This window comes from Flagellimonas marinaquae (genome assembly GCF_023716465.1).
GTDB lineage: Bacteria > Bacteroidota > Bacteroidia > Flavobacteriales > Flavobacteriaceae > Flagellimonas > Flagellimonas alginolytica.
In genome coordinates this window covers 3,214,361-3,272,031 of the sequence record NZ_CP092415.1, presented here as the reverse complement: position 1 = coordinate 3,272,031, position 57,671 = coordinate 3,214,361, and the positions used below count along the sequence as shown (strand labels likewise).

Genomic DNA, 57,671 nt, shown 5'->3' with positions numbered 1-57,671 from the left:
GTACAGCACTCCGAAATGTTTCCCTTGCTCAAAGATGATGAGGAAAATACTTTAGAGTTGTTCCAGATTTGGTTGAATTTACCGAAAGCTGGAAAATTCGTGGACCCTCACTTCAGAATGCTCTGGAATGAAGATATTCCAGTTGTAGAGGAGCAAAATGCAAAAATCAAGATAATTGCCGGTGCCTATAAAAATGTTGCCTCGCTCGATCCCGCTCCCGATTCTTGGGCGGCTGACCCCAAAAACGAAGTTGCCATTTGGAACATCCATGCCCGTGCAGCGTCCGAATATGTGTTGCCAAAAGCCAATACCGCTGTTAATCGGGTGCTATATTTTTATGATGGCAACCATATTCATATCGAGGATAAAAAAATAAATCCCAACTTTGGCATTGTTTTAGACCCCAGCCGAGATGTTAATATTAAAATTGGCTCGGAAACTGTACATTTTATGCTATTGCAAGGAAAACCCATTGGTGAACCGGTTGCCAAATATGGACCCTTTGTAATGAACACCCAGGCTGAGATCCAAAAAGCAATGGAAGAGTACCGATTGACTCAATTTGGGGGATGGCCATGGCCCTATCCAGACCATGTTCACGAAAAAAATAGAGGGCGTTTTGCTCTGTATCCTGATGGGAATTTAGAAAAGAAATAATCATTTTTTTCCTACTTCTAGAATTTTTTTAATCCAAATTCTCGCTAACAGGTCACAATAAGGAGAAAACTTCATAAATTAATACCAGCCAGAACCATTTGAATAGAAATCAACCTTCATCTATTCGATAAACCAACCATTGTATGAAGTCATCCTTTTGTTTAATTTTTACTTTGCTCCTATTCCTTTTATCCCAAAACATCTGTTTTGCCCAAAGCAAAGAAATAGATAGTTTACAGAACCTACTAAAAACAGCAGATGACACAACCAAGGTAAATTTAAAAAGAAGGTTGGCCGGGCTACTACGTTCCAAAGACAAGGAAAAAGCTGTGGAAATGGTAACATCTGGAATTGAGTTGGCAAAGAAAATAAACTACCCAAAAGGGGAAATAGAGTCTCTTTTCTCTTTGGGAATCATACACGGGATGACCGGTAGTTATCCGGAATCCCTTGAAGTATTTAAACAATGCCTTGCCTTATCCAAAGAGCATAAAAATTATGAGCACGTCTACAAAAGCTACAATTCCTTTGGCATCATATATAAACAAATTGGTGATTATCCAACGAGTAAGGATTACTATCTCAAATGCATTAAACTTGTTGATTCCCTAAACCTATCCTTGGATATTACCGCTGCCTATACCAATTTGGGTGTTTTATACGACCTAATGGATGAACCGGAAAATGCAAAAAAGCAATATGAAAGAGCATTGGAAATATATAGTGGATCAAACAGGGAGTCTTTGGAAAACATTGTAGTTAGCAACCTGGCCTTGTTGGACATGAACGAAAACAAATATACCGATGCGCTGGAGAAATTATTAAAGAGCAAGGAGTATCAGGAATCCGAAAATGAAAAACTAAAACTCTGTACAACATACTCGAATATCGCACAATGCTATTTAAACCTAAACCAATCAAAACTTGCAGAAGAATACTTTGTAAAATCGTTGGAATTGAGCAAACAGCTCTCAAACAAAACACAGATCGCGGTTTCTTATTATGGTCTTGCCGAATTAATGCTGCAACAAAATAAATATCCAGAGGCAATTGATTATTCTAAAAAAAACCTAGAGGCACTCAATAAAACCGGAGGTTACAAATATTTTATGGAGGCGCATGACCTGGCGCACGAAATTTATACCTCCACAAAACAATTTCCAGATGCCATTTATCATCTAAAACAGTCCGTTGCCTTCCGCGATAGCCTTTTGAACGAAACCAAGGTCAAGGAGATTCAAAACCTCCAGATACAGCATGATGTTTACCTAAAAGACCGGGAAATCAAAGAGAATAAATTAGAACTCGAGTTGATGGGCTCTTATATCGATTTAAACCAGAAACGTATTGGCTACCTTTCGATAATTGCTCTTTTATTGTTGTTTTCTGCCAGTTTATTGTATTTCCGCTATAGAAGCAAGCAAAAATCGAATGCAATGCTTGTTGAGAAAAATATACTGATTTACGAACAAAAAGAAATAATCCAAGAAATGAACATTGAATTGGAAAAAAGGATGCTTCGAGCACAAATGAATCCTCATTTTATCTTCAATTCTTTAAGTTCCATTCAACACTTGATCAATTCAAACGATCGAAAAGGAGCATTGACCTATCTATCCAAATTCTCAAAATTGCTGCGGCAAGTACTGGAAACCTCTATCAATATAAGTTTACCTCTAAAGGACGAAATTGAATTGTTAAAAATCTATATTGAATTGGAAGCCCTACGTTTTGACAATTCTTTTACCTATGATTTTAAGGTTGATGAAAACTTGGATATCCATAATGCTGAAATACCCATGTTATTGGTTCAACCTTATATTGAAAACGCCATAATACATGGCCTTATGCCTAAAAAAGGAAACAAAGAACTCAAAGTATCTTTCCATGAGAGCGATGATAATATTGTTTGCACGATAGAAGATAACGGCGTGGGAATGTCCTCAAAACCAAAAGAAAGTTCGTATGAGCGTCCATCCAGAGGTATGTCCATAACCGCAAAGCGTATCGAAGCCCTCAAAAAGTTTTCAAATCAAGAATTAGTGCGCATACAAAGCTCCAAAGAAGGAACAAAAGTAACTATACTTATTCCCAAGGATTAGATCACACTCTTACGATATTCGCCCCTATAGCACGCAAACGTTCATCGATATTCTCGTAACCCCGATCAATTTGCTCAATATTATGTATAGTGGAAGTTCCCTTGGCAGACAATGCTGCGATCAAAAGGGAAACTCCAGCACGAATATCCGGAGAAACCATGGTAGTGGCTTTTAAGGTAGATTTAAAATCGTGTCCAATCACCGTGGCTCGGTGTGGATCGCAGAGAATTATCTTTGCCCCCATATCGATCAACTTATCTACAAAGAACAAACGGCTCTCGAACATTTTTTGATGGATGAGCACTTCTCCCCTTGCTTGAGTGGCTACAACCAAAATTATACTCAATAAATCCGGGGTTAGTCCAGGCCATGGGGCATCGGCAATGGTCAGTATAGATCCATCGATAAAGTTCTGTATTTCGTAACCTTCTTCGTGTTTCGGGATAAAGATATCGTCCCCTTTTCTTTCTAAAGTGATACCCAACTTTCTGAATACGGTCGGAATTTGTCCCAAATCGTTCCAACTTACATTCTTTATGGTAAGTTCGCTTTGGGTCATTGCAGCCAATCCGACCCAGCTACCGATTTCTATCATATCGGGCAACATGGTATGTTCCGTACCCCCCAAAGAGTCCACCCCATCGATAGTCAATAGATTGGAGCCTATACCTGAAATTTTTGCGCCCATACGGTTCAGCATTTTGCACAATTGCTGCAGATAGGGTTCACAAGCTGCATTATAAATGGTTGTTGTTCCCTCTGCCAAAACAGCTGCCATCACAATATTGGCTGTACCGGTAACGGATGCTTCATCCAACAACATGTAGGTTCCGGTGAGTTTCTCGGCTTCTACACCGTAAAAGTGTTCTTCTTTGTTATACCTAAAATTGGCTCCCAGTTTAATAAATCCTTCAAAATGGGTATCCAATCTTCGCCTGCCTATTTTATCGCCGCCTGGTTTGGGGATGTATCCTTTTCCAAATCTGGACAACAAAGGTCCCACCAACATTATGGAACCTCTAAGACCCCTACCGTCTTCCTTAAATTTTGCCGATTGTAGGTAATCCAGATTTACATCGTCTGCCTTAAATGTGTAGGACCCCTTACCTTTTTTCTGGATTTTCACGCCTAAATCCTCGAGTAAGGAAATTAGTTTGTTGACATCGACGATGTCCGGTATATTGTTGATGGTAATTTTTTCTTCTGACAACAAAACAGCACAAAGAATCTGTAGTGCTTCGTTCTTTGCTCCTTGCGGGGTGATCTCACCATGTAACCGGTGTCCGCCCTCTATTCGAAATGTACCCATGAATTCCTTTGGAGTTTAATATCTTTTTTTCCTTCCTCTTTGATTCTTTTTTCCGCGGTTGCTGTTGGATCTAGCCGGTTTGTTTTTAAGGAACTGCCCACTTTCCGTTAGACTCTCGTCTTTTTTGGCCAAATCGATTTTTCCATCACTCAGTTCTTTGAGGTGGTTAAAAATCACACCATCTTCAACGGTATCCTTGTTCCAAACGAGGTAGCACTTTTTCATGTGGTTGGCAATGGCATATTCCAGTCCCGACCTCATGTCCCCTTCTTCCCATTGAACCGCCACATCTATCATTCTTTTGATATTGTTTCCATAAAAACGGTATTTGGGATGATTTTGTGGGTAATTCAATGGCTCGGGTCGCTGTTGCAACATTTCCTTGGAAGTAATGGGAAATGGTGAATCCACATCCAATTTAAAGTCGGCCATAATAAACAACTGGTCCCACAATTTGTGCTGAAAATCGGGAACATCCCTTAAATGCGGCTGTAGATTGCCCATAACACTAATTATGGATTTGGCCACTTTATTACGCTCTTCTCGGTCTTCTATGGCAACTGCATGGTCTACCATCTTTTGAAAATGACGACCATACTCAGGAATAAAAAGTTTTGGACGTTCTGTATTGTATTCTAGGTTATATACTTCGTTCAAATTAACGTGTTTAGAAGTTTAAATTAGGAAAGTCTATCCGATAACGCCTGCAAAATACTAAAATTATGGCAAACAAAGGTTTTACAGGGAAATAACGCCTTCTACTATGGAAACCTCCTTGTATTTTTCTATCACTGCATCGGGATCTTGCATTTGTACCATAATGGATATACTGGTGTACGTTCCTTTTTTCGATTTTTTTGACTCGATCACTGCACCGGTGTTATCAAAAATCTTATGCACTTGCTGTATGCGCGCCTCATCGGTTGGTACTATAAATTTATAAAGATAATTGGACGGCCAATCGGTGTTTTCGAGCAATTTTTCCCTTAACCTATTATAAAATTCATCTGTATCGTTCTTGTCCATGCCTAATTTTTTACAAATATATGGCTTAGCCTTCAATTTTTTTTCCTTGTGGCTATTTCATTACTTTGCACCTTTAATTCAAGGTCTTTGGGAAAGAGCAAGGTAGTAATTACAGGAGCTCCCGGAACGGGAAAAACATCCATTGTTAACGGATTGGAAAGCAAAGGGTATCATTGCTTTCATGAAATTATCAGGGACATGACCTCCAAAGCTAAACTGGAAGGACAGTGTGAGGAACATATCTCCAACCCATTGGTGTTTGTGGACGATGCCATGCAGTTCAACAAAGACCTGCTCGAAGGCAGAACGAGGCACTATAAACAATCTTTGACCACCAATGTTCCCATAAGTTTTTTTGACCGTGGCATTCCCGATGTATTGGCCTATATGGATTTTTTTGGACAGGAATACGACACGTTTTTTACCTCCCATTGTGATGACCACAGATACGATTCTGTTTTTATTGTTCCGCCATGGAAAGAAATTTACGTATCCGACAACGAAAGATTGGAGACTTTTGAAGAGGCTGAACGCATTCATCTTGCCTTGATGAAAACCTATACCCAATTTGGCTATGACCCCATCGAAGTGCCAAAAGATGCAGTCCCAAATCGGATTGAATTTATTTTGGAAACACTTAAAAATCCATAGTGCACAAAGACACCACAAGTATTTTAAAACACTTTTGGGGCTACGATGGTTTTAGGGGCTCCCAACAAAACATTATTGGCAATGTCCTAGCGGGCAAAGATGTTCTGGCTTTAATGCCCACCGGAGGCGGAAAGTCGGTTTGCTACCAAGTGCCCTCGCTTGCCATGGAGGGTATTTGTATTGTTGTTTCCCCATTGGTCGCGTTGATTCAAGATCAAGTATCTCAGCTAAAAAAAAGAAACATTAAAGCTATTGCGTTAACAGGTGGGATTTCAAAAGAGGAACTGAACAATCTGCTCGATAACTGCATTTATGGCAATTATAAATTTTTGTATCTGTCCCCAGAGCGATTGCAACAACCCTTGGTTCAAGGACGTATCCAACAGATGAATGTTAACCTTATCGCCATTGATGAGGCCCACTGTATCTCACAATGGGGTAACGACTTTAGACCTTCTTACTTGGGCTGCTCCATTTTAAAGGAAATGGTGCCCAACGCTCCAATGATCGCACTTACGGCAACGGCGACTCCAAAAGTTGTTGGCGATATTGTCGAGAATTTACAATTGGAGCAGGTACAGATCTTTAAGGATTCGTTTTCGCGATCAAATATTGTATTTAAGGTAAAGCATTCCGAAGATAAGCTCTACCAACTTAAAAAATACATGGACAAGGTGCCGGGCAGTGCCATTGTTTATGTACGCTCAAGAAAAATGTCCATCTCTCTTGCCAATTTTTTGATAAGGAACGGTATCTCCGCCTCGTTTTTTCATGGAGGCATTCCAAAATCCGACAAAGAAGAAAAACTTAACCTTTGGTTAAGCGGTAAGGTACGGGCGATGGTGGCTACCAATGCCTTTGGAATGGGAGTGGACAAGCCGGATGTTCGCCTAGTGGTCCATTATCAAATCCCCGATAGCTTGGAGAGCTATTTTCAAGAAGCGGGGCGCGCAGGAAGGGATGGTAAACCATCAACGGCCATAATTGTTTCCTCTAACGAAGATGCCGAAAAGGCACAACAACAATTTTTGGCCAATTTGCCCGATGTGGCATTTGTTAAAATGGTGTATTCCAAACTCAACAATTATTTCCAGATATCGTACGGTGAACTTATAAGTGAACCTTTGGCCTTTACATTCAATGAATTTTGCAAACGCTACGGGTTTAATCCGAACACGACTTTTAATGCTATTCGAATATTAGATCAAAATTCGGTTCTTACGCTTTCCGAAAACTTCAAGGAGAAAACAACATTACAATTTGTAGCGCCAAAAACGCAAATATTTGATTATTTGGACAAAAACAGGAAAACGGCCCCCATCATTCAGACCATACTAAGAACGTATGGGGGCATTACGGATTACGAAACAAAAATCAATCTGTATCTGTTGTCACAAAAAACCGGAACAAGCGAGAGACAGTTGAAGCAGTTACTTCAACAGCTTGCCGACGACCAGATTGTGAAGTATAAAAACAACACCTCTGACCTTGAAATTACTTTTTTGGTACCCCGTGAAGATGATCACACCATTAATTTGTTTGCCAAGAAAATCAAGGATTTTAATCAAGTTAAACAAAAAAATATGGAGGCCATGTTGGGGTACATTACCAATATAAAGGTATGCCGAAGTGTATATCTCCTGAATTATTTTGGTGAAAAGGTTTCCGAAAACTGCGGTACTTGCGATATTTGTAGACAAGAGAAAGTAATGCCCTCCTCGCATTATTTGGAGAAAAGGATCATGGAGCTATTAGAAATTCGGCCCCATACTTCCCGACAATTGGAAAAGGAAACCGGCGCCAATGAGGAGGAACTTTTAACAACACTGGAAAGACTGCTTGAAGATGAGCTGATCTCCATAAACTATAAAAATGAGTACATCAAAAAATAGCCCCCTACGTATTGTATTTATGGGCACCCCGGATTTTGCCGTGCAAAGCCTTAAAAAAATATTGGAGGCTGGTTTAAATGTTGTCGGTGTAATTACTGCTCCCGATAGACCTGCAGGTCGAGGACGAAAGGTTCAACAATCGGCCGTAAAGCAATTTGCGGTCGAGCAACAAATAAAAGTTTTACAGCCCACCAATTTAAAGGATGAATCTTTTTTGGAAGAACTCAAAAGCCTTGAAGCGAACTTACAAGTGGTCGTGGCTTTTAGGATGTTGCCCAAAGCTGTTTGGCAAATGCCGGAATACGGCACCTTTAACCTTCATGCGTCTCTCCTGCCCCAATATCGGGGAGCCGCCCCAATTAATTGGGCCATAATCAATGGTGAAACCGAAACAGGGGTCACCACATTTTTTATTGATGAAAAAATAGATACGGGGAGCATCATTCTACAGAAAACAGAAAAAATCACACAAGATGATACCGCTGGCTCCTTGCACGATAGATTAATGACCATTGGCGCCGATCTAGTGGTAGAGACCTGTAAGCAAATAGAATCAGGAACAGTTATTCGACAAAAACAGGACGAAAGCACGGAATTAAAACCAGCTCCGAAAATCCATAAGGACACCTGCCGGATAAATTGGGAAGCATCCATGGAAGATATTTATAATCATATACGTGGACTAAGTCCTTATCCCGGTGCATGGACCAAATTGGTCAATGCGGAAAAAGAGGAGCCTATGAAAATCTTTAGGACCGAAATGGAAGAGATTGAGCACGATTATGGAACTGGAGAATTATTTGTGGAGAAAAAATCCATGAAGGTGGCCGTGAAAAATGGATATATCAACCTTTTGGAGCTACAGTTGCCCGGTAAGCGAAAAATGCATATCAACGAGGTTTTGAACGGATTAAATCTGGAAAAAGAGGCTCATCTTCGCTAAGGCCTTGCTATGATTGGGCTAGGAAAATTTGTCATTTTTTTCCGACTTTATCAACAAACGTTTCAAGTTATCAACAAAAACCCCTATTTCCCTAGGTTTTGCTTGCGTGGGACGCAAATCCATATAAATTTGTTCAGCATTAAAATTATATTAACAACAATTAATTTAATTCCATTATGAACAAAACAGAATTAATCGATGCTATGGCAGCTGATGCTGGCATCACTAAAGCAGCAGCTAAAAAAGCATTGGAGTCTTTCTTGGGAAATGTAGAAGGAACGCTTAAAAAAGGAGACAGAGTTTCCTTGGTAGGTTTTGGTTCTTGGTCAGTTTCTAAAAGAAGCGCTAGAGAAGGTAGAAATCCACAGACTGGAGCTACTATTAAGATTGCCGCTAAGAACGTTGTAAAGTTCAAAGCAGGTGCTGAATTGAGCGGTGCAGTAAACTAATCAATTGTATTTTTAATATACAAAAGCACCCCGATCGGGGTGCTTTTTTAGTTTATATGATTCCCATTTTTTGTATATGTTAAATATTATGTTAAATTTAAATAAACGAAACACTTGAAGATGGTAACCCAAAAGCCAAAAAAAGGAAATTTGCTCGTTGCTGAACCTTCGCTGACCGGGGATGTTTCTTTTAACCGATCGGTGGTGCTTATAGCGGAACACAATGATGAAGGTTCTGTAGGCTTTATATTGAACAAACCCTTGGATTATACCATCTGTGACCTCGTTTCCGATATTACCATTCCGTTCCAAGTTTTTAATGGAGGCCCCGTAGAACAGGACAATCTCTACTTTATCCATAAAGTACCGGAACTTATTGAAAACAGTGTTGAGATTTCCGATGGTATTTTTTGGGGCGGTAATTTTGAAAAGACCATTAAATTGATCAACAACGGTATTATTACCGAACAGGATATCCGTTTCTTTTTGGGGTATTCCGGTTGGGGAATAAGTCAATTGGATCAAGAGCTGTCCTCCAAATCGTGGGTAGTGCTTCCCAACGAATATGAAAGCAGTATTTTGGAAAAATCCTCCAATGCGTTTTGGAAAGAAAAAATGGTCGAATTGGGCGGCGATTATCTTCTATGGTCCAATTCGCCGGAGAACCCTTCGCTGAATTAAACGCCTATCCTAGCTTTTGCATTTAGTTTGCCCACCAAACTTTTGGCAACTGTTCCATTGTACTCCTTTTTCCTGTATTTACTTATTGGCTGAATACCTATAATTGAATTGGTAATGAATAGTTCGTCCACTTTTTGAAGTTCAAATGGAGAAATGGAAGCTTCTACAAGATCGAACTCCTCAGAAGCAGCGATCAATTTCATCAAATTTTTTCTGATGATACCGTCCAGGCATCCATCGCTCAAAGGCGGGGTTTTAACCTCGTTGCCCTGAACCAAAAACAGGTTGCCATTAATGGCCTCGACCACTTTTTTATCCGTATTCACCAACAAACAGTTGGCGTATCCATTTTCTTGGGCATAGACCCCTGCAACAACATGTAATAACTTATTGGTGGTCTTTAGGTTGGACAACATGTCCTTGTTCACATAAAAATCCTTGAACAGCTCCACCTCGTAAGTACCATTGTCAATCGTGAAAAATGGAGATTTCATGGAACTCACTTCTATGAGGTAGGATACATTATTTGTACTTGGTGTGTACAGCCCCCCCTCGTTTCTATACACGGATAACCGTATGCGAACTGCGCCATTTTCCAACCCATTTGCTGTAATGGTTTTCTTGATCTGTTCTTCTAAATACTCCAGAGTAAATTCCATTGGAATTTCCATTCTAAGAATACGCATGGAAGCCATCAGTCTAAAATAATGGTCTTCCCAAAAAAAGAGTGTCCCATTTACATAACGAATGGTTTCAAAAAGGGCATCGCCGTACTTAAATCCCCTATTATTATAGGTAAATATTGCCTCATCATCCGCTAAAATTTCTCCATTAGAATTGACCATAAAAAAGTCCCGATTTTTTTCGGGACCAAATATACGGTTTACTTAAGAATTGTTCTAGGTAGATCCCAGTACTTGCTTAAGGTCGGAAACTTGGTTTTCCCAGAGCATTTTTGCCTCGTCCACTTCATCTTCGTCTGCAAAATCTGTTATAAACAAGGAAACATCCTTGGTGATTTCGTCTACAATAATTCGCATTTCAAAAAAGGAATCGTCATCATTTTCTTCCCAGGCCAACTTTACAAACTCTTCGCTTTTACGTTTTAGCATTTTTGCTCTTTCCTCTGATCCATCCCAGATAAAGGTAAACACCTCTCCTCTGGAATTAACGTTATCTGCGTACCATTCAGATAATCCTGAAGGTGTGGAAATATATTGGTAAAGCAATTGTGGTGAGGCCTGGATAACGAATTCCAGTTCAAATTTAACCTTATCACTCATAGTCGTGTTCTTTAAATCCTTTTCAACATTTGTATAGTTTGGGAAGATATAAAAATAAATGTCAAATAATAAATTAATAATGAATTTTGATTCAGCGAAAATTTAAACATATATTTGCACCCGCTTAGCAAAACCATGGCGAGGTAGCTCAGCTGGTTAGAGCGTCGGATTCATAACCCGGAGGCCGGGGGTTCAAGTCCCCCTCTCGCTACAAAATGAGAAGCCATTTAACTGTATTTTAGTTAGATGGCTTTTTTTATGTCCTTCATCTACATTTCCGTTTTATTAATTCAGCATAAAAACTCTACAACTTTTCTTTATAGGACTCCCAAACAAAGCATACGGAATAGCTATTTGGTACTAGGTTGATCTATATTATTAATGCGACTTTATTGCATTAATAAATTTTTAGCTAATTTTATCCATTATTGGATTCTCGCAAAAAAATTAGCTGATACAAATGGTTTTGTACCTCAATAAATAAACAACTATCAGAAATACAACACAATGAATAAAAAAGATTTCGAAGTAATTATAATAGGCGGCAGTTATGCAGGACTTTCAACAGCCATGGCCTTGGGACGTTCTCTAAGAACAACTTTGGTAATTGATGCCGGTAATCCTTGTAACCGACAAACGCCACATTCCCATAATTTTCTTACCCAAGACGGATCCACACCAAATGAGATTTCAGAAATTGCACAAGATCAGGTAAAAAAGTACAACAGTGTACATTTTTATAATGGTCTTGTAGTTAGTGGTAAGAGGGTTAAAAATGGATTTGAAGTCACAACGCACAAAGGAGACAGTTTTACTGCTAAAAAAATGGTGTTCGCATCCGGAATTAAGGACCTAATGCCTTCAATAAAAGGATTTTCGGAATGTTGGGGAATTTCCGTTGTACACTGTCCGTATTGCCACGGATACGAAATAAGAAACACAAAAACTGCCATAATCGCCAATGGGGACAGAGCGTTTCATCTTGCTTCTTTAATAAATAATTTAACCGACCAAATCACTGTTCTTACCAACGGTAAGCACGATTTTGATGAGACTCAAATCAAAAAGTTGGAGCGGCACAATATTAAGATCATAGATAAAAAGGTATTGGAAATTGAACACGTTAACGGACACCTGGAAAAGATTGTTTTTAATGATGGAAGTAAGGAAAGCTTTGAATATGCTTACGCCTCTATTCCTTTTGAACAAAATTCTCACCTGCCAAAAATGTTGGGCTGTAATCTTACAGATCAAGGACATATCGAAGTTAATGCAATGCAAAAGACAACACAAGAAGGCATTTTTGCCTGTGGAGACAATAGTTCCATGATGCGCTCCGTTGCTACGGCGGTGTATGGCGGAAACTTAACCGGAGCAATGATAAACCATGAACTGACACAGGAAAGCTTTTAAAATGGAGGAAGTGTTCAATTAATTCGTTTAGTTCGACCCCAAATTTTGTGTTTACGATTTGGATGAACAATGCTTAGGCGAAAATCAGTAACTTATGTTCCTTTTTGGAAGATGTTTTCAAAGTCTTTCAACCATCAGAACTAATGAACCTATGATCAAGATTTTTAGACGAATTAGAAGGAGATTACTTTCGGAAGGAAAGTTCAAAAACTATCTGGCCTATGCCATTGGAGAAATAACGCTTGTGGTCTTGGGAATATTGATCGCGTTGCAGATAAACAATTGGAACCAAGACAAACAATTGCACAGGTCCGAGCTTAATACCTTAAAAAGTCTTCGCGAATCCATCAAAATAAACCTTAACGAACTGGACCTTATTTTAAAGGCGCAGATACTAAGGAACAAAAGCCTTCAGGAGGTTATTTTTGTCGATCTCTCCGATAGGGACCTAACCTATTTGGATTCGTTGATCACCACTAATGTTGAAAACCACACCTTTGATCCATCAACAGGGATTTATAATTCCATAATCAGCTCTGGTAAAATTGAGATCATCACCAACGATTCGCTAAAAAATAGAATTTCCAAGCTTTATGACCGCGTTGTGGATTACCAAGAAAGTGAAGATGAGATAACCGAGTTTACCAAAGAGCATCTGGAAAAAAATTTCATTGAACATTTAAATATAAATCCAGAAATTCTAGCTAAAATCCGTAAGCGGACCAACGACGAAAAGCTTAAGGACAGAGCACTTTATATCGAAACCTTCAGCTCCCAAAAACTTAAGAACATGTATATTCTATTACTCAACAAGATGAACGAAGTTATTTTAAAAGGCGAGAGTTTGGAGTTGGAGTACCAAAGTTTGATTTCCAGTCTGGAAAAAGAAATTAGAAACAAAGAATAAAACAAATTCTACCTCGGTCATTCATAATTTGAATACTATATCCAATTCCCTAGAATTTAGTTCTGTGTAAAAAATTTAATTCGGAAAGTGGAATCCTAAAATATTGAGGCCCTATAAAATCAGTTATTTAAATCGACATAAACTAGTCATTAAAATAATTGCTACAATGGGATCTCGTTAGTTTTATATTTACAATGCACAATAGCAAAACAAAAACCTGACTAAACCATGGGAAATACCTTGCCTTGGATTGTTTTGATAGCCCATGTAGGCGTACTCTTGTTTATCGATTTCTTTATCCTACACAAAAAGGATAAGGCGACCAACCCCAAACAAGCTGTATTTGAAACCCTCTTTTTTGTTGTAAATGCCTTGGTTTTTAGCGGAATTGTCTATTGGTTTTACAAAAATGGGATGGTGGACAACCCAAGCAACCTCTCTCCTGGCAATAGTGTGATAAAATATCTCACAGGCTACATTATCGAACTATCGTTAAGCGTGGACAACCTGTTCGTTATAGCGATAATTTTTGTTGGGTACAAAATCCCAAAACAGTACCAACATAAATTACTGTTTCTCGGTATAATCGGAGCCATAGTGTTTAGGGCTATTCTTATTGGTGTAGGTCTCATTCTAATTCACAAAATTCACCAAATCACCATTTTTTTTGGTCTGTTCCTCTTGTACACCGCTTTTAACATGCTAAAAAAAGAAGAACAACCTAAGGACTATGAACAAAACAAAGGAATCGCCAAGTTTTTTAATATATCGAACAAATTGGATAATGGCCATTTTAGGACCGAAATAAACGGAAAACGCGTTTTTACTGCAATGTTTGGAGCCCTGATCACTATAGAATTTACCGATATTTTATTTGCTCTTGACAGTATTCCGGCAATCTTTGCCCTCACTACCGACCCGTTTATTGTTTTCAGTTCCAATATATTTGCCATTATGGGACTGCGTTCGCTCTATTTTTTCTTGGCGAACATGTTGGAGAAGTTCAAGTATTTAAAGTATAGTGTTTTTTCCATATTGATCTTTGTTTCCCTTAAGCTCATTACAGCCAGTTGGGTGGAAATACCAGAATGGTTTTCATTACTGTTCATCGGTATTTCGTTGGCCATAGGAATCTGGATTTCAATTTTAAAGGCCAAAACAGATGAAAGTCAATAAAACATTACGCGTATTGCTCCATAATATTTTTGGATTTAACTAAAAAATGGCATTTGCAACCAACAGTACACCCTGTAAACAAGTTGAATCTGACCATATCAAGTTTAACCCATTCATCCATTTATAAAAATCATTTTGTTTCGACTGACCTCACCCCTCTGGATTTTGTAATCCATAATTCCTGGTGCATCACAAATAATCCTTAACCATTAGGCAAGGCTGGCTAAAACCTATGCTTATCCCTACCTTTGGTGTTCAATTAATTTATAGAATGGAACAGTCGGAACAAGAAAAATTAAATTGGAGCGAATTCATGAAAGTGGAAATGAGGGTAGGAACCATTATCTCTGCAGAAAAATTTAAAGAAGTAAGGAACCCTGCCTATAAAATGATCGTGGATTTTGGACCCTTTGGCACAAGAAAAACATCGGCCCAAATTACAAAACTATATACACCGGAAGAATTGGTCGGCAAACAAGTGATCGCAGTTCTCAATTTTCCTCCAAAACAAATAGCCACGATAATGAGCAAATGTTTGGTGATGGGCTGCGTCGGCGATGAAAAAGAAGTTACATTGATCCAACCGGAAAGAAAAGTGGCCAATGGAACTCGAATTGGGTAACTGCGTAGCCATAAACCGCCCTTCTCCTTAAAAGTAGAACAATTTATATTTTCTTGGTATTCTTTTTTCACTAACTTAAAAGTCCAAAAACCAACCAAATAATGAATTATTTTAAAAAACTGGGAACCGCTAATCTATTGATGCTGACTCTATGCGCAATGATCATCTTAGTGGCGGAATACCTTTTTCTTAATGGACACACCGAACATGGTCTCTTTGTGGGACTGTGGGCCCCTACCCTCTTGGGAGTTATGATTTACCTAAAACTTGTGGACAATGACGGCAAATAATATCGTTTTATGGTTTTCTGCTGTTGTTATTGTGCTCGTGGCCGTATGGGCCATTCTCATGATCAGGGCCTATAATAAGGCCAGTAAAGGGAAATAACGTTGCCATTGGTTGTTTGTGACAACCCAATGCTCATATTTTGATGGACTTTTCTAGGATTTACGTTTACATATAGGCTAGCATGAAGAATACAATATCCGAACGTATTGCCGACTTTTTAAAAAATTACCCGCCTTTCAATGCAATGGAGCCCGAACAATTGGAAAAATTGTCCATTGAGGTGGTCATTATCCATAAAGAGACCAATACCATAGTTTTTTCCCAGAACGAAAATCCCCATGATCATTTTTATGTGGTAAACAAAGGAGCCGTTTCGCTGTCCAAAGTAGGATCGAGTCAAATCTTGGATATATGCGACGAAGGCGACGTTTTTGGTTTACGCCCCCTTTTGGCACAGGAAAAATATAAATTGGAAGCAAAAGCTTACGAAGAAACAATTCTTTATGCCATTCCTATCAAGGAATTTAAACCCTTGGCCCTCGAAAATAAACGTATTGGCAATTTTTTAATCGAAAGCTTTGCGTCCAATACCGGAAATCCCTATTCGATAAAACATCGGGGCAAACTTTATGGAATAAATGAAGATGCCGAGCGCTATTCTACCAATAAAATATTGGACCTACAACCTATAAAATACTCCAAGGACCTCATCACCTGTGCGGAAAACGCAAGTATAAAGGAAATTGCAGATATAATGACCAAGCACAATGTGAGCTCTATTTTAGTGGAGAAAGAGCAATTGCCCGTGGGAATAATAACGGACAAGGACCTCAGAAAAAAAGTGGCTACCGGACAATATCCAATAACCGAATCGGCCAGGACCATTATGTCTTCACCAATCATCACCTATCCAAAAGAGCTTACTTTGGCCCAATCTCAAATGGCCATGATGAAAAGTAACATCAGTCATTTGGTTCTCACAGAAGACGGTACAACCGAGACTCCCGCTGTCGGGATTCTTTCCAAACACGATATTATGGTCGCTGTCGGAAACAATCCAGCAGTGCTTCTACGTGCCATAAAAAGAGCTGCCACAGCTAAAAGATTACGAAGTATCCGGCACGGCACCATGAACCTTTTGCAAGGATACTTGGAACAAAACATCCCTTTGGGACTGGTGTCGAAAATAATTTCTGAATTAAACGATGCCTCAACCAAGCAGGTTATACAATTGGCTTTAGCAAAAATGGAGCGCGAGCCCCCCGTTAAATTTACTTGGCTCAGTATGGGGAGTCAAGGACGCGGGGAACAATTACTAAATACCGATCAGGACAATGCCATTATTTTTGAAGATGTTGCGGATGAAAAGCTCGAGGAAACCAGAAGTTATTTTCTAAAATTGGGCGAGCGTATTTCCAAAAGTCTGAACACCATTGGTTTTGAATATTGTCCTGCAAACATGATGGCCTCCAACCCATCTTGGTGCCAGAGTTTGAGCGAATGGAAAAAGATAACCGCCCATTGGATCCATAACCCTGGACCGGATGAGATATTGCTCTCTTCCATTTTCTTTGATTATAGCGTGGTCTTTGGAGAAAAGTTACTGGCGGACGAATTGTCCCACAGTATATTTGGCCATGCCAACCGATACCCACAATTTTTTACACATTTGGCCAGTGGGGCTCTTCAGAATCCGTCACCTTCAGGGTTTTTTAGGGATTTTTTGGTGGAACAAGATGGTGAGCACAAAGACTTTTTTGATTTAAAGCTCCGTGCGCTAATGCCGATAATCGATGCAGCAAGGGTACTTATCCTGTCACATTCCATCAAATCCATAAACAATACAGCAGGTAGGTACGAAAAACTTGCCGAACTGGAACCCAATAACAAGGAATTATACTTGGCGTGCTCATACGCTAGTAAAGCCTTGCTCAAATTTAGAACCAGACAGGGCCTACTCCATAATGATTCCGGCAGATATATTGCACTGGATAAATTGAACAAAGAGGAAAAAATAAAATTAAAGAGAACCTTTAAGACCATCAAGGAAATACAATCTTTGATCGAGGTCAGGTTCCAGGTCAAAAACCTCTTGCGCTAATGTGGTCTTTCTTCAAAAAAAAAGAATTGGAACTTCCCGATTTTTGGTGGGATTACAATGCAAATTTCAATGAAAAGCTACCCACGGATGTCAAAGACAACACGTTTGTTGTATTTGATACGGAAACCACCGGCTTTAATCTTACCAAAGATCGGATGTTGTGCATTGGCGCCTTAAAACTAAAGGACAATAATATTGTGGTAAAAGATAGCCTTGAGCTGTATTTAAAACAAGAGCATTACGATAAGCAGAGCGCCGAGATACATGGCATCCTTAAAAAAACCAAGTACAACTGCATTTCCGAATTGGATGCGCTGAAATTATTTTTAAAATATATTGGAAACCATGTTCTGGTGGGGCACCATGTTATGTTCGATGTACGTATGATGAATGACGCTCTTAAAAGGAACGGACTCCCTAAATTAAAAAATAAGACACTGGATACCGAATCACTTTACTCCAGAACTGTGTTGATTTCTTCCGTAGTGGAAAAAAAGGAACGTTACTCTTTGGACGATTTGGCCAAAAAATTCAGTATTTCCCGAAAAGATAGGCACACCGCGCTGGGCGACGCCTACATAACTGCCATAGCCCTATTAAGGGTTATTGAAAAATTAAAGCCCAATAAACTAAAAGACCTCCTGAGATAAGGAGGCCGTTTTTTTATTTGAATTTGTTGTCTTAAAGACTTTCCTTGATAATGCTCTCCACTACTTCCGGATTCAATAAAGTGGATGTATCTCCAAGGTTTGCCGTGTCTTTGGATGCAATTTTTCTTAGAATACGCCTCATGATCTTACCGCTTCGCGTTTTGGGCAATCCTTCTGTAAATTGAATCTTGTCCAATTTGGCAATTGGTCCAATGTGATCGGTGATCAATTCATTGATTTCCTTTTTTAGGTTATCCCGGTTACGGTCTTCTCCTGTTTCCTTCAAAATAATATAACCGTACAACGCATTTCCTTTTATATCGTGTGGGAATCCAACAATGGCAGATTCTGCAACGGCCGGATGTTCGTTAATGGCATCTTCAATGGGCGCTGTTCCTAGATTGTGCCCGGAAACAATGATCACATCATCTACCCTTCCCGTAATCCTATAATATCCCACTTCATCTCTTAAAGCTCCATCTCCGGTAAAATATTTGCCTTCGAAGGCAGAAAAATAGGTGTCCTTATACCGTTGATGATTGCCCCAAATGGTCCTTGCTATGGATGGCCATGGAAACTTGATGCATAAACGACCATCTACCTGATTTCCTTTGATTTCTTCTCCTGTCTCATCCATTAGCGCTGGTTGAATGCCCGGCAAGGGCAATGTTGCATAGGTTGGTTTTGTAGGAGTGGAAAATGGAATTGGAGAAATTAGTATTCCTCCGGTCTCGGTTTGCCACCAAGTATCTACGATAGGACATTTTTTATCACCTACATGATCATTGTACCAGTGCCAAGCCTCCTCATTGATCGGCTCCCCAACGGTTCCCAAGACTTTTAAACTGGACAAATCGTAATCGGTCACAAAATCCAAATTCTGCTTTGCCAAGGCCCGGATCGCCGTTGGTGCAGTATAAAATTGGGTTACCTTGTGTTTTTGAACCACTTCCCAAAATCTTCCAAAATCGGGATAGGAAGGAACTCCCTCGAACATAACTGTAGTGGCCCCATTGGCCAGCGGTCCATAAACAATGTAGGAGTGCCCTGTGATCCAACCAATATCCGCGGTACACCAATACACATCCTCCTCACGATATTGGAATACATTTTTAAACGAATAGGCGGTGTATACCATATATCCTCCGGTGGTATGCACCATTCCCTTTGGACGGCCTGTAGAACCTGAGGTGTAAAGAATAAACAGGGGGTCTTCTGCATCCATAATTTCCGGAACACAGTCCAAATAGGCCTTATCCAGCAATGGTTGCACCCATATATCGCGACCTTCCTTCATAGTCACCTCTCCTCCTGTGCGCTTGGTCACTAGAACGGTCTTTACATCTGGGCAACTCTCCAAGGCTTCATCTACAATAGCTTTTAAGTCGATTATTTTTTTTCCTCGGTACGATCCGTCAGAAGTGAGCACCATCTTAGCGCCACAATCGTTGATCCTAGTAGAGAGTGCAGTAGAGGAAAATCCGGCAAAAACCACCGAATGTATGGCTCCAATTCGAGCGCAGGCCAAAATTGCAATGGCCAAATCGGGAATCATAGGTAAATAAACTACGACCCTATCCCCTTTTTTTACACCTTGATCCTTTAATACATTGGCATATTTACAAACACGTTCATGCAGTTGGTTATACGTAATATGTTCCGCTTCTTCGCTCGGGTCGTTCGGTTCAAATAGAATTGCTGTCTTGTCGCCCCGGATTCTTAAGTGACGGTCGATACAGTTTTCCGTAATATTAAGTTTGGCTCCTTTGAACCAGCTTATCTCCGGCTTGGAGAAATCCCATTCCAAAACAGTATCCCATTTTTTTCGCCAATGAAAGTGTTCCTCTGCTACTTCCTCCCAGAAACCTTCCGGGTTTCTTACGGATTTTCGGTACACTTGAAAGTACTCTTCCAAATGTTTGATATGATAATTACTCATCTATAAATTTGTTTAGTTTATATGTAATTTATTTTTCTTCTCGCTATTTTAAAAGCATGTCTACCTCAATAACCCTTCGATATCGGTGATTACTTTTTTTATGGAAAAGGGCTTGGTCATGTAACCATCGGCGCCCATTTTTAATCCTTTTTCTATATCTTTCTCCTTACTTTTTGCTGACAGGAATACCACTTTGGTATGGTTGAGGTCCTGATTGTTTCTTACTCGTTTCAGTGTTTCAAACCCGTCCATTTCCGGCATCATTATATCCAGTAAAATAAGGTCTGGTTCCTCTTTGATGGCTATTTCCAATGCCTCTGTACCGTCTCTTGCAATAAACACCTCAAAATCTTTCTTTTTAAAGGCATATTCCAACGACATTACGATATTGGGTTCATCATCTACGATCAGTATTTTCTTCTGCTCCATTATTTTTTGGGTATTGAAAAGATCATTCGAGTACCTGACTTAAAATTCTTATCCACCACAATGGTCCCGTTATGACTTTCCACTATTTTTTTACAAATGGCAAGACCAAGTCCACTGCCCTTTGGTTTTTTTATGTTCTGGTTTTTTGATTGATAAAATTTTTCGAAAATGTAATCTTTGTCCTCATCTGGGATTCCTCTTCCATTGTCTTCAATGGCGACCAACAACTCGTTTTCCAGACCTTCCAACAGAATTTTAATTTTTCCGTTACGGGGTTCTGTAAATTTAAGGGAATTCGACAGCAAATTTGTCAATACCTGTAAAATTCGGTCTTCATCATAAAATGCAAGGATTTTTTCCTTGCTCGAAAATTTGATCTTTGTTTCTTTTTTGGATGCGATCTGTTCCACTCCCTTGATGGCCTTTCCTATAGTTTTGGACATATTGTGTTCCCGAATGTCCAACTCTGTTCGATTACCGGACAATTTTTCCAGATCTAGGATATTGTGTATTAAAGTGCTCAACCTATCCGTGTCCCTATTTATATTCTCTAGGAACCTATTTCTTAATTCGGGAGGCATATTCTCGTCCTCCAATACTTCCGATGCAGCTTTTATGGAGGTTATGGGTGTTTTGAGCTCATGTGCAACCGTATCCAAAAACTCATCTTTAAGTTTATCCTGTATGCGCAGTTCTTCATTGGCCGTTTTTAATTGCTGCGTCATTGCGGCCAGTTCAGCAGATTTTTCCCTGAGCAGTTTATTACTGGCCTTTGTCTCTTTACTCTCTTCCAGAATATTGAGCACTTCTACCAAACTTATAGGTGTTTCCTTGGATACCGAGGCCAATAAAATTTTGGCCGAAGCACTCCCAATACTTCCCGTTAGTAGTTTTTCAGAAAAATTGATCAATCTTGCATCTGCCCGTTCCTCTGCTTCTGATATATTATATTTTCTATTGAACAACCGCAAAGCCCTGTTGGTACGCTGCTCCCCCAAAAATCGGCTCAACAATCGCTTTATATCGGCAACGTAGGCTTCTCCTTTCCATATAAACCCCCCTTCTTGAAGGTTGCCATAATTCTCGTGGTTCACAAACATTTCAGCATAGTTCCTCTCCCTATAATTTCCTTTTGTTCTTAGGGAAAGTCCAACAAACACCAGAGTGTTGAGAGACATGCTCCAGAAAAAGGCATTGCTTTCCGGGGTTAAATAATCCAATCCTAACAAATGTGCGGGCCTGAGCCATGCAAAACCAAAAAAGCCCTCTTCAGTAAAATCAAGTTCCGGCATTGTTGCTTTACTGATAACTGGCAGGAACAAGGTATAAAAAACAACAACCAAACCTATTAATATCCCTGCTTCGACACCACGTGCAGTGCCTCGTCTCCAGGTCAACCCTAGAAAGAACGACGGTGCCAACTGAGCAATGATCAAAAAAGAAATGAGTCCAATGGAGTACAAGGATAATTGGGCCGAAAATTGGATGTAGAAGTAATAAGCCATAATGATCAAAAGGAAAATAGCGACCCTTCTTATATTTTTGATACGCTTGGTATTTTCTTCCGGATTACCTTCCACCAAGGTTTTTATAAACCCATAAGGAATTACAATATTGTTGCTCACCATTGTGGACAAAGCAAGGGTAGATACCACGATCATTGAAATTACGGTAGTGAATCCCCCAACAAAAACCATTAAGGCCAATCCGTAATTGTTGTGCTGCAATGGCAATAAAAGTGAATAATAATCGTGGTTTACCGATTGTGACAAATTTAAGTTTCCTGCCCAGGCAATAAAGATCACAAATACATTGAACAACAGCAAATACAAAGGAAACAACCAAATGGCCTTACGCAGGTGACTCTCGTTATCATTTTCCACTACGGATACATGGAACTGTCGGGGCAATAAAAAAATGGCGAAAAAAGAGAGACAAATCGTAAAAAGCCAATTAAACCCATTTTCCAAACCGCCAAAAGAGATCAGTTGATCAAAATTATCTCGTAAACTTGCTTTATGGTAGATATCCGCAGTGCCATCAAAAAGGTAGAATGTGATGTAAATACCGATCACCAAGAAAAAACACAACTTTAAAATGGATTCCAAGGCCACTGTTGCCACAATCCCTTTTCTATGTTCCGAAGTATCTGTTGATAGTGTTCCGTAGAAGGCTACAAAAATCGCTATAAGCAACGCGATGTAAAAAGTAGAATCATCAAAAAAACCTGTGGATCGGTAACTCCCCTTTGCGGAAATGAGTGAAAAGGTCTCGGATACGGCTTTAAGTTGTAAGGATATGTATGGAATTATAGCGAACAAGCACGTTAAGGTAACCAAAGCTCCCAATTGTCTGTTGTTACCATACCGCATGGAAATAAAATCGGCAATACTGGAAATTTTGTGCTGCTTGGATATACGGATCACCTTTCTCATTAAAACGATCCAAAGTGGTAGGGCAATTACCGGTCCCAAATAAATGGCCAAAAAACTAATCCCGGAGCTCGATGCTATCCCTACACTTCCGTAATAGGTCCAAGCTGTACAATACACGGCCAAGGAAAGGGTATACACATACGGGTTGTTCGTCCATTTGCTTCGTTTGTTCTTTTCGGCAAAATACGCTAGAACAAAGAGCATGGCCAAATACAGTACAATAACCAATCCTACTGCATAATTACTCATAGAACCGTTTTAAAATGATATAGGCCAAAACGATCGCGATCAACCAGCTCAAGAAAATAAAAACATAAAATATGGGGAAACCGAAAAAATGTCCATCGCTGTCAAATAGGGTAACAAAGGGAACATTCCATAAAAAGAACAATACTATGGAAACAAGGATCAATTTCTGCTGATGCCGTTTTTTCATTTTTATTTTCAAGGTCGCCAAACTTAAAATTACAAAAAACGGTACGGTAAAACCATACCGTACCGCTTTTTCACAACCAACTAATTAATGTGTCGATGCTTCACCCGCACCGCTGGGTATTCTTATGTGTTCCACTATTTCCTGTACTTCCTCAGGTGGTTCGGGAGTAAACATGTTAACTACAATGGCGACAATAAAGTTGACTACCATGGCAATGGTTCCAAATCCTTCTGGCGAAACACCAAACCACCAACTTTCTTGAAGACCTGCTACGGCATCTTTTCCGCCGTCAAAAATTCCAAATTTAAATTTCAGCATATAAAAGAGCATAAGACAAAGGCCTACGATCATTCCTGAAACAGCTCCCTTGCTATTCATTTTTTTGTAGAAAATACCTAAAATAATGGCAGGGAAGAACGAAGCCGCTGCCAATCCAAAGGCCAAGGCCACCACCGCTGCGACAAACCCGGGGGGATTGATCCCAAAATAACCGGCTATAACCACTGCTACGGCTGCAGAAAGTCTTGCTGCCCATAGCTCGCCTTTTTCAGAAAGATCTGGTTTAAGCACGTTCTTGATCAGATCATGGGAAACCGAAGAGGAAATAACCAACAACAGACCTGCTGCCGTAGATAGGGCAGCCGCCAATCCACCTGCCGCAATTAAACCAATAACCCATGCCGGGAGATCTGCAATTTCCGGGTTGGCCAAAACCATAATGTCCCTATCAACGCTAAGTTCGTTTACCTCGGGTGAGGCTACATATTGAATTATGCCATCGCCATTTTTATCCTCGTGCCCTATCAACCCTGTTTTTTCCCAACGATTGAACCATTCTGGCATGCTATTATATTCTTTTCCACTAACAGTTTCGATAAGATTAGTTCTGGCAAACACGGCTACTGCGGGTGCAGTAGTGTACAAGATCGCAATGAACAACAAGGCCAAACCTGCGGATTTTCTTGCATCTCGCACCCGTTTTACGGTAAAGAAACGAACGATTACATGAGGTAAACCTGCGGTACCGACCATAAGTGCCAGGGTTATGGCAAAAACATCGACCATACTTTTAGATCCATCAGTATACTCTGCAAATCCGAGTTCCGTGGATAGTCCGTCCAGTTTATCCAAAAGATAAGTTCCAGAGCCATCGGCCAAAGTGCTGCCAAATCCTAGTTGTGGCACAGGGTTCCCTGTCATTTGGATAGAAATGAAAATTGCAGGTACCATAAAGGCGAAAATCAATACGCAATATTGGGCCACTTGAGTATAGGTTATCCCTTTCATACCACCAAGGACGGCATAGAACAATACAATCACCATTCCGATAACAACTCCGGTATTGATATCTACTTCCAGATACCTTGAAAACACAATTCCTACCCCTCTCATCTGTCCGGCAACATAAGTAAAGGATACGATGAGTGCGCAGATAACTGCAACAACCCTAGCTGTTTTGGAGTAATAGCGTTCCCCAATAAAATCGGGCACTGTAAACTTTCCAAACTTTCTTAAATATGGTGCCAATAGCAGGGCCAGGAGTACATAACCACCGGTCCATCCCATAAGGTAAACGGCGCCATCGTAGCCGGCAAAAGAAATAATTCCTGCCATGGATATAAAAGACGCTGCCGACATCCAATCCGCTGCAGTGGCCATACCGTTGGCCAATGGGGAAACACCACCTCCGGCCACGTAAAATTCTTTAGTGGAACCCGCTCGGGACCAAATTGCTATTCCTATATACAGACCAAATGACAAGGCTACCAAGACATAGGTCCAAATTTGTACATCGCTCATAATGTTTTGATTTTATCGGTTAATTATTCTTCGTCGTATCCGTACTTTTTGTCCAATTTGTTCATTAGGCGTACGTACACAAAAATGAGGATGACAAATACATAAATGGATCCTTGTTGCGCGAACCAAAACCCAAGTTTAAATCCGCCCAGTCGAATGTTGTTCAATGCATCCTTAAAAAGGATACCTGCTCCGTAGGAGACCAAGAACCAAATGACTAGTAGTATTACCAAGTACCTTAGGTTCTCTTTCCAATAGGCCGAGGCCTTTTTTTGTTTTTCTGACATAATTTGTTGGTTGTTTAGTTATAAATAAATCTGTGCTTGCAAGGTTACCACACCATTGTTGTCACCAGAACCAATTTTTGAATTGGCATACTCCAATGTTAATTTAGAATGATGCCCTGTCATAAATAGGTTGATTCCCAAGCCCAACCGTGTGGCGTTATCGTCTATTGCGTCTATCGATCTTGTTTGGTAGGACACATAAGGCTGTACCCTTGATTTATCCGCTGGACCGGAAACCAGATATCCTACATGTCCATAAACCATATTCCCGGTTCCGTACGGCCCAAGGTTGAAGTTACGACCATAATCGTTATTTTGGAATACTGCGTAGGCCGTAATGGCAGAACCATCTTGACCAAGAGGGGCATCGTAATAGGCATCCACTGCGAAAATATTTACATTTTCGCCTTCCAGGTTTCCTGCTCCGTCCGCTATTACCGTACCGTTTCTATGGGTCAAGAATCCGGCACCGACATTAAATATTCTTTTACTGCCCAAATATGTTCCTACTTTATAGGGCAAAAAATTGGATTCTTGATCTAAAAAATGATAGTCAAAATAACCTTGGATCACTTTGCCCGCATCTGCTGAACCCAGCAATTCGCGACCCCGATATACTGCTCGACCATTGGGTATTGGATCGTTTGAAGCATCCAAGGTATTGGTTATGGCCTCGTTAAAGGAAACACGATATTGTAATCTTCCAATATTACCTTTGGCATATACCCCAATGTGACGGGCAAACTGATCACTTAGTCCCAAAACTGCCCAAGATGGACGGTTGTTGTCCAAGGTCAGGAAGTTTAGGGTACTACTGTTGTTCATTCTGGAAATACCGTTCCAATAGTGCAATCCGGTACCGATGGCTACATTCTTGTGTACTTGCCATTCTCCCCAAAAATCGTGAAAGAACAATTGGGAAGAATCTTCCTTTCCAACAGCACTAATGTTGTTTCCATTTAAACTGTTCAACCCAAAATGGGTTAGTATTAGAAATTTCTTGTTCAGTTGTGTAAAGGTCAAAAACCTAGCTCGTCTTACACTAAGGTTTGTTGTGCTCACATCGTCTGGAACATTATCATTGTATTGGGCCCAAAATTGACCCCATGCTATCATACGAAGATATTTGGAACCATCGTCGTTAAACTTGACTTTGAAACCTCCCGTGTACTCGGTGTTTCCTTGCGAAAATGATTTTGGAACCCAAAGAAGAAAAAACGCAGTTCCGATCAGTATATTTTTCATTTCAGTTTGGATGTTAGTGAGTTATGTGCTCTACGAACATCTTAAAAATATATTCCCGAATGAAAATCAATATATTTTTTTGCTAATTACCTATATCTAGTCTTTGAACCGATCCCATTTAATAAGCATAAATTTATCTCCAAGTTCAGTTACCAGTTGCCCTGCACCTTTCAGATTTTCAGGGCTTTGAAAGTATTTTTGAAGCTCGGTAAGATTCAAAATCTTATAAGTGGGGTGATATTTGGAATTGTAGGGTCTTTTAATATTATACTTTCTGACCCAGTTCATCACCGAAACATGGGAAACCCCTAAAATACGCTCTATTTCGCGATAGGTAAGTCCCTCCAAGTACAGTTGTAATGCTTTGTTCACAAAGTAATCATCGATTTGCTTTCCCAACTTAGGTACTGTAAAATAGTAACCACAGGATTTGCATTTGTAGCGTTGCCTCTCTTTAATGATCCCAGCTTTGGTAAACTCTGTAGATGAACAATTTGGACAGCTTTCCATGGTTGATATACTTAATTAGCATAAATATATCAAATTAGCTTTAAATATTTTGTAAACCTATTGATATAAATAAAGGGAATTGATAAAATTCCCTTTATTTTATTGGTTAAATCGTAATTCGTTATTACTATTTTACAAAATAATCAGTAACGTTGGTCAAAATACGCTCTTGAAGATTCGATATATCACTTTTAACGAATTTCTCCCCGGTTATGTTTTCGTAGAGTTCAATATATCGGTTAGATACGGATTGGATATACTCATCGGACATTGCAGGGACCTCCTGTCCCTCCAGCCCTTGGAATCCGTTGGAAATCAACCATTGTCTTACAAATTCCTTTGACAATTGTTTTTGGGCTTCACCTTTTTCTTGACGCTCCTTATAACCATCCGCATAAAAATAACGTGATGAATCGGGAGTGTGGATCTCATCGATCAACACAATTTCCCCATCTTTGGTTTTACCGAACTCGTACTTGGTATCCACCAAGATCAGTCCTCTTTTGGCGGCAATTTCGATTCCTCTCTGAAACAGTGCACGTGTGTACTTTTCCAAAACTTCGTAATCTTCGGCAGATACGATGCCTCTTTTTAAAATTTCTTCTTTGGAAATATCCTCGTCATGATCTCCTTTTTCTGCCTTTGTTGCCGGAGTGATGATGGGCTCTGGGAATTTATCGTTCTCTTTCATACCCTCTGGCATGGACACACCACAAAGTGTTCTTTTTCCCGCTTTATATTCGCGAGCGGCATGGCCCGACATATAGCCCCGAATCACCATTTCCACCTTGAATGGCTCACAGGCCTTACCTACCGCAACATTGGGATCTGGAGTGGCCATTAACCAATTAGGAACTATATCTTCAGTATCCTTCATCATTTTAGTTGCAATTTGATTCAGGATTTGTCCTTTATAGGGTATTCCTTTGGGCATTACCACATCAAAAGCGGATAAACGATCGGTTGCCACCATTACCAGAACATCGTTATCCAAGGTATAAACCTCTCTTACCTTTCCTTTGTAAACAGATTTTTGCCCAGGAAAATTAAAATCCGTGGACATCAGTGTATTCATTCCCATTATTTTCTTAGAATTGATTCTGGTGCTCTATATTTTGATAGGCATCGATTACCTTTTTCACCAATTTGTGTCGGATCACATCCTTATCGTCCAAATAAATTATACTGATACCCTCCACGTTTTTTAAAATCAACAAGGCTTCCTTAAGTCCGGAGATTACCCTACGTGGCAAATCAATCTGGCCAGGATCCCCTGTTAGCAAAAACTTGGCGTTCTTGCCCATACGGGTCAAAAACATCTTCATTTGGGCATGGGTGGTATTTTGCGCTTCATCCAGGATTACAAAGGCGTTATCCAAGGTACGACCTCTCATAAAAGCCATTGGCGCTATTTGAATAGTGCCGTCCTCAATATATTTTTCGAGCTTTTCAGCTGGAATCATATCCCGAAGGGCATCGTAGAGGGGCTGCATATATGGATCGAGCTTTTCCTTAAGATCTCCCGGTAGAAATCCAAGGTTCTCCCCTGCTTCTACCGCAGGTCTCGTTAAGATAATTCGCCTAACCTGTTTTTCTTTTAAGGCCTTTACGGCAAGTGCCACTCCGGTGTACGTTTTACCCGTACCGGCCGGACCAATGGCAAAAACCATATCGTTGGCCCTACAGGCATCTACCAAACGACGCTGATTGGCGGTCTGTGCCTTGATCAACCTGCCACTTACCCCATGTACCAAAACATCGCCACTAGAAGAAGACGACGTATAATCCTCCTTGCTGTTGCTGGTAAGTACCCTTTCGATCATGTTTTCATCGAGCTTGTTGTATTTGGCAAATTGCCCGGTTAGCTCATCAAAACGTTTGTCGAATTCTTCCAATAGTTCTTCGTCTCCAAATACCTTGATTTTATTTCCTCGTGCTACAATTTTAAGCTTTGGAAAGTATTTCTTCAGTAACTCGATATTTGAGTTTTGTTGCCCAAAAAATTCTTGTGGACTGATTTCCGTAAGTTCGATTACAAGTTCGTTCAAAAATAGTGAGGTGTTACAGTTGCTTTTGAAGAATTTTATTCTTTCTTTTTAACTAATTTTACAAAACAAACTTAACTAAAAATCAATTTGAACGCCGAAAAACATATCAACAGTATTGCATGGCAATCATAACCCTTACCACAGATTTTGGATATAAAGACCACTTTGTTGGTGCGGTAAAAGGGGCAATACTGAGCAACCTGACTAACATCAACATTGTTGATATTTCGCATGCCATAGGACCATTTAACATACAAGAGTGCGCCTACATCCTTAAAAATGCATACCGATCTTTCCCAAAGGGAACGGTACATATTGTTGGGGTCGATTCCGAAGTATCCCCAGAAAACGAGCACATGGTTGTACAGGTAGATGGACATTACTTTGTAAGTGCGAACAGTGGCGTAATTTCCTTGATAACCTCCGAGGTACAACCGGAAAAAGTGGTGCAGATAGATCTGCCCAATTCCCGGCCCACTGCCTTCCCTGTTCTGGACGTATTTGTACAAGTAGCCTGCCATATTGCCCGGGGCGGTAAATTGGAAGTGATCGGCAAACCTCTGGAAAGCTTAAAGGAAATACGCGATTTTGAACCAAGGATAACCAACGAGGGCAAGACTATTTCTGGCAATGTGATCTATATTGACAATTACGGCAACGTAGTTACCAATATTCAGAAAAGTTTGTTCGAGGCGTATAGGAATGGTCGTGATTTTGAAATAATTGCTCGGACCACCAAAATACGGCAAGTACACCAAAGTTATAACGGTATTGTAAATTACAACTTGGAACGGAACCAGCGCAAGGGACCCGGCGACGCCCTTGCCCTTTTCAATTCTGCCGGTTATATAGAGCTTGCCATTTACAAAAGCGACCTTAATTCGGTCGGAGGTGCTTCAACGCTTCTTGGCCTAAATTATAGGGATACCGTAACCATAAATTTTCTGTAAATGTTGATACGCATCGTAAAACTGACTTTTAAACCCGAAAATATTGCTAGTTTTGAACGAATCTTTGAAGAATCGAAAAATGGTATTTTGGGATTTGAAGGCTGCAACATGGTAGAATTATATCAGGACATTGGTAATCCCAATATATTTTTCACCTATAGTTTTTGGGATACGGAATCGCATCTCAACAACTACAGGAATTCTGATTTTTTTAAAGAGGTTTGGGGCAATACCAAAAAATTGTTCTCCGATAAACCCGAAGCTTGGAGTGTTCATAAATTACAATCAACAAACCCGTCTTAATGTTTGCAATTTTTAAGAGAGAGGTACGATCTTTTTTTACATCGCCCATCGGTTATTTGATCGTGGGGTCGTTTTTACTGCTCAATGGACTTTTTTTATGGGTGTTCAAGGGCGAATACAACATTTTTGACTATGGCTTCGCTGATTTGGGCAACTTCTTTTTGCTGGCTCCCTGGATTTTCATCTTTTTGGTACCGGCCATTACCATGAAGAGTTTTTCCGAAGAACGAAAAATGGGAACGCTTGAATTATTGTTGATCAAACCTATCTCCGTTTGGAAACTGGTCCTTGGAAAATTTTGGGGCGCTTTCCTTTTGTGTGTAATTGCTGTAATTCCGACAATCGTTTATGTTTTTGCCATTTCGGGGTTGGGAATGGTACAAGGCAATTACGACCTTGGGGTGGTATTGGGCTCTTACTTTGGATTATTGTTTCTGATGGCAAGCTATACGTCCATTGGGATATTTGCTTCCACACTTTCCGATAATCAGATCATTGCTTTTTTGGTAGGCGTACTGGTTTGCTTTTTGATATTCAATGGGTTTGATGCCGTTTCCTCCTTATTTTCCAACGGAGAAACCCAACAAACCATTGAGGCCATTGGCGCCAGATCACATTTTGACAGTATTGCAAGAGGAGTGATAGACACCCGTGACCTGATCTATTTTGTATCGTTGACCCTATTATTCCTTTATCTTACTTTTCAACGTTTAAAACAATTACCGCGATAATGGGAAAGTTTGTTGTATCCACATTAAAAATACTTATAGCTGTTACAGTAATCAATTTGTTGGCCAGTTTTGTCTATACCCGTTTTGATCTTACCGAAGATAAAAGGTACACCCTTTCCGAGCCAGCGGTAACAGTGGTCAAAAAATTTGAATCGCCCGTAATTATAGATGTGCTGTTGGACGGTAACATTCCAGCAGAATTTTCCAAGTTAAAATCGGAAACCGTACAACTGCTCGAATCCTTTGCATCAAAAAACAAGAATATTAAATACAATTTGGTGGACCCGCTGGTAGATGAGGAACTTGCGGAACAAACCATTGCCGAACTACAGGGCTTGGGGCTACAGCCTGCAAATGTTACTGTAGAGGAAAATGGAAAAGTGTCCAACGAGCTGGTTTTTCCATGGGCCATGGTCAATTATAAGGACCAGACCGTAAAAGTACCATTGCTAAAAAACAAACTGGGAGCCACTGCCGAAGATCGTATCAATAATTCCGTGCAACAATTGGAGTATGCCTTTGCGGACGCCTTTACCAAACTCAACATCGGAGAAAAAAAGAGCGTGGCCATTATTAAAGGAAACGGTGAGCTGGATGATATGTACATTGCGGATTATCTTACCACCATTAGGGATTACTATAATATTGCCGCCATAACATTGGATTCCGTAGCTTCCGATCCGCAAAGTGTTTTAAATCAACTTAAGGAGTTTGATTTGGCCGTTATTGCCAAGCCAACACAAGCATTTTCCGATCAAGAAAAGTATGTTCTCGATCAATATATGGTCAACGGGGGCAAGTCCATTTGGATGATAGATCAAGTAAGCATGGAAATGGACAGTATTTATGCCGGTGGAGGTGAGGCCATTGCAGTACCAAGAGACCTCAACTTAAAGGACCTGTTCTTTAGATATGGCGTTAGGATCAATCCCGTACTGGTAAACGACCTGTATTTTACACAAATTGTCTTGGCCACGGGCGAAGGAAACGATTCCCAGTACAATCCGCTGCCTTGGTTCTATTATCCCATGGTTTTTTCCCAGAACAATCACCCCATCAATACCAATATTGAAGCGGTTCGTTTCCAATTTACCAGTCCAATGGATATTCTGGAAAACGATTACAAAAAAACAGTTTTGCTACAAAGTTCACCACTTTCCAAAACCGATGGCATCCCAAAAATAGTTAGTTTGGAAATGATAAACCAGCAACCTAACAGGGAGAACTATACCAATGGTAATCTACCTTTGGCCGTTTTGATCGAAGGTAACTTTACTTCAATGTACAAAAACAGAGTGAAACCGCTCAAACTACAGAATCCTTTAGAGGAAGGGCCCGAAAATAAAATGATCGTAATCTCTGATGGGGATATTGTCAAGAACCAGTTACGGAACGGAAGGCCCTTGGAACTGGGGTACGACAAATGGACCAATAGCTTTTATGGTAACAAAGAATTTTTGGTGAACAGCACAAATTACCTTTTGGACAATACCGGGCTTATTAACATTCGGAACAAAAAAGTGACCATTCCATTGCTCGATGTTAAAAAAATAGCTGAGCAAAAAACCAAATGGCAGCTTGTAAATATTGGATTGCCAGTAATTTTAACCTTACTGTTCGGCCTTTTCTTCGGATATTACAGAAAGCGCAAATTTGCCTTGTAACTGTTAATAAAATTGTTTCTTTGCTTAATCCATTTGGGATATATTTGTTTTTATTGATTTTAAAGGCCCTGGAACAGGGGTAAATTGCCAAAAAGGCAGCCATACTAAAGTATTTCGTTGATGAAATTTATTGTATCGAGTACATATTTATTGAAACAGCTTCAGGTTTTGGGAGGAGTTATCAACAATAGCAACACCTTGCCCATCCTTGATAACTTTTTGTTCGATCTAAAAGAAAGTAAACTGACCGTTTCCGCATCCGATCTGGAAACTACCATGAGTACGGTTCTAGATGTGGATTCCGATTCCGAAGGTACCATTGCGGTTCCCGCACGATTACTGTTGGATACGCTAAAAACTTTTCCGGAACAGCCCTTAACATTTGTTGTTGAGGACAACAATACAGTGGAAATTAGTTCCAATCATGGTAAATATGCCTTGGCCTATGCCGACGGTGCCGAATTCCCAAAGGCAGTAGAAGTCTCGAACCCGAGTTCCACTACCCTATTGGGCGATATTTTGGCCACGGCGATCAACAAGACCATTTTTGCCGCAGGTAACGATGACCTTCGTCCGGTAATGAGCGGCGTATTCTTCCAGTTTTCCCCGGAAAATTTGACCTTTGTGGCCACCGATGCCCATAAACTGGTGAAATATCAACGTCAAGATGTAACAGCTTCGGAAGTAGCCGAATTTATAATGCCCAAAAAACCTTTAACTTTATTGAAAGGCATTTTGGCAGGTTCAGAATCCGAAGTCACCATCGAATACAACGATAGTAATGCAAAATTCTACTTTGACAATACTGAGTTGGTTTGTAGATTGATCGATGGAAAATATCCGAACTACGAAGCCGTGATCCCAAAAGAAAACCCGAACAAACTTACAATAGCACGGAATCAGTTCCTGAGCTCTGTAAGAAGGGTCTCTATATTTTCGAACAAAACAACACATCAGATTCGATTAAAGATTGCCGGAGCGGAACTCAACATTTCCGCAGAAGATGTGGATTACAGCAATAAGGCCGAGGAAAGACTTTCTTGCTCCTACCAAGGAGACGATATGCAAATCGGCTTCAACTCCAGGTTTCTTTTGGAAATGTTGAACAATCTTTCTTCCGACGAAGTATCATTGGAAATGAGCTTGCCGAACAGAGCGGGCATCCTAACACCGATCGATGGACTGGACGAAGGAGAGCATGTTACCATGCTGGTAATGCCGGTGATGCTGAACAACTAAATCAACTATCCAACCATAATTAAAAAAGCTGGGACAACTTTGTTCCAGCTTTTTTGTTTTTTAAATAAACCTGATGGTCATAAAATGAGATGGGGATTCGCCATTTGCGGCCTTTACCGCATTCACAATAGGTAAAATAAATCCTATAATGGCAACACCGATCAAACCTAATATGCCCAATCCCAAAAGTAGGATGGCAGGTATACTGATTATAATATATAGGATAAGACTTATCTGAAAGTTGATAATGGCCTTTCCATGTTCGTTCATCCCCTCTACCCTATCCTTGGAGGATAACCAAATGATCAAGGGAACGATCAAGCTGCCAAATCCTATGGCATAGCCCAACAATTGTGTTAAATGTGTTACGGCCAACAAGGTATTGTCCGTTCTAACTGCTTTGTGATTTATTACTTCCATTTTTTGATTGATTTTGATGATTCAGCTTATTAGTATACAAATCCATAAAAATGTTACAAACAGCAGCTTATTTGTACTTTTGTGCCCATGTCGTATTCAGATAACATCGTAGCCTTGGCAACCCCATCGGGAACAGGGGCCATTGCCGTAATCCGAGTTTCGGGTCCACAGGCCATCAGTATAGTAGATCAATTGTTCAAATCCATCAAAGGTAAAGAACTGGTCCAGCAAAAAAGTCATACCATACATTTGGGGAACATTGTAGACGGTGCCAAAATTTTGGATGAAGCCTTGGTGTCCATTTTTAAAGGACCACATTCCTACACAGGCGAAAATGTAGTGGAAATTTCCTGTCATGGCTCACCTTTTATTCAACAACAGATCATACAATTGCTTTTAAGAAATGGATGTCGTACAGCATCTGCCGGAGAATTTACATTGAGAGCATTTTTAAACGGCAAAATGGATTTGAGTCAGGCCGAAGCTGTGGCGGACTTAATAGCAAGCGATAGTGAAGCAGCCCACGATATAGCCATGCAGCAAATGCGCGGAGGGTTTAGCAACGAAATCCAAGAACTGCGACAAGAACTTCTTAATTTTGCATCGTTAATTGAACTTGAACTCGACTTTTCGCAAGAAGATGTGGAATTTGCCGACAGAACCCAATTCAACGAACTGCTTACCAGAATCAGTAACGTCCTTAAAAAATTAATTGATTCCTTCGCCTTGGGCAACGTCATTAAAAATGGAATTCCAGTGGCCATTGTAGGGCAACCCAATGTCGGGAAATCAACTTTGCTCAATGTTTTGTTGAACGAGGAAAGAGCCATCGTAAGTGAGATAGCTGGAACTACTAGGGACACGGTGGAAGACCAAATTAGTTTAAATGGAATTAACTTTAGGTTTATTGATACCGCTGGAATCCGTGAAACCGAAGACGTAGTGGAAAAAATCGGTATCGAACGAACTTTCGACAAGATTGAAAAAGCTCGGCTCATTGTGTATCTGTTCGATGGAATGAATTTTAATATAAAAGAACTGGAAAGTATACAAGAAAGATACCCTAACAAGCAATTATTGCCCATTTGCAATAAAATGGACCTTTTGAACGAGGAACAAAAAAATAAGGTTCAAAAAGAAATCCCCAACGTCCTATTTCTTTCAGCAAAGTTTAAAACGGGTATTTCTGAATTGGAGAATAAACTATTATCATTAGTTGATTCGGGTGCTTTGAGCGGCGACAGTACCATTGTTACCAGTAGCAGACATTACGACGCTCTTTTAAAAGCCCTGGAAGAAATTCAAAAAGTAAAAGAAGGTTTGGACATGGAACTTTCCAGCGATTTGATGGCCATAGATATTCGACAAGCTTTGTATCATTTGGGCGAGATTACGGGAAGCGTGACTACGGACGACCTTTTGGGCAATATTTTTTCCAATTTTTGTATTGGGAAGTAAGGCTTTTAACCAAGCATGAGTTAATCCATTACCTAAAAAAAAACAACTACAAACGGTTAAATCGATAGAGGTTATCTGTGGCTTGTAACAACTTGCCCTTTAAGGAAGGTTCCAAATCCGGATGGTTCCGTAAATAAGATTCCACATGCTGCACGGCCTCCTTGGATTGATATTGCCCTACCGTTGCCACAAGCCAGCGTTTAGGAAAAAAGATATCTCCCGTTTGTTGAATTTCCTGTAAAAGCTCCAAGGCCAAAGGTACTTGTTCAATTGCCGTTTTTTGGCGCAAAGGATGATGGATAAATCTGCAAGCTGTGGTTATCCAAGATTCCTTTTCGCGGTTTTTGGCGTCTTTAAAGGACTCAAAAAAGGCATCCCTCACAGCAACATCGGAAGATAGGGCAGGCCTTAAAAACTCGAAACGCTCAATTTTGTCCAGATTATTCAATTGGGCTTTGGCCGTTTCCAAAACTATTTCGGCAAGGCTGTGCTCATACAATGCCAAGGACATGGCCATCTCGGAAAAATCATCCTGGTTAAGCATTAGATCAGGAATTTGGACAGTCTTGTTCCACACACCGTATAACTTTTCCTTCGCCTTTTCTGAATACGCTATTCCTTGCCAAAAATCAAAAATGTTCTTTTTAAGGTTGGGATTTACATCGGTTTGAAGCAACTTCACCCAAAGTCGATTTTCGATCAAATTATTGTGTTCCGCACGTTGTTGATCATTTAAAAAACTCCAGTATAAGTTATTTGCCAATCCAGTGAGCATTCCATGGACAAATTCGTTTTCCTCGTTTAAAACACCTGCTATCAAAAGAGCAAAGGTTTGTTCGGCGGATAAATTTCCGGTCAATATATTCTCGTAGGTATTTAAGTAGGCATAGGCTCGAGCTACCTCCTCTTCCAGATTGGGAATTATGTCCAGATCTGATGTGTTAACCGGAAAAACTCCATACCCAAAAGCATTGGAATTATATATAATGGCGTTGGGCTTGGACAGACCAATTGCTAAATCCACAGAAGTGTTTTTCTTTGAAATGGACACTGGAATGGTTCGTGTACTATCCGGATATACCAAGGATACCTCGAAACTTTGTGGCCATAATCTATCGCTACCATCTTCTGCATTTTGCGTGATGACAAACCTGGCTATTTTTCCATCAACATATTCAATTTTATCCGTAATCACGGGCCTACCGGATTGATTCACCCAAACATTGCTCCACTGTTTTAGATCTTGAACCGTTTTTTTATCCAAAATATCAACCAAATCGTTCCAAGTTGCATTACCATAGGCATGAGTAGAAATATACTCCCGAACACCATCTCTAAATGCCTTTTCGCCAATGGTGGCTTCCAACTGGCGCATCATTATGGGCGCTTTGTTGTAAATGATAGATCCATACAGACTGCCCGCATTTTTTAGATTGGCCAAATCCTGCCGGATGGGGTTGGTTCCATTTGTTCTATCCTCCCCATATGCGTTTCGGTAATGGGAGATTAGAAATTGTAAATTATGATTGATTTCTGGAACGGCTGGATTTATGATCTTATCTGCCATAAAATTGGCGAAGACCTCTTTCATCCATACATCGTTGAACCAGTCCATGGTCACCAGATCCCCAAACCACATATGTGATGCCTCGTGGGCAATTAATTTGGCACTACCCATTCTGCGTCGTTCGGTGGAGCTTTCATCCAAAAAAATGGCGGATTGCCTGTATTGTATGGCACCTACATGCTCCATTCCTCCATATTGAAAGCCAGGTATGGCTGCAAAATCCAACTTTTGGAAAGGAAAATCGTATTGGGTATAGTCCTTAAGAAAATCTATAGAACGCTGGTGTAAATCAAAAATTCGAGGTATACTGAATTCAATTTTGGAGGAATCTGTTTCTCGGTACAAAAGGGTCATATCGAACGCTCCCGGATTTTCGGTGACCGATTCAAATTTTCCGGCCACCAACGAAAACAGGTAGGTACTCATGGGGTCGCTCTCCACAAAAGAAAAATAGTGCTTGTCCCCTACCTCATTTTTTTCTTTCAATGAAGAAGCGGATAAGACGCTCCACTGCTTGGGTACGGCAACATTCAACATGTAGCGTGCCTTGATGTTCGGTTGATCAAAACATGGGAACAATGTACTTGCCCTATCTGGCACTAAAAGGGTGTACAAATAGTCTTGATTTCGGTTTAGCGACATTTCACCGGCATTGAACTCGATATCTATGGTATTTGGTCCTTTTTTAAGGTTTTCCGAAATGATTATATGCTGCTTTTGATGGTTTATGGTTTGGTTTTGCCCATTCACCTTTATGTTTTTTAGCAACGTACTATCTGCATTAAAATCCAGGTAAAGCGGATGTGAAAGATCATGGATGGATAAATCCAGCTTCATTTTGGAAGGTATGGGTTTTTGCCGCTCTTCGGGAATATCGAAGGTAAGCGCATATATTACGTTGGAAACCTGCTCTTTGCGATATTCCGCCATTTTAAGGGGAATTCCGTTTTGTAGTAAATCGGTTCTGGGTTTAGGATTGCATGCAATCACAAATATCGCAGCAAAAAGGGAGAACATAATATGATTTTTCATAAGGCCGGATTGATATAGATTTGTAAAAGGTACTATTTTTCACCATCCAAATCAATCCAAATACCCAAGTAAGCCCATAAATTAATCTCGGACCACGTAGTTGATTTTATCCACCCCCGTGTTCCCCGTTTTGGAGTTATATGCATAGACCGTGATCTGATAGTAGCCGGATTCCTTGACAGCCAGATTACCTTCAAAAATATTCTGTCCGGGATTGTCCAACGGTACATCGGTATATGCTTCGCCATCCTTTTGCACAACGGCCCTGACTTCCATAAGATTGGAGCCCCAGAGTCCATCTTTTTGAATGGGGCAGCCGCACATCATCACAATATTTGCTTTAATATTGATGCCCGATGTTATCACTGTTTCCAATGGAATATATTGATGTGTATTGGGCTCCAATATGTCGATTATAAAGCCGGGTATTTCCAATACTATCCCATCACCCAAAATATCTTTTCCCGGTATAAGCCATATTTGAGTACTAGCGTGTATTTGAGCATTCCTTTTGTTAATAGGAGATATTACTTCTATTTGAACAAAAGTTGGTTCATCAATATCCACAACCGCTAAAAAACCAGCTGTATCATTATCGGACAGTTGGGTGTAACGTTCATGGGGACTTCTCATAATAAGGTCTGTAATTCCAGTGCTACCAGTGGTTTCCCCTTCTGCCAAGATATGCCCGTTTAAAGTGTTTCTAACGATAATATGTGCCCCTCCGATGGAACTACCGATAAACTTGGCATCTTTTGCCTTTGCCCTAACCATAAGTTTGGTATCCGTGGCAAATGCATTAATACAAATTAAAAACAGGGCTAGAAGAAGGATTGAATTTTTCATTGAGTCTATTTTTCAACCTTAAAGTTACTGCTTTTAGCGTGTTTACTAAATGGGGAAGCGGTTTTAATTTACGGGGTTTCTCTTTCCATGATCATTTTCCTACCATTCATATCGATGATATGTTTCAAGAGCTTTCTGGAGCTTTTGCTTATATAATAGGTGTTCAGGACTCGGTTATCACTGATATCATCGGTCACATCTACTTTCCATACATCCAAGGTACTTCCCTTATACTTCATTTTATGGGAAGTTACTTGGTTGATGGATGCGGACAATTCCCCAATTTTAGCCTTCGGATTGTAATCAAAGATGGAAATTGCAGCGCTAAAACCATCTTCATAGGGAAGACATCGAATCAATTGTGGATAACTACTGCTATCAAAAATTGATGCCGGTAAACTTTCATTGATAATTGTTTTTTCCTCACTCTTCTTATCAAAATAATAACCGGTCAATTGATTTCCATATTTCAGTACCATATCCCTATTTTGATTGTATGAGGAATGATAAATGGGCGCAAAATCCTGTTTTTTAACGATAGTGGTATCCACCCAAGGAGTCGTGGCATTTGGAATTCTCACATTGACCACAAAGCTGACTTCATCATCTTTTACTATGATTTCGGTATCAACTTTCCCCAACGTACGTATTATGGAATCCTGGACCATATACCAGTTCAAGGTGTATGCTTCATCTGTTAAGGCATTTTGTTCTATGTTATTACTTTTTGGAGTAAGGATTTGTTGTCCATAAGTAGTTGTAGCCAAGACACCGAAAATTGTTACAATAATGTTTTTCATATATATAGATTGAGATTCTTATGCGCTTCCCATTGGGAAAACATTTGGAATAACAGTCGTATGATCTACAAGATCGTTACAATTAAAAGGTATTCCCTCTGTTATAAAAGTAATTCAGCATTGTAAAAGTTCCGGAAAATTTTAAATTTCGAATCACCCACAACGGCAAGATTTAACGAAGTCTAACACATTCAAACCTACGCTATGAACCAGACGAAACAGATTTGAGCTTTTTCAATTCAATATCCGCAGCTTCTATAAGATTCTTGAAGAAATCGGTTTCCACTTTGGGACAGGATTGTCTTAATTGATATTGAGAGCTTTCAATAAGTCTTTGACAATAAGATATTTGCTCTTGCAATGGGCATTTACGAATGGTATTCGCATATAAACTATCAAGTTGGGACAACGTTGGCTTGGGGGCACGTTTTTTTAGAAACTTCAGCATACAATCAACAAAATGGCATTCTAGTTTAAAATAGCCGCCTCAAATATTAAGCCAAAATATGTGATCACACTTCCGATTCGCGCAACATAAATCCTCTTCGACTAACATTTACGATGCTCAATCTGGGATCTTTACCCAAATGTTTGCGCAAATGCGAAACGAAGACGTTCAGGCTTTTTTTGTTGAAATAATCATTTTTGTCCCATACAGTGGTGAGTATCTCCTTATGGGTGCAAAGTTGGTTCTTGTTCTTTGCCAAAAGCGCCAATAGATCAAACTCTTTGGCCGTTAACTTTATGGATTCTCCTTTATAATTCAGTTCAAAATTATCCATGTTCAGCAAATAATCCCCGATTATATATTGAGAAACATGGGGTTCTTCCACTTTATCGGCCACCAATCTGGCAAGGAGTGCATTGATCCTTACCACCAATTCCTCTTCGTCTATCGGTTTTTTAAGATAGTCAACTGCGCCGAGAGAGAATCCTTTTAAAACATCTATTTTTAACGATTTTGCAGTTAAAAATATAAACGGAAGTTCGGGGTTTATGCTCTTTATTTTCTGCGAGAGTTCAAAACCGTCCATATCTGGCAACATAACGTCCAAGATGGCAAGATCAAAAACGTTGGTCTTTGTTTTTTGAACTCCTTCTTCTGCATTTTTTGCCCAACTTACGGCAAAGCCCTTCATTCCCAAATATTCCGACAATAAATATCCCAGGGCATTATCGTCCTCCACCAAAAGTAGTTTGTACATTCTATCCATTGTTCATTAATTTAAGGGATAGGGTAAAGTTGGTGCCTTTGCCCAATTCGCTTTGTACGGATACCTTTCCCCTGTGCATTTTTATAATTTTTTGAACGTAATACAACCCAAGGCCATATCCTTTTACCTTGTGCACGTTACCTTTTTTTACCCTATAATATTTGCTAAAGATTTTTTTAATGTCCTCCTGTGAAATTCCAACTCCGTTATCGGAAATATTGATCAGTAATTTCCCCTTTTGTTTGTATGCGTTTAGTTTTATAATGGGGTGGTCGGAGTATTTACGTGCATTCTCCAATAGGTTACCGATTACATTTTCCAAATGGAACTTTTCTGCTTTTATTAAATAAGATCCCTTTTCCAATGTGTAGCCAAAATCAATCTGCTCGTGCTTGGCAAGTAAGGCAAAACTCTGACAAATCCGCTCCAATTCGGGCCTAAAATCCACTTCCTGAAACAGCATCAATGGATTTCCGGATTCCATACTGGCGAGTTCCAAAACCTTATCGATATGTTTTTTAAGTCTATCCGATTCTGTTCGGATAAGGTCCACAACCTCTTTTTTCTCATCTGGAACATCCTCTTTTAAAATTTTTGTGGCCAAGCCAATGGAAAACACAGGGGTTTTGAGCTCGTGTGTCAGGTTATTTATAAAATCGTTCGTGGTGGTAATAATGCTTCGTTGCAAGTAAAACGACCGCAACACCCAAATAACAACGAAAATTATCATCAACAAAAACAACAGTCCTGGCAGGATCAGTCCCCTGATCTGTCCCAGAAAATAGTTGTTTAAATCTTCAAAACCGATTTCCAAGATTACTTCCTTTTGTAAGAGCTTGGGCAAATAGCCTTCGATCTTCATAGGATACGTCAAGTTTTCCTTTTTAGAAAGATGTGGCCTTGCAGAACTTAAATAGGTGATAGAATCCCTGGAATAAAGGGTATAGGTAAATGGGGCGTCTATGCCCGATACTTTTAATTGATATGCGATATAATCGTTTAGATAGTATTGTGAGGCTTTTTCCAGACTGTCCAAACTTATATGTACTTGGGAGGTGTCCTTTTGTATGGCATTCCCTAAAGTATAGGTCAGTGCATTTACCGTGGACAATTCACTATTTATGTTCTCCCGCGCTTTATCTATTTTATCGGAAAACTGAGCTTTGGCCAATCCCAAACCTACTCTTAAATACTGGTATTGGACCACCAAAAGACCTATAACGGCAATTACAAAAATTAGGACATAAAGGTTTCTTTTGGTCAGCATAATGCGAAGTAAACAAAAAATCGGGAGCTATTTACATGTTGGTTAACCTGATTAATCTTTCGTTAACCTTTTTGACCTTTTGTTAATCGATAAGCCTTTGGATGTTGCTTATCTTGCCTTTAAGTTTAGTTTAGATAATTAATGTAGCGAATCTATACATCCGGTCCTATGGGCCGGATTTCTATTTTTGGACCAACCGATTCCCTATTATTGATTACAGTTTTATGGATTGAGGGTACAGAACCATTATCTTTGCAGTCCAAATTTTATGCATGATAAGTTTTTTTGAGAAGAAAATTTATTTGGCCGATTATTTACACGGTCTAGTGGACATTCACAATCATATAATTCCAGGTTTGGACGATGGTGCCAAAACTGTGGATGAATCCATTGCATTGATCAATGGCTTCGCAGATATGGGAGTTACCTATTTTAGGTGTACGCCCCATATTATGCACAACCATTACGATAACACGTCGGAAACAATAAAAATTGCCCATAAAGCGCTATTGGCCGGAATGGAGAAAAACGGCTTATCGGATATTACTTTGCACTGTGCGGCCGAACATATGATCGACGATAATTTTGAGAATATTTTGGAAGAGAAACAGATAATGCCCTTAAACAAGGAATATTTGTTGATCGAAATGTCCTATCTACAGCCTTCTTTCAATTTTGATCTTGCGGTGAACAAGATTGCCCAGCACAAGTACTTTCCCATTTTGGCGCACCCGGAACGCTATATGTACTACCATAGTAAATATGGCAAATATCCGTCCATGAAATCGAACGGGATCCTATTCCAGCTCAACCTACTTTCGTTAAGTGCCGCGTCCTATGGCTCCGATGTACAAAAAATTGCGGAGAAATTGTTGAAAGACGACCTTATCGACTTTGTGGGAACCGATGTCCATAATGCAAGGCAATTGAATCTTCTCAAAGAAATCCGACTGTCCAAAAAAATGTTGAATAGACTATTGCCAGCTATCGAAAATACAATTCAATCCTTTTACTGATTAGGAGAATTTCCACCATTTTTTAACGGTTTTACCGTAGCCGTAACCATACTTTCCACCGTAACCTAGATTGGATTGTTTAACGTTGTTTACCACAAATGATAGCCCCTTAAGCTTGCCCTCCTCTTTTAATTTTAACGGAAAGTCAAGAACTTTTAATTCCGTGGCACCTGCCTTAACAACATATAGTATTTGACTGGCATGTTCACTGATCAAAAGTGTATCCGTTACAACCATTAGTGGTGCGGTGTCCACAATCACATAATCATAAAGTTCAGATACGTTCTTGAACAGTTCCTCCATCCTTTCATTCATCAACAGCTCTGTTGGGTTTGGTGGTATTTTTCCTGAGAATATGATATCAATCGAATTTTCATTAACCTGGGCAGGTATCGTGATATCCTGTATCTTCAAATTTGAATTTACAAGGTATTCTGTTAAACCATCCTTGGTACTTCTTCGTGGTTTGACTTTATTTCCAGGCTCAACATCACCACTAGAGAAAAAGTCATACAATTTTGGATTTCTAATATCAGCCCCAATAAGCAATACCTTCTTCCCTGTATTTGCATAAATGGCCGCAAGATTAGAGGAAATAAAGGTCTTTCCTTCACCAGGAACGCTAGAGGTAATGAATATGATGTTGTTGGCAGATGAGTTATGTGACCTTTGAATATAGTTAAGGTTGGTCCTTAAAATCCTGAGAGATTCAGCTAAAACAGATCGATCATCTTTTTTGACCAATCGATTATCTTTTTTATCCAATTTTGGCACTTCAACTATTACTGGAATATCTTCCGTAACTTTTTCTAGGTCCAATTTATTGTGAACTTTGTCATCTAATAAATCATTGACATATATTATTGAAAAAGGTACCAAAAGTCCAAATATAATTGCTGCCATAAAAATTATGGTAGACTTAGGCGAAATAGGCAAATTAGATCCATACGCAGAATCCACTATTTTAGATTTTGGAGCTGCAGATGCAAAGGTTATCTGAGATTCTTCCCTTTTTTGTAACAGATATAAATATAAGGACTCTGTTGTTTGTTGTTGTCGGGAAATATCTCGCAAAGCTCTTTCGTTACTTGGTGCGGCGTATATTCTGGAATTAATTTGAGACAATTGTTTGCTCAAACTGTTAACCTGAAGGTCCAGGTTATTAGTTACATTGTTTAAACTGGACTGCATTCCTCTCTTGAGACCTTCGAGCTGTTGATCCAATTTAACAATAACAGGGTTTTTCTCATTGGAACTTTCCAGCAACCTGTTACGCTGAGCAATCAACTCATTATATCGCTGGGCAGCGTTGGCAATTCCAGGATCGCTTAAACCAACATTGGTCGGAATATAATCGTACCCTTCCTTGTCGTTGATCAGATCTTTCATAGAGTTGGCAATATTTAGTTGAATATTTGCTTCCTGCAATTGCTTTTCGTTTGCAGCACTTTGGGTAAAATTCACATTGGATTGTGATCCTAAATCGGCTATTCCCCTACTTGCTTTAAAACTCTCCGCTGTTTGGTCTACAGATGAAAGGTTACTATAAATTTCGGTTATCCTATCGTTAATAAACTTGGTGGTCCTATCCGCAATGGCCTTTTTGTCCGCTACTGCATTTGCATTATTGGTGAGTATCAATTCATCGATAACGTCTATTGCCCGTTTTTGAATTGGGTCGGTCAGTGATATATTAATAATGTTAGAAAACTCGGCCGCCGGACTTACATTAATTTTTTGCCTGTACCCTGCAGCAACTTTAGGTATGGGCTGTACTATTACTTTTAGCCTTTTGTTCTTGTAAGATTTTAACAGTTTGGTATTGGGAACTAGAATTATATCACCAATATTTGTTTGGATCTTTGATCCAAAATCATATTTCTTGAATGGTGCGTCCTCTTGTTCGGAATATTCAAAAGACGTATCCGAATTTAAATCTATGAAAAATTGATGCCTAGATTTGTTTACAATGGAATCTGCGGAAATAAAGTTTATGTTAAAAGGAAAATCAACACCGTACAGTTCGCTGTCCCTTATATTTCCGATAACGAAGTAACGAACATTCAACTTTAACTTTTTAACCACTTGGGTTAGATTGCTTCGAGATTTTAATATTTCAATCTCATCCTCAATCCTTGTCTTTCCTCCAGAAAAAACATCAAGATCTTGAAGTACACTTAACTCGGAAGATGCCCCTTTGTCTTCAATGATCTGAATTTTGGCAGAAGCATTATATTTGGGTATTGTATAGCGCAGGTATGCAAATGCAAGTAAAAATGCTACTATTACACTCAACACAAACCATTTCCAATGTTTTGTATATGATTTTATTACTGCTTTTATATCCAAATTTGAGTTGTTCATGTTTTTGGGGAAAATTATAAATCTTTAAAGTAAAAATCCAAGACCTTAATTCCTTGTCAATAAAATAACCGCAGATGTAATTAAGGTTGAGACTATTGAAATTGCAATGGTTGCCCTTTGATCTAAGCTGGATTGGGTTTTTCCTGATTTGTTAGGTTCCACATAAACCACATCATTCTGAGTTAAATAAAAGACAGGGGATTTTAAAGCATCTTTCTGGTTTAGATTTATTCTATTATAAACTTTTGTGCCATCAAAGTCCCTAATGACCATAACATTGTCCCTTCGGCCCTTTATATTTATATCGCCGGCCATTCCCAATGCCTCCATAATAGTTATCTGTTCGCCATTTACGGGATATGTTCCGGGCCTATTGACCGCCCCAAGAACGGTAACCGTAAAATTGCGTATCCTAATGTTTATGATCGGGTCCTTTAAATAATCTTTTAATTTCTCTCTTAACAAATCTCGAGTTTCGCTAGGTGACAATCCTTCGATCTTTATTTTTCCTATTACCGGAAAATCAATTTCACCATTCTTATCCACCAAATAATTCACCTGTTCGGCGCGTAAGCCTCCTTCTTCAGTCCCTCGTAACAAATTGAACGGTGCACTGGCTTCAGGATCCAAAGTGGATATATGGATACTTACCAAATCATCTACCTTGAATTTTGTGGAGAAATTGTTTTCGTCGACCAAGGTTTCAAACTGATTGGCATCTTGAAAATAGACAACATCTTTTGATGGTGTGCAGGATACGATAAAAAGTAAGGAAAATACAGCAAGTACTGCCAACTTATTGTTTAGGAACACAGGTTTGAACATTTATTTAATTGTTTAGTTGTGGATATCGCGGTTTTTGATTTTTCTCCAACTCAGGTCTTGGATATTTTTTGTCCAATTTACAAAAATCGGAATTGTTGGAAATATACTCTGGAACAATACTCTTCATCAATTGTACAACATTGTCTTTGAAAAAGAGGTTGGAAATGCATAATTCATCTATCATTGTTCTTATTTTTCCATATTCGATTTCCCTGACCTTGCTTATCATAATCTTATCATGATACGTTGGGAGTGTGTTTTCTCCATTGGCCAACAATTCTTCATACAATTTTTCACCTGGCCTTAATCCGGTTATCTTAATGTCTATATCATCGGGGTAGTGCAACCCTGAAAGGCGGATCATGTTTTTGGCCAAATCCATAATTTTAACGGACTCACCCATATCAAAAATAAATATCTCGCCTCCCTTGCCCATTGCTCCTGCTTCCAAAACCAATTGGGATGCTTCGGGTATAGTCATAAAATAACGGGTAATATCTTCATGTGTAACGGTCAGCGGCCCTCCTTTTTCTATTTGCTTTCTAAACAATGGGATCACTGAACCGTTGGAACCAAGAACATTCCCAAATCTTGTGGTAATAAATTTAGTTTTTCCTTCTTGTTGCCTGCAACTAATGTACATCTCGGCAATACGCTTGGTCGCGCCCATTATATTTGTTGGGTTTACCGCCTTATCCGTAGATACAAAAACAAATTTTTCGACCATATATTCCACGGCAAGATCCACTATGGTCTTGGTTCCCGCTACGTTGATCTTTACTGCTTCGTACGGATTCTGCTCCATAAGGGGAACGTGCTTATAGGCTGCTGCATGGAAAATTCGGTCCGGTCTATATTCCTCGAAAAGCACGCGCATCTTGTTTTTATCCCGAATGTCGCCAACAATCGGTACATAATTGAAAAAACCTGACTGTTTTAATTCTTGTTGTAAATCGTAAAGAGCTGACTCAGCTTGGTCTATCACTATAAGAGCTCGGTAGTTGTATTTACAAATTTGCCTGACCAATTCGCTACCAATCGAACCTGCGCCCCCGGTGACCATGATGACTTTATCGTCAAAATCCTTCATCACCTTACTGTTCTTGATTTCGATAGGAGGTCTATCCAAAAGATCTTCTATCTGTACCCTCTTAATTTGCGAGACCTTTAATTCCCCATTGATCCAATCTTCTACCGGAGGTACTATCTTTACTTTTACCGGCAGGTCCACAATCTCGTTTACCAATACCCGTAATTGCTTGGGATGGATACTTTGAATGGAAAAAATAACTTCGGTGATGTTGTTAAAGTTTACAAACTCCTTGGTTAAAATGGATTTATCATAAACTTTGACACCATTTATCTGCTTACCTACTTTTTGAAGATTATTGTCTACAAAGCCAATTACTTTGGCCCGCATTTTTGAATGGTTGGTGAGCGTATTGTAAGTAATGATCCCTGACTCACCAGCACCGTAAATTAAAACCTTCTTGTAATTTCCTTGATTTGAATTCTTCAAATACTCATATAACACCTTAAAAGCAAACCTTGACAAAGTCAAGACAATGAAGGTGAGCAAGCTATTTATAATAATGATTGAAAGTGGAATTGTAAACCCTGGCAATATACCATAAGCCCTGTTCAAAAGAACTATGACTATTGTGCCAATACTTGCTAAACATACAGCATTGAATATAGCATAAATATCTTTTACGCCTGTATGCCTAACTACTCCCTTGTATGAGCCAGAGATTAGGAATGCAGCCAAAAATACTAATCCAACAACAGGAAGTTGAAAAAAAAGTTTTTGAAGATCAAATTCAAAACTGAGATTAAACCTAATACAATATGAAAGGACGAATGATATAGTAACCACTAATATATCAATGGACAAAACTATCCATTTAGAAGCATACCGATCAACTTTTTTAAATAGGTAATTATGTACCACAAAAGAAGTTTTCAAGATTATTTAAAAACAAACCTAATAATTGCCACATCAAAACATCATTTAATTCGGCAAATTAGAATGTATCATCGCTTAAATACATCCTTTACATTTTAAGTGGTCTTTTAAACATGTTTTTACGTACTGTAGTAGTGTATCTTTATATATTTGCTTTTTTTCCTTCCCATTGTACGTTCATCAGGTTATTAATGAAATTCAACTAAAAAGTATCTTTTCCAACATAAAAAGCAAGCAATTATTGGCATATTTGTTCTGTAACCATAACTCCTTATTGTATGAATGATTCCAAATCCATTTGTCTTGTTGGCGGCGAAGATGCCCATAAAAGGACTGAGCTTGCCCAGCATTTAATTCAGAACGGATTTGATGTCACCATTTTAGGGACTAAAAAATTCGAATGCCCCAACAACATAAATTTAATTGTATACCGATTAAACAGGAAATTCAATCCGCTCTCAGACATTAAGACCGTTTTAGAATATAGAGAAATCCTGAGGCAGAAAGATTTTGATATTGTTCAAACGTTCGACACTAAGCCTGCGTTCTTGCTCCCTTTGGCCACGATGGGAATGAAAATCAAAATCGCAAGGACCGTAACTGGACTGGGGACCATTTTTATGTCAAACAGTATTAAGTTCATAGCATTTCGTTCTTTTTACAAAATATTGCACCGCATTGTAAAAAATAAGGTCTCGCACACCACATTCCAAAATGAAGATGATCACAACTATTTTCTGTCCCAAAACCTAGTGACACTCCAAAATAGTTCACTGATTTTTGGTAGTGGAATAAACCTTAAAAAGTTCTCAATTTCCAATATAACAAAGAAAGAACCTTTTACGTTTGTCTGCGTGGCCAGATTAGTTTATGAAAAAGGAATCGTAAATTATCTGGAAGCTGCCAAGTTATGTTTTGAGCAGGGACACCACTACAAGTTTCTACTGATCGGGCCCCTTGAGGAAGAGTCTAAAAAATTAAATCTAAAAATGCTTGAAGAGTATTCAAAATACATAACGTGGCTAGGGGCCAGAAAAGATGTCCAAGAACTGCTCTCCAAATCCAATGTGTTTGTATTGCCAACCTTTAGGGAGGGGTTTTCAAGGGTATTACTGGAAGCTTCTGCCATGGGCTTGCCCTCGATAACCACAAATGTCCCCGGAACAAGGGAGATTATACGAGACGGACAGGAAGGCCTTCTGGTTGGTGTAAACGATTCCGAAGAACTTTCCAAGGCCATGATTAAGATGGCCTCGGACACCAATCTTTATTCAAGTTGTTCCAGGAATGCCCAACAACACGTCCAACAATTCAGTATAAATCAGATAAGCAAAGATTATATCAATTTGTATAAAAAAATCATCAAGAACAAATTAGAACCAGTTTTAACCCATTAAACCTTACAAGCTAAACCGTATTACCATGAACATTCCTTTTTCACCACCATATATTAACGAGCAAATAAAACAAGAGGTTTTGGATTCTTTGGATTCAGGTTGGATCACTACTGGGCCTAAAGTAAAAAAACTGGAAAATGAGATTGAACTTTTCACAAATGCACCTAGAGTACTGTGTGTCAACTCATGGACATCAGGCTCAATTTTAATCCTAAAATGGCTTGGTGTTGGAGAAGGTGACGAAGTAATAATCCCTGCGTACACATACGCCGCAACTGCCCTAAGTATAATACATGCTGGAGCTATACCGATTATGGTCGATATCAATAATGACTTTAATATTTCGGCTTCAAATATTAAAAAGGCGATAACCCCAAAAACCAAGGCCATAATCCCTGTAGACATTGCTGGTTGGCCATGCGATTATGACAGTATCCATGAATTAGTGCGAGAAAAATCCAATCTTTTCTCCCCAAGCAATACGATTCAGGAACAACTTGGACGTATACTTGTCATCTCTGATGCCGCCCATTCCATCGGGGCCACTTACAAAGGTAAAGATACGGGTGCATTGACCGATATATCCATTTTTTCCCTCCACGCTGTAAAGAATATCACCACTGCAGAAGGTGGAGCCATATGTTTAAATCTCCCAGCTCCATTCAACAATGATGAGCTTTATGCCACCCTAAGATGTTATGCCTTAAATGGACAAACCAAGGATGCCTTTACAAAGAGTAAAGCCGGGTCTTGGCGATATGATATTGTGTATCCTGGATTAAAAATAAATATGCCCGATGTACTTGCGGCAATAGGACTGGGCCAAATAACAAATTACAAAACGCAAATCCTTCCAAGAAGACAGGATATCTTTAAAGCCTATAACCAGTTTTTTGAAGGAAAAGATTGGGCCATCCCCCCTATTTATTCAATGAATAAAAGCATTTCTTCCTGCCACCTTTATGCCTTGCGCATAAAAGACATTGAGGAGGTTCAAAGAGATCAAATCATTGATTTGATTTCCCAAAAAAATGTTGCCGTGAATGTCCACTTCCAACCTTTGCCCTTACTCAGTCTTTTTAAAGAAATGGGTTATGACATCAAAGACTTTCCCTTGGCTTTCAACCAGTATAAAAATGAGATTTCACTGCCTATCTATCCTCAATTAAAGGATGAGGAAGTAAAATATATATGTCAAACGGTCTCCGAAGCCGTAGAAAATGTAATGACCTTAAACACCATCAAAGCTTAAGCATGAAACGATGTATGGACATTCTTTGTTCGGGAATTGGTATACTATTGTTATCACCGTTCATTCTAAGTATTTCCTTGCTTATCAAATTAACTTCAAAAGGTCCCATATTCTACAAACAGGAACGGGTTGGTATAAACAAGACCACCTTTAAAATATTAAAGTTCCGTACCATGCATGTTGGAGCGGACAATAAGGGATTGTTGACGGTGGGTGATAGAGATCCAAGGGTAACCAAAATAGGGTACTATCTGCGAAAATTGAAATTGGATGAACTCCCACAGTTGTTCAATGTACTTTATGGGGATATGAGCTTGGTTGGCCCTAGGCCCGAAGTGAGAAAATACGTGGACCATTATGGTCCTGAAGATATGGTAGTCCTAAGCGTAAAGCCTGGAATAACTGATTATGCCTCCATAGAATTCAGAGATGAGAACGAAATGCTAAAAGGAGTAGTGGAACCGGATAAAAAATATATAGAGGAAATACTCCCAATTAAACTAACGTTAAATAAAAAGTATATAGAACAATCATCCGTACTTGTTGACATCAAAATCATCTTAAATACAATAGCATCAATCTTTAATAGATAAAAAGCCTATAAATGGTAATACAGAACAATCCGTTTACAGACCCAACGTACATTAAGAATTGGACCACTCACTATTACACAGACCGTGAATCCTTCAGGTTTGATTTTATTAAAGGTATTGAGTTTACTAAGCACGATCGTTTGCCATTGTATTTTAATGTAGGTGAAGGAAAGTCCTACGGTATGTCTTATGAATTTAGCACATCATCAAACAAGAAAGATTTTAAGCACAAAGTCTTTTTCATCTATGATGTCCTAGACTATTTCAAAATAAAATCTACCCCTCCTTTTAAGAGACTTGGCGTAAAGAAATTGTTTTCTGGTGAGGGATATCTTGTACAGCTAAAAGAACATGATGATATAGATTCTTACCTTAACGCCCAATTTAACTCAAAAGGAAGGAACAAATTAAAGGCAGGCTTAAAAAAAATGGAAAAGGCCCACGCCATTTCCTACAAATGGTATTACGGTAGTATTTCCAGACAAAAATTCTCAGCTCTTCTGGAGGCATTCTATAAGTTCATAGAAATGACCTACAAAGACAAGGACGTCAAAAACAGTCATCAAAAAAAAGGGGTTAAAGACTGGTACAATGAGATGCTCTTTCAAATGATTAACGAAAAGAAAGCTTCTTTTTTTGTGATCAAAGATGATGAAAAAATAATTTCCGTGAATTTAGCGTATCATGCTGACAATGTGATGTTCGGTGCCGCTGCAGTTTCAAATCCAGAATATATATCATATGGCATGGGATCCATTGCCATTTTAAAATCCATAGAATGGGCCCTGGAAAACAAAGTTTCCTATTTTGACATGAGCAAGGGCTCATTTGGTTACAAACACAGGTGGGCTACTAAAACATATGTTTCGTACCACCATATATTTTTTGATAAAGCGTGCCCGGTTTCAATCTTATTGGCCAATTCCATCTCATTGCTATATTGGGCCAAACAGTTTAGAAAAAAAATCTCCAACAACTAGAATTCTCGCAACATAGTATACTATGGTCTACAATAACAACCCATTTATTTCAGAAACTTATGTGAACAAGTGGATGTCCAGCTTTTTTGATAGAAAAGAACCAAAAGAGTTTTCCTTTCTTGAGGGTATCAAATTTACCAAAAATAAGTTTCTTCCCTTGTTCTACAATGTAGGTACATACAAATCTTGTGGAATGTCCTATGCTTTTAACAATACACTAAAGGCGAAAGGCCTAAAGAACAAGGTTATCATAATCTATGATGTACCCGAGTATTTTAATCTTGATTTAGGAAATATCCCGGCCAATGTAAGTCTCAACCAAGTAGCCCAATATGAAGGATTCGTTACGGAGCTTGACCAATTCAAAGATATCGAGGACTTTATGTCAAAAAAGTTTCCCTCCAAAAAAAGGAGGAAAATTTTGCATCCCATGAAACAACTTGAAGACTCCTACAACATAACGTATGAATGGCATTTTGGACATATTGAGCGAAATACGTTCCTTAAGTTAATCGACAGACTTTATGAGCTAATCGATATAAAATTTGAAGGAAAGTCCAGGGAAAACAGTCATACCAAAAAAGGAATCAGGGAATGGTATGAAGATTTGATCTATGATATGATTAATGAAGGTAAAGCCTCTTTCATTGTTACAAAAAACGAGGATACACCCATTGCCATAACCTTGAACTATCATTCGGACAATATTTTGTTCTCTGCGGTTCCGGGAACCGACCTAGGCTATGCCAAATACGGGTTAGGTTCCATAATGAATGTCAAGGCCATCGAATGGGCCCTAAACAATGGATATTCCTATTTTGACCTTTCCAAAGGAAGCTACGGCTATAAACATAAATGGGCGACACGAAGCTATAATTTTGAGTATCATGTACTCTACAACAAAAACTCTCCCATTGGGTTCATCCTTGGAAATTCTACTGTACTGTACTACAAACTGAAACAGTATGTGAGGAAAAAAATAAGATAAGTAAGCCTAAGCTGTAAATACCACCTTCTTTGAAATACCTTTTCCTTGAATAAAGTAATGTGATTTTTCGCTATTGGCATACACCTTTATATCTTCCACTTTTTGTGGTTTTGAGAATGCCAAGTCATATACTACCGACTTAACATTGGAGTGTGGCTTCTCGGAAATTGATATTTCCTGATACTTGTTTTTGTCAAAATCTGCAGTATCCAGCTCCTGTATGTCTATCGTTTCGCTTTTAGTTTCTTTTTTCTTTAGAAAAAACTTTATTCTCGAATATAACTTGTTGAATTCAATGTCCCTTAAAAATTGCTTCACCCTGAAAAAGTAATAAAATAGGTTACCGTAAAAAAGTGCTTTCAACGAAGTCTTATCATACAGAATGTGGTTTTCGAAATAGTAAAACTTATTGGACCATCTCGTCTTGTAATCATAAGTCCCCTTGGAGTAATCAAATTCCTTGATGTTATTGTCAAAACACCATTCCATGATCTTCATGATAAGTACATGCCCCAAATTGTACCTCCTAAAATCAGTATCAAAGGTCGTGATAGCAAAATAGGCCCGTTCAGGTGATAAAAAACAAAATGAAATCGCAGCAGGTTCTTCATTCACATACAGCACGTTCAATGAAGCCTCTTTGTTCAAAATCATCTTATAACATAGATCGTAATAATAATCTTGAAGCCTCAGGATATTGTTCTCCAGCTCCAGCTCCTCGAATCTTTTCTCGATCAGGTCTAACATTTTGCCAAAATGCACGTCGTACTCTTCTTTTGAAATCTTTCCATGAAACACCTTGAATTCCGTGTTGAAATTTGTATCCAATCGCTTTAAATACTTTCTAAGATTGGTCCGGCTTTTCGAGGAAAACTGGTTGGCAAAATAATCTTCGAACCCACCAAACCCTTCGAGGGATGACAAATACCCTTTGTACTGCCTCACCCTTTTTACAGAGAGTCCCGCAGGCACCTCAATATCTTCTTGGGGCATCTTATCCGATAATACATCATATATTAGAAACGCCTTCCCCTTATAGTCCTGCCCGGATTGATTTAAATTGTAGTAGATGCCATTGGTAATATTCCTTCCCACATTATGGTATATGGGCAAGTACTTGTGCCTGACAAATTGTACAGGATCAATGAATTTATATTCAAAAATTGAGTTTTTTTGAAAATGTTCGGACCAAAGAGAAGTGAAAATTGTACCAAAAAACGGATGGTTTTTTTGCATCTATAGCAGTTTTGAATTTGGTTGGTCACAAACATACAGATGAATCGTATTTTCTCACAAACAATACTTCAAAAACACGTTGAAATTGTATGTATCTTCCTTAAACGACCTACTGGTATACCTTCCTATTTTTTGATTCATTCGGTCTTCCCTCTATTAAATTAAAAAAGGAGGCCTGGGCCTCCTTTTTAATTCTATTGTGGTTGTGGAATTTTCCCTCTCCAAATCAATCTTGGGTCAAAGAGTACAAATACTCTTCAATATTAGTATATCCATTGTCATCAGAGTCTCCGGCGCTATCATCTACATTAGGGTTAAAACCATTGGCAATTTCCCAACCATCAGGCATCCCATCTCCATCCGAATCTACCTTAGGTGTCCCCATGGCCAATGACGGAAATCCTCCTACTTGTGCCTGAGTATCTATTATGCGGCCCGTTCCATTTCTAAACTCATTGATAACCCTTTCATCCACAGAATCAACGTGAGGATAGTTAGAACCACTGTTTCCCAAAACATCTTCAACAATAGCCAATGCGCTAGTGGCCGTTATGTTGCTACTGATAGGCGGCACCCCTTTCATTACGGCGTCATATGTGGTGTCATATTCAACGGAGTTGCCAGGAACATCAAAATAATTGTCAGATATATAGGGTTGAGTACTGCTTAAAGGATAACTGTTATCCGCAATGTAATCAATCATTTGTGGGTTGCTGGATTTAGCACCATCCACACCAGACTTATAATAATTTCCTATTACGGTAAAAACATTTCCAGAGCTTATTCCTGAAGCATATCCAAAATTATAAACAACATTATTAATCATTTCAAATGAATTGCCACCACCAGAACGCACATTTCTCTCACTATTATGGGCCAACAAATTTTTATAAAAAGTAACTTTTTGTGTATTGAGTCCTATCAAAGCTCCTTTTGAATGAGCCCCTTTATCATGGTGGGAGGCATCTAATGCTTCGGAAATGATAGAGTTTTGAATTGTGATATTTTCAAGCGGATCGGAGGAGCTACCTGCCATTCCAACATTCTCATCAATGGCCCAACTTATTGAGCAATGGTCAAAAATCATCAAGTCTCCTCCTCTAGAGCCAAACAAAGACAGGCCATCGTAATCATCGCTGTTTCCACCAACTATAGCACCATTCGCATTTTTATACCCACCATCTCCCACTCTAATTCTCACGTATCTAAAGATTACATTACTGGCGAAAATTCGTATTGAGGCTCCTGAAATCGTTATTCCCCCACTATCTGTAGGTGCAGACTGTCCGGCTACAGTAATATCATCATTTTCTATAGTTACACTGGAAGATAGATTTATCGTACCGCCAACATCAAAAATTACAATTCTAGGGCCAGACTCCTCACAAGCAGCTCTAAAAGAACCTGGACCACTATCATTCAAATTGGTTACCTTGATCACTTTCCCGCCACGTCCTCCGGTTGCGTTGCTTCCAAATCCAACTGCCGAGGGAAAAGCTTTAAGTGAACCAGTAATAAAATCCGTAGGTTGTTCCTCGTCTACATCTGCGTTTCCACCCTCTTCCCCATTGGGAGGATTTTGTGCATCTTCCTCAACTGTTTCTTCCTCTATATTCTCAACTATCTCATCCTCTATGGATTGGTAAAAAAGATCCGTGTCCTTTGAACAGGAAAATAAGGTTACAAAAATTAATACAAGTAACATACAATGTAATGGGGTGAAAATTCTTTTTGTCATGGGATTGCTGCTTTGGGGCTTAAAAATAAATACAGAAAAACTTTTTTTGATGAAATGTCTTATTTTTTCGATGAAATACACTTTTTCATCTAATTATCATTGTTTTATGTAATCAATCTTTCTCATGTAGTCTTTGTACTTACACTCTTTCTTTTACGTATCTCATCTAAGAAATAGTTCACTTCGTCGATTTTTTTAACAAAAAACAACTGTTTTTTCGACGAAATGCACTTTTCTTTAACATCCGCCACATATTTTTCATTCTCGTGGACTTTAAGCATTATTAAATTACTTTATGTTAATCCATTACGAGGATTATCTTTGCAACCAAAACTTCTAAAATGCAAATATTGGTCACCGGGGCAGCCGGCTTTATTGGATTCCACACATCAAAGGCATTATTGGAACTGGGGCATTCCGTTATCGGTTTGGATAACATCAATGACTATTACGACACAAAACTTAAAACCGCCCGATTAAAAGAACTAGGGGTTTTTGACAATGTTCTAAAAAAACCCAACGAAGTTTGCCAAAGTTCAACATATC

General features: G+C 39.2%; 53 protein-coding genes and 1 tRNA gene (2 of these 54 running past the window's edge). 28 read left to right on the top strand and 26 right to left on the bottom strand.

Annotation, left to right across the window (positions count from 1 at the left end):
- Positions 1-657, top strand: partial view of a pirin family protein gene (locus MJO53_RS14465; RefSeq protein WP_252079616.1) — the 3' portion only. Its footprint begins 345 nt before the window's first position; the window shows 657 of its 1,002 coding nt (coding positions 346-1,002); the start codon falls outside the window, past its left edge; its stop codon occupies positions 655-657.
- Between the two features lie 143 nt (positions 658-800).
- Positions 801-2,759: a tetratricopeptide repeat-containing sensor histidine kinase gene (locus MJO53_RS14460; RefSeq protein ID WP_252079615.1), complete on the top strand. Its 1,959-nt coding sequence runs from the start codon at positions 801-803 to the stop codon at positions 2,757-2,759.
- 1 nt (position 2,760) lies between these two features.
- On the opposite strand, the gene murA is transcribed toward MJO53_RS14460, so the two are convergent.
- The 3 genes from murA to MJO53_RS14445 form a co-directional block, all read right to left on the bottom strand.
- The gene (gene murA / locus MJO53_RS14455) at positions 2,761-4,068 is read right to left on the bottom strand and encodes a UDP-N-acetylglucosamine 1-carboxyvinyltransferase (RefSeq protein ID WP_224837242.1); all 1,308 of its coding nucleotides are present in this window, start codon (positions 4,066-4,068) and stop codon (positions 2,761-2,763) included.
- A 15-nt stretch (positions 4,069-4,083) separates the two neighbouring features.
- Positions 4,084-4,725 carry a DUF4290 domain-containing protein gene (locus MJO53_RS14450; protein ID WP_252079614.1) on the bottom strand — a complete coding sequence of 214 codons (642 nt, stop codon included), beginning with the start codon at positions 4,723-4,725 and terminating at the stop codon, positions 4,084-4,086.
- An 81-nt stretch (positions 4,726-4,806) separates the two neighbouring features.
- Complete coding sequence (locus MJO53_RS14445; protein WP_224837240.1) at positions 4,807-5,094, bottom strand: DUF493 family protein; 288 nt, start codon at positions 5,092-5,094, stop codon at positions 4,807-4,809.
- 87 nt (positions 5,095-5,181) lie between these two features.
- Here MJO53_RS14445 and MJO53_RS14440 point away from each other — a divergent pair, with 87 nt between their 5' ends.
- The 5 genes from MJO53_RS14440 to MJO53_RS14420 all read left to right on the top strand — a co-directional run bounded on the left by MJO53_RS14440 (position 5,182) and on the right by MJO53_RS14420 (position 9,710).
- On the top strand, positions 5,182-5,745 hold the full coding sequence (locus tag MJO53_RS14440; RefSeq protein WP_252079613.1) for an AAA family ATPase: 564 nt from the start codon (positions 5,182-5,184) through the stop codon (positions 5,743-5,745).
- Positions 5,745-7,637: a RecQ family ATP-dependent DNA helicase gene (locus MJO53_RS14435; protein ID WP_252079612.1), complete on the top strand. Its 1,893-nt coding sequence runs from the start codon at positions 5,745-5,747 to the stop codon at positions 7,635-7,637. Before MJO53_RS14440 ends, MJO53_RS14435 begins: the two co-directional genes overlap by 1 nt.
- Entirely contained in the window at positions 7,618-8,580 is a 963-nt protein-coding gene (gene fmt / locus MJO53_RS14430) for a methionyl-tRNA formyltransferase (protein WP_252079611.1), read from the top strand. Before MJO53_RS14435 ends, fmt begins: the two co-directional genes overlap by 20 nt.
- Before the next feature lie 176 nt (positions 8,581-8,756).
- The gene (locus MJO53_RS14425; RefSeq protein WP_014034238.1) at positions 8,757-9,029 is read left to right on the top strand and encodes an HU family DNA-binding protein; all 273 of its coding nucleotides are present in this window, start codon (positions 8,757-8,759) and stop codon (positions 9,027-9,029) included.
- 120 nt (positions 9,030-9,149) lie between these two features.
- Entirely contained in the window at positions 9,150-9,710 is a 561-nt protein-coding gene (locus tag MJO53_RS14420) for a YqgE/AlgH family protein (RefSeq protein WP_224837236.1), read from the top strand.
- Here MJO53_RS14420 and MJO53_RS14415 read toward each other — a convergent pair.
- Positions 9,707-10,555: an aminotransferase class IV gene (locus tag MJO53_RS14415; protein ID WP_252079610.1), complete on the bottom strand. Its 849-nt coding sequence runs from the start codon at positions 10,553-10,555 to the stop codon at positions 9,707-9,709. The two genes, MJO53_RS14420 and MJO53_RS14415, sit on opposite strands and share 4 nt — an antisense overlap.
- 54 nt (positions 10,556-10,609) lie before the next feature.
- The gene (locus tag MJO53_RS14410; protein ID WP_224837234.1) at positions 10,610-10,993 is read right to left on the bottom strand and encodes an START-like domain-containing protein; all 384 of its coding nucleotides are present in this window, start codon (positions 10,991-10,993) and stop codon (positions 10,610-10,612) included.
- A gap of 137 nt (positions 10,994-11,130) precedes the next feature.
- Between MJO53_RS14410 and MJO53_RS14405 the strand changes: the two genes are divergently transcribed.
- From MJO53_RS14405 to MJO53_RS14370, 8 genes are all read left to right on the top strand, one after another.
- Positions 11,131-11,204 (top strand) — tRNA-Met (locus MJO53_RS14405).
- 296 nt (positions 11,205-11,500) lie between these two features.
- Positions 11,501-12,406: an NAD(P)/FAD-dependent oxidoreductase gene (locus tag MJO53_RS14400; RefSeq protein ID WP_252079609.1), complete on the top strand. Its 906-nt coding sequence runs from the start codon at positions 11,501-11,503 to the stop codon at positions 12,404-12,406.
- A gap of 151 nt (positions 12,407-12,557) precedes the next feature.
- Complete coding sequence (locus tag MJO53_RS14395) at positions 12,558-13,313, top strand: DUF6090 family protein (RefSeq protein ID WP_224837228.1); 756 nt, start codon at positions 12,558-12,560, stop codon at positions 13,311-13,313.
- Positions 13,314-13,541: 228 nt separating this feature from the next.
- Positions 13,542-14,489, top strand: coding sequence for a TerC/Alx family metal homeostasis membrane protein (locus tag MJO53_RS14390; RefSeq protein ID WP_252079608.1), 948 nt, complete (start codon positions 13,542-13,544; stop codon positions 14,487-14,489).
- A gap of 271 nt (positions 14,490-14,760) precedes the next feature.
- Positions 14,761-15,111, top strand: coding sequence for a tRNA-binding protein (locus tag MJO53_RS14385; protein ID WP_252079607.1), 351 nt, complete (start codon positions 14,761-14,763; stop codon positions 15,109-15,111).
- A 101-nt stretch (positions 15,112-15,212) separates the two neighbouring features.
- On the top strand, positions 15,213-15,401 hold the full coding sequence (locus MJO53_RS14380; protein WP_224837225.1) for a hypothetical protein: 189 nt from the start codon (positions 15,213-15,215) through the stop codon (positions 15,399-15,401).
- Positions 15,402-15,580: 179 nt separating this feature from the next.
- Complete coding sequence (locus tag MJO53_RS14375) at positions 15,581-17,500, top strand: DUF294 nucleotidyltransferase-like domain-containing protein (protein ID WP_252079606.1); 1,920 nt, start codon at positions 15,581-15,583, stop codon at positions 17,498-17,500.
- A complete protein-coding gene (locus MJO53_RS14370) occupies positions 17,500-18,150 on the top strand; it encodes a PolC-type DNA polymerase III (RefSeq protein ID WP_252079605.1) in 651 nt (216 codons plus the stop codon). Before MJO53_RS14375 ends, MJO53_RS14370 begins: the two co-directional genes overlap by 1 nt.
- Before the next feature lie 31 nt (positions 18,151-18,181).
- On the opposite strand, the gene acs is transcribed toward MJO53_RS14370, so the two are convergent.
- The 10 genes from acs to MJO53_RS14320 form a co-directional block, all read right to left on the bottom strand.
- Positions 18,182-20,089 (bottom strand): acetate--CoA ligase, encoded by a 1,908-nt coding sequence (gene acs, locus MJO53_RS14365; protein WP_252079604.1) that lies wholly within the window; start codon positions 20,087-20,089, stop codon positions 18,182-18,184.
- 60 nt (positions 20,090-20,149) lie between these two features.
- Positions 20,150-20,518, bottom strand: a complete 369-nt coding sequence (locus tag MJO53_RS14360; protein ID WP_252079603.1) for a response regulator transcription factor — start codon at positions 20,516-20,518, stop codon at positions 20,150-20,152.
- Positions 20,518-23,202 carry an ATP-binding protein gene (locus MJO53_RS14355; protein WP_252079602.1) on the bottom strand — a complete coding sequence of 895 codons (2,685 nt, stop codon included), beginning with the start codon at positions 23,200-23,202 and terminating at the stop codon, positions 20,518-20,520. Before MJO53_RS14355 ends, MJO53_RS14360 begins: the two co-directional genes overlap by 1 nt.
- Positions 23,195-23,389, bottom strand: coding sequence for a hypothetical protein (locus MJO53_RS14350; RefSeq protein WP_224837219.1), 195 nt, complete (start codon positions 23,387-23,389; stop codon positions 23,195-23,197). The genes MJO53_RS14355 and MJO53_RS14350 overlap by 8 nt, the downstream gene beginning before the upstream one ends.
- 84 nt (positions 23,390-23,473) lie before the next feature.
- Entirely contained in the window at positions 23,474-25,189 is a 1,716-nt protein-coding gene (locus tag MJO53_RS14345) for a sodium:solute symporter family protein (RefSeq protein WP_224837218.1), read from the bottom strand.
- Positions 25,190-25,212: 23 nt separating this feature from the next.
- The gene (locus MJO53_RS14340; RefSeq protein ID WP_224837217.1) at positions 25,213-25,476 is read right to left on the bottom strand and encodes a DUF4212 domain-containing protein; all 264 of its coding nucleotides are present in this window, start codon (positions 25,474-25,476) and stop codon (positions 25,213-25,215) included.
- Between the two features lie 18 nt (positions 25,477-25,494).
- Positions 25,495-26,721, bottom strand: a complete 1,227-nt coding sequence (locus MJO53_RS14335; protein WP_252079601.1) for a hypothetical protein — start codon at positions 26,719-26,721, stop codon at positions 25,495-25,497.
- A gap of 96 nt (positions 26,722-26,817) precedes the next feature.
- Positions 26,818-27,231 carry a transposase-like zinc-binding domain-containing protein gene (locus MJO53_RS14330; protein WP_224837215.1) on the bottom strand — a complete coding sequence of 138 codons (414 nt, stop codon included), beginning with the start codon at positions 27,229-27,231 and terminating at the stop codon, positions 26,818-26,820.
- Between the two features lie 127 nt (positions 27,232-27,358).
- Complete coding sequence (locus tag MJO53_RS14325; protein WP_252079600.1) at positions 27,359-28,312, bottom strand: phosphoribosylaminoimidazolesuccinocarboxamide synthase; 954 nt, start codon at positions 28,310-28,312, stop codon at positions 27,359-27,361.
- A gap of 7 nt (positions 28,313-28,319) precedes the next feature.
- On the bottom strand, positions 28,320-29,279 hold the full coding sequence (locus tag MJO53_RS14320) for a PhoH family protein (protein ID WP_224837213.1): 960 nt from the start codon (positions 29,277-29,279) through the stop codon (positions 28,320-28,322).
- A 119-nt stretch (positions 29,280-29,398) separates the two neighbouring features.
- Between MJO53_RS14320 and MJO53_RS14315 the strand changes: the two genes are divergently transcribed.
- The 5 genes from MJO53_RS14315 (at position 29,399) to dnaN (ending at position 34,166) form a co-directional block, all read left to right on the top strand.
- Positions 29,399-30,229 carry an SAM hydrolase/SAM-dependent halogenase family protein gene (locus MJO53_RS14315; RefSeq protein WP_252079599.1) on the top strand — a complete coding sequence of 277 codons (831 nt, stop codon included), beginning with the start codon at positions 29,399-29,401 and terminating at the stop codon, positions 30,227-30,229.
- Complete coding sequence (locus tag MJO53_RS14310) at positions 30,230-30,532, top strand: putative quinol monooxygenase (protein WP_224837211.1); 303 nt, start codon at positions 30,230-30,232, stop codon at positions 30,530-30,532.
- A complete protein-coding gene (gene gldF, locus MJO53_RS14305; RefSeq protein ID WP_252079598.1) occupies positions 30,532-31,263 on the top strand; it encodes a gliding motility-associated ABC transporter permease subunit GldF in 732 nt (243 codons plus the stop codon). Before MJO53_RS14310 ends, gldF begins: the two co-directional genes overlap by 1 nt.
- Positions 31,263-32,927: a gliding motility-associated ABC transporter substrate-binding protein GldG gene (gldG, locus tag MJO53_RS14300; protein WP_252079597.1), complete on the top strand. Its 1,665-nt coding sequence runs from the start codon at positions 31,263-31,265 to the stop codon at positions 32,925-32,927. Before gldF ends, gldG begins: the two co-directional genes overlap by 1 nt.
- A 120-nt stretch (positions 32,928-33,047) precedes the next feature.
- Positions 33,048-34,166: a DNA polymerase III subunit beta gene (gene dnaN / locus MJO53_RS14295; RefSeq protein ID WP_224837208.1), complete on the top strand. Its 1,119-nt coding sequence runs from the start codon at positions 33,048-33,050 to the stop codon at positions 34,164-34,166.
- Between the two features lie 60 nt (positions 34,167-34,226).
- On the opposite strand, the gene MJO53_RS14290 is transcribed toward dnaN, so the two are convergent.
- On the bottom strand, positions 34,227-34,586 hold the full coding sequence (locus MJO53_RS14290; protein WP_224837207.1) for a DUF4870 domain-containing protein: 360 nt from the start codon (positions 34,584-34,586) through the stop codon (positions 34,227-34,229).
- 87 nt (positions 34,587-34,673) lie between these two features.
- On the opposite strand from MJO53_RS14290, the gene mnmE reads away from it, so the two are divergent.
- Positions 34,674-36,044 carry a tRNA uridine-5-carboxymethylaminomethyl(34) synthesis GTPase MnmE gene (gene mnmE, locus MJO53_RS14285; protein WP_252079596.1) on the top strand — a complete coding sequence of 457 codons (1,371 nt, stop codon included), beginning with the start codon at positions 34,674-34,676 and terminating at the stop codon, positions 36,042-36,044.
- 46 nt (positions 36,045-36,090) lie between these two features.
- On the opposite strand, the gene MJO53_RS14280 is transcribed toward mnmE, so the two are convergent.
- The 5 genes from MJO53_RS14280 to MJO53_RS14260 form a co-directional block, all read right to left on the bottom strand.
- Positions 36,091-38,643: a M1 family metallopeptidase gene (locus MJO53_RS14280; protein ID WP_252079595.1), complete on the bottom strand. Its 2,553-nt coding sequence runs from the start codon at positions 38,641-38,643 to the stop codon at positions 36,091-36,093.
- Positions 38,644-38,724: 81 nt separating this feature from the next.
- Entirely contained in the window at positions 38,725-39,489 is a 765-nt protein-coding gene (locus MJO53_RS14275; protein ID WP_252079594.1) for a hypothetical protein, read from the bottom strand.
- Positions 39,490-39,557: 68 nt separating this feature from the next.
- Positions 39,558-40,289 carry a hypothetical protein gene (locus MJO53_RS14270; protein ID WP_252079593.1) on the bottom strand — a complete coding sequence of 244 codons (732 nt, stop codon included), beginning with the start codon at positions 40,287-40,289 and terminating at the stop codon, positions 39,558-39,560.
- 512 nt (positions 40,290-40,801) lie between these two features.
- Positions 40,802-41,494 (bottom strand): response regulator transcription factor, encoded by a 693-nt coding sequence (locus MJO53_RS14265; RefSeq protein ID WP_313777773.1) that lies wholly within the window; start codon positions 41,492-41,494, stop codon positions 40,802-40,804.
- A 1-nt stretch (position 41,495) separates the two neighbouring features.
- Entirely contained in the window at positions 41,496-42,770 is a 1,275-nt protein-coding gene (locus MJO53_RS14260; RefSeq protein ID WP_252079592.1) for a sensor histidine kinase, read from the bottom strand.
- A 272-nt stretch (positions 42,771-43,042) separates the two neighbouring features.
- Between MJO53_RS14260 and MJO53_RS14255 the strand changes: the two genes are divergently transcribed.
- The gene (locus tag MJO53_RS14255) at positions 43,043-43,786 is read left to right on the top strand and encodes a tyrosine-protein phosphatase (RefSeq protein WP_252079591.1); all 744 of its coding nucleotides are present in this window, start codon (positions 43,043-43,045) and stop codon (positions 43,784-43,786) included.
- On the opposite strand, the gene MJO53_RS14250 is transcribed toward MJO53_RS14255, so the two are convergent.
- From MJO53_RS14250 to MJO53_RS14240, 3 genes are read right to left on the bottom strand one after another with little or no spacing between them, the layout of a single operon-like run.
- A complete protein-coding gene (locus tag MJO53_RS14250; RefSeq protein WP_252079590.1) occupies positions 43,787-46,150 on the bottom strand; it encodes a GumC family protein in 2,364 nt (787 codons plus the stop codon).
- 45 nt (positions 46,151-46,195) lie between these two features.
- Positions 46,196-46,975, bottom strand: a complete 780-nt coding sequence (locus MJO53_RS14245) for a polysaccharide biosynthesis/export family protein (protein WP_252079589.1) — start codon at positions 46,973-46,975, stop codon at positions 46,196-46,198.
- Between the two features lie 4 nt (positions 46,976-46,979).
- Positions 46,980-48,926 carry a polysaccharide biosynthesis protein gene (locus MJO53_RS14240; RefSeq protein ID WP_252081249.1) on the bottom strand — a complete coding sequence of 649 codons (1,947 nt, stop codon included), beginning with the start codon at positions 48,924-48,926 and terminating at the stop codon, positions 46,980-46,982.
- Positions 48,927-49,219: 293 nt separating this feature from the next.
- Here MJO53_RS14240 and MJO53_RS14235 point away from each other — a divergent pair, with 293 nt between their 5' ends.
- The 5 genes from MJO53_RS14235 to MJO53_RS14215 are packed head-to-tail and all read left to right on the top strand — an operon-like array spanning position 49,220 to position 54,151.
- Complete coding sequence (locus MJO53_RS14235) at positions 49,220-50,338, top strand: glycosyltransferase family 4 protein (protein WP_252079588.1); 1,119 nt, start codon at positions 49,220-49,222, stop codon at positions 50,336-50,338.
- Between the two features lie 25 nt (positions 50,339-50,363).
- The gene (locus MJO53_RS14230) at positions 50,364-51,590 is read left to right on the top strand and encodes a DegT/DnrJ/EryC1/StrS family aminotransferase (protein ID WP_252079587.1); all 1,227 of its coding nucleotides are present in this window, start codon (positions 50,364-50,366) and stop codon (positions 51,588-51,590) included.
- A gap of 2 nt (positions 51,591-51,592) precedes the next feature.
- Positions 51,593-52,183 (top strand): sugar transferase, encoded by a 591-nt coding sequence (locus tag MJO53_RS14225; RefSeq protein ID WP_252079586.1) that lies wholly within the window; start codon positions 51,593-51,595, stop codon positions 52,181-52,183.
- Between the two features lie 11 nt (positions 52,184-52,194).
- Entirely contained in the window at positions 52,195-53,163 is a 969-nt protein-coding gene (locus MJO53_RS14220) for a GNAT family N-acetyltransferase (RefSeq protein ID WP_252079585.1), read from the top strand.
- Positions 53,164-53,185: 22 nt separating this feature from the next.
- Positions 53,186-54,151 (top strand): GNAT family N-acetyltransferase, encoded by a 966-nt coding sequence (locus MJO53_RS14215; protein WP_252079584.1) that lies wholly within the window; start codon positions 53,186-53,188, stop codon positions 54,149-54,151.
- Between the two features lie 6 nt (positions 54,152-54,157).
- Here MJO53_RS14215 and MJO53_RS14210 read toward each other — a convergent pair whose 3' ends face one another.
- Together MJO53_RS14210 and MJO53_RS14205 are read right to left on the bottom strand one after the other, a co-directional pair.
- Positions 54,158-55,387 (bottom strand): GNAT family N-acetyltransferase, encoded by a 1,230-nt coding sequence (locus MJO53_RS14210; RefSeq protein ID WP_252079583.1) that lies wholly within the window; start codon positions 55,385-55,387, stop codon positions 54,158-54,160.
- A gap of 226 nt (positions 55,388-55,613) precedes the next feature.
- On the bottom strand, positions 55,614-57,092 hold the full coding sequence (locus MJO53_RS14205; RefSeq protein ID WP_252079582.1) for a pectate lyase family protein: 1,479 nt from the start codon (positions 57,090-57,092) through the stop codon (positions 55,614-55,616).
- A gap of 374 nt (positions 57,093-57,466) precedes the next feature.
- On the opposite strand from MJO53_RS14205, the gene MJO53_RS14200 reads away from it, so the two are divergent.
- On the top strand, positions 57,467-57,671 hold the 5' end (the start) of the coding sequence (locus tag MJO53_RS14200; protein WP_252079581.1) for an NAD-dependent epimerase. The gene runs 836 nt beyond the window's last position; 205 of the gene's 1,041 nt are visible here — the first part of the coding sequence; it begins with the start codon at positions 57,467-57,469; its stop codon lies beyond the right edge, outside the window.

What these genes read in the sequence shown, in the direction of transcription:
- MJO53_RS14235 (WP_252079588.1), top strand. Translation starts at nt 49,220, where the DNA reads ATGAATGATTCCAAATCCATTTGTCTTGTTGGCGGCGAAGATGCCCAT.
- dnaN (WP_224837208.1), top strand. Translation starts at nt 33,048, where the DNA reads ATGAAATTTATTGTATCGAGTACATATTTATTGAAACAGCTTCAGGTT.
- MJO53_RS14390 (WP_252079608.1), top strand. Translation starts at nt 13,542, where the DNA reads ATGGGAAATACCTTGCCTTGGATTGTTTTGATAGCCCATGTAGGCGTA.
- MJO53_RS14360 (WP_252079603.1), bottom strand. Translation starts at nt 20,518, where the DNA reads ATGGAGCAGAAGAAAATACTGATCGTAGATGATGAACCCAATATCGTA.
- MJO53_RS14205 (WP_252079582.1), bottom strand. Translation starts at nt 57,092, where the DNA reads ATGTTACTTGTATTAATTTTTGTAACCTTATTTTCCTGTTCAAAGGAC.
- MJO53_RS14325 (WP_252079600.1), bottom strand. Translation starts at nt 28,312, where the DNA reads ATGGGAATGAATACACTGATGTCCACGGATTTTAATTTTCCTGGGCAA.
- MJO53_RS14340 (WP_224837217.1), bottom strand. Translation starts at nt 25,476, where the DNA reads ATGTCAGAAAAACAAAAAAAGGCCTCGGCCTATTGGAAAGAGAACCTA.
- MJO53_RS14445 (WP_224837240.1), bottom strand. Translation starts at nt 5,094, where the DNA reads ATGGACAAGAACGATACAGATGAATTTTATAATAGGTTAAGGGAAAAA.
- MJO53_RS14350 (WP_224837219.1), bottom strand. Translation starts at nt 23,389, where the DNA reads ATGAAAAAACGGCATCAGCAGAAATTGATCCTTGTTTCCATAGTATTG.
- murA (WP_224837242.1), bottom strand. Translation starts at nt 4,068, where the DNA reads ATGGGTACATTTCGAATAGAGGGCGGACACCGGTTACATGGTGAGATC.
- MJO53_RS14210 (WP_252079583.1), bottom strand. Translation starts at nt 55,387, where the DNA reads ATGCAAAAAAACCATCCGTTTTTTGGTACAATTTTCACTTCTCTTTGG.
- MJO53_RS14245 (WP_252079589.1), bottom strand. Translation starts at nt 46,975, where the DNA reads ATGTTCAAACCTGTGTTCCTAAACAATAAGTTGGCAGTACTTGCTGTA.
- fmt (WP_252079611.1), top strand. Translation starts at nt 7,618, where the DNA reads ATGAGTACATCAAAAAATAGCCCCCTACGTATTGTATTTATGGGCACC.
- gldG (WP_252079597.1), top strand. Translation starts at nt 31,263, where the DNA reads ATGGGAAAGTTTGTTGTATCCACATTAAAAATACTTATAGCTGTTACA.
- MJO53_RS14310 (WP_224837211.1), top strand. Translation starts at nt 30,230, where the DNA reads ATGTTGATACGCATCGTAAAACTGACTTTTAAACCCGAAAATATTGCT.
- MJO53_RS14225 (WP_252079586.1), top strand. Translation starts at nt 51,593, where the DNA reads ATGAAACGATGTATGGACATTCTTTGTTCGGGAATTGGTATACTATTG.
- MJO53_RS14275 (WP_252079594.1), bottom strand. Translation starts at nt 39,489, where the DNA reads ATGAAAAATTCAATCCTTCTTCTAGCCCTGTTTTTAATTTGTATTAAT.
- MJO53_RS14355 (WP_252079602.1), bottom strand. Translation starts at nt 23,202, where the DNA reads ATGAGTAATTATGCAGTAGGATTGGTTATTGTACTGTATTTGGCCATG.
- MJO53_RS14290 (WP_224837207.1), bottom strand. Translation starts at nt 34,586, where the DNA reads ATGGAAGTAATAAATCACAAAGCAGTTAGAACGGACAATACCTTGTTG.
- acs (WP_252079604.1), bottom strand. Translation starts at nt 20,089, where the DNA reads ATGAGTAATTATCATATCAAACATTTGGAAGAGTACTTTCAAGTGTAC.
- MJO53_RS14270 (WP_252079593.1), bottom strand. Translation starts at nt 40,289, where the DNA reads ATGAAAAACATTATTGTAACAATTTTCGGTGTCTTGGCTACAACTACT.
- MJO53_RS14410 (WP_224837234.1), bottom strand. Translation starts at nt 10,993, where the DNA reads ATGAGTGATAAGGTTAAATTTGAACTGGAATTCGTTATCCAGGCCTCA.
- MJO53_RS14335 (WP_252079601.1), bottom strand. Translation starts at nt 26,721, where the DNA reads ATGAAAAATATACTGATCGGAACTGCGTTTTTTCTTCTTTGGGTTCCA.
- MJO53_RS14260 (WP_252079592.1), bottom strand. Translation starts at nt 42,770, where the DNA reads ATGCTGACCAAAAGAAACCTTTATGTCCTAATTTTTGTAATTGCCGTT.
- MJO53_RS14380 (WP_224837225.1), top strand. Translation starts at nt 15,213, where the DNA reads ATGAATTATTTTAAAAAACTGGGAACCGCTAATCTATTGATGCTGACT.
- MJO53_RS14385 (WP_252079607.1), top strand. Translation starts at nt 14,761, where the DNA reads ATGGAACAGTCGGAACAAGAAAAATTAAATTGGAGCGAATTCATGAAA.
- MJO53_RS14265 (WP_313777773.1), bottom strand. Translation starts at nt 41,494, where the DNA reads ATGTACAAACTACTTTTGGTGGAGGACGATAATGCCCTGGGATATTTA.
- gldF (WP_252079598.1), top strand. Translation starts at nt 30,532, where the DNA reads ATGTTTGCAATTTTTAAGAGAGAGGTACGATCTTTTTTTACATCGCCC.
- MJO53_RS14215 (WP_252079584.1), top strand. Translation starts at nt 53,186, where the DNA reads ATGGTCTACAATAACAACCCATTTATTTCAGAAACTTATGTGAACAAG.
- MJO53_RS14375 (WP_252079606.1), top strand. Translation starts at nt 15,581, where the DNA reads ATGAAGAATACAATATCCGAACGTATTGCCGACTTTTTAAAAAATTAC.
- MJO53_RS14425 (WP_014034238.1), top strand. Translation starts at nt 8,757, where the DNA reads ATGAACAAAACAGAATTAATCGATGCTATGGCAGCTGATGCTGGCATC.
- MJO53_RS14230 (WP_252079587.1), top strand. Translation starts at nt 50,364, where the DNA reads ATGAACATTCCTTTTTCACCACCATATATTAACGAGCAAATAAAACAA.
- MJO53_RS14395 (WP_224837228.1), top strand. Translation starts at nt 12,558, where the DNA reads ATGATCAAGATTTTTAGACGAATTAGAAGGAGATTACTTTCGGAAGGA.
- MJO53_RS14220 (WP_252079585.1), top strand. Translation starts at nt 52,195, where the DNA reads ATGGTAATACAGAACAATCCGTTTACAGACCCAACGTACATTAAGAAT.
- MJO53_RS14280 (WP_252079595.1), bottom strand. Translation starts at nt 38,643, where the DNA reads ATGAAAAATCATATTATGTTCTCCCTTTTTGCTGCGATATTTGTGATT.
- MJO53_RS14370 (WP_252079605.1), top strand. Translation starts at nt 17,500, where the DNA reads ATGTGGTCTTTCTTCAAAAAAAAAGAATTGGAACTTCCCGATTTTTGG.
- MJO53_RS14315 (WP_252079599.1), top strand. Translation starts at nt 29,399, where the DNA reads ATGGCAATCATAACCCTTACCACAGATTTTGGATATAAAGACCACTTT.
- MJO53_RS14420 (WP_224837236.1), top strand. Translation starts at nt 9,150, where the DNA reads ATGGTAACCCAAAAGCCAAAAAAAGGAAATTTGCTCGTTGCTGAACCT.
- MJO53_RS14460 (WP_252079615.1), top strand. Translation starts at nt 801, where the DNA reads ATGAAGTCATCCTTTTGTTTAATTTTTACTTTGCTCCTATTCCTTTTA.
- MJO53_RS14255 (WP_252079591.1), top strand. Translation starts at nt 43,043, where the DNA reads ATGATAAGTTTTTTTGAGAAGAAAATTTATTTGGCCGATTATTTACAC.
- MJO53_RS14415 (WP_252079610.1), bottom strand. Translation starts at nt 10,555, where the DNA reads ATGGTCAATTCTAATGGAGAAATTTTAGCGGATGATGAGGCAATATTT.
- MJO53_RS14330 (WP_224837215.1), bottom strand. Translation starts at nt 27,231, where the DNA reads ATGGAAAGCTGTCCAAATTGTTCATCTACAGAGTTTACCAAAGCTGGG.
- MJO53_RS14345 (WP_224837218.1), bottom strand. Translation starts at nt 25,189, where the DNA reads ATGAGCGATGTACAAATTTGGACCTATGTCTTGGTAGCCTTGTCATTT.
- MJO53_RS14400 (WP_252079609.1), top strand. Translation starts at nt 11,501, where the DNA reads ATGAATAAAAAAGATTTCGAAGTAATTATAATAGGCGGCAGTTATGCA.
- MJO53_RS14250 (WP_252079590.1), bottom strand. Translation starts at nt 46,150, where the DNA reads ATGAACAACTCAAATTTGGATATAAAAGCAGTAATAAAATCATATACA.
- mnmE (WP_252079596.1), top strand. Translation starts at nt 34,674, where the DNA reads ATGTCGTATTCAGATAACATCGTAGCCTTGGCAACCCCATCGGGAACA.